42 protein-coding genes (2 of these 42 cut by a window edge) are annotated in these 57,671 nt (G+C 34.2%); 23 read left to right on the forward strand and 19 right to left on the reverse strand.

Annotated features, from left to right (window positions below; genetic code table 11):
• From JJQ60_RS04120 to JJQ60_RS04145, 6 genes are all read left to right on the forward strand, one after another.
• Positions 1-580: the 3' portion of an alpha/beta fold hydrolase gene (locus tag JJQ60_RS04120; protein WP_201916895.1), read on the forward strand. 347 nt of this gene lie to the left of the window's left edge; only the last 580 of its 927 coding nucleotides appear in the window; its start codon lies off the left edge, out of view; its stop codon occupies positions 578-580.
• 81 nt (positions 581-661) lie between these two features.
• A complete protein-coding gene (locus tag JJQ60_RS04125) occupies positions 662-1,339 on the forward strand; it encodes a hypothetical protein (RefSeq protein WP_201916897.1) in 678 nt (225 codons plus the stop codon).
• A gap of 105 nt (positions 1,340-1,444) precedes the next feature.
• Positions 1,445-1,975 carry an STM3941 family protein gene (locus JJQ60_RS04130; protein WP_201916899.1) on the forward strand — a complete coding sequence of 177 codons (531 nt, stop codon included), beginning with the start codon at positions 1,445-1,447 and terminating at the stop codon, positions 1,973-1,975.
• A gap of 113 nt (positions 1,976-2,088) precedes the next feature.
• Positions 2,089-2,643, forward strand: a complete 555-nt coding sequence (locus JJQ60_RS04135) for a dihydrofolate reductase family protein (RefSeq protein WP_201916901.1) — start codon at positions 2,089-2,091, stop codon at positions 2,641-2,643.
• Between the two features lie 51 nt (positions 2,644-2,694).
• Positions 2,695-3,222: a DUF4442 domain-containing protein gene (locus JJQ60_RS04140; protein WP_201916903.1), complete on the forward strand. Its 528-nt coding sequence runs from the start codon at positions 2,695-2,697 to the stop codon at positions 3,220-3,222.
• Positions 3,223-3,253: 31 nt separating this feature from the next.
• Complete coding sequence (locus JJQ60_RS04145) at positions 3,254-3,685, forward strand: hypothetical protein (RefSeq protein WP_201916905.1); 432 nt, start codon at positions 3,254-3,256, stop codon at positions 3,683-3,685.
• Positions 3,686-4,140: 455 nt separating this feature from the next.
• On the opposite strand, the gene JJQ60_RS04150 is transcribed toward JJQ60_RS04145, so the two are convergent.
• Entirely contained in the window at positions 4,141-4,845 is a 705-nt protein-coding gene (locus JJQ60_RS04150; protein WP_201916907.1) for a hypothetical protein, read from the reverse strand.
• Positions 4,846-5,070: 225 nt separating this feature from the next.
• Here JJQ60_RS04150 and JJQ60_RS04155 point away from each other — a divergent pair, with 225 nt between their 5' ends.
• On the forward strand, positions 5,071-5,436 hold the full coding sequence (locus JJQ60_RS04155; protein WP_201916909.1) for a hypothetical protein: 366 nt from the start codon (positions 5,071-5,073) through the stop codon (positions 5,434-5,436).
• Positions 5,437-5,651: 215 nt separating this feature from the next.
• On the opposite strand, the gene JJQ60_RS04160 is transcribed toward JJQ60_RS04155, so the two are convergent.
• Positions 5,652-6,542, reverse strand: coding sequence for a LysR family transcriptional regulator (locus JJQ60_RS04160; RefSeq protein ID WP_201916911.1), 891 nt, complete (start codon positions 6,540-6,542; stop codon positions 5,652-5,654).
• Between the two features lie 149 nt (positions 6,543-6,691).
• Between JJQ60_RS04160 and JJQ60_RS04165 the strand changes: the two genes are divergently transcribed.
• Positions 6,692-7,066 (forward strand): nuclear transport factor 2 family protein, encoded by a 375-nt coding sequence (locus JJQ60_RS04165; protein WP_201916914.1) that lies wholly within the window; start codon positions 6,692-6,694, stop codon positions 7,064-7,066.
• Between the two features lie 167 nt (positions 7,067-7,233).
• Here the strand turns inward: JJQ60_RS04165 and JJQ60_RS04170 are convergent, their stop codons facing one another.
• Positions 7,234-8,097 carry a helix-turn-helix domain-containing protein gene (locus JJQ60_RS04170; RefSeq protein ID WP_201916915.1) on the reverse strand — a complete coding sequence of 288 codons (864 nt, stop codon included), beginning with the start codon at positions 8,095-8,097 and terminating at the stop codon, positions 7,234-7,236.
• 77 nt (positions 8,098-8,174) lie between these two features.
• Positions 8,175-8,894, reverse strand: coding sequence for a putative quinol monooxygenase (locus JJQ60_RS21970; protein WP_236669030.1), 720 nt, complete (start codon positions 8,892-8,894; stop codon positions 8,175-8,177).
• A 403-nt stretch (positions 8,895-9,297) separates the two neighbouring features.
• Between JJQ60_RS21970 and JJQ60_RS04180 the strand changes: the two genes are divergently transcribed.
• A complete protein-coding gene (locus JJQ60_RS04180) occupies positions 9,298-9,678 on the forward strand; it encodes a hypothetical protein (RefSeq protein WP_201916917.1) in 381 nt (126 codons plus the stop codon).
• A 54-nt stretch (positions 9,679-9,732) separates the two neighbouring features.
• Here the strand turns inward: JJQ60_RS04180 and JJQ60_RS04185 are convergent, their stop codons facing one another.
• The 4 genes from JJQ60_RS04185 to JJQ60_RS04200 form a co-directional block, all read right to left on the reverse strand.
• The gene (locus JJQ60_RS04185; protein WP_201916919.1) at positions 9,733-11,370 is read right to left on the reverse strand and encodes an ABC-F family ATP-binding cassette domain-containing protein; all 1,638 of its coding nucleotides are present in this window, start codon (positions 11,368-11,370) and stop codon (positions 9,733-9,735) included.
• Between the two features lie 136 nt (positions 11,371-11,506).
• Complete coding sequence (locus JJQ60_RS04190) at positions 11,507-13,048, reverse strand: acyl-CoA carboxylase subunit beta (protein WP_201916921.1); 1,542 nt, start codon at positions 13,046-13,048, stop codon at positions 11,507-11,509.
• Positions 13,049-13,238: 190 nt separating this feature from the next.
• A complete protein-coding gene (accC, locus tag JJQ60_RS04195; protein WP_201916923.1) occupies positions 13,239-14,678 on the reverse strand; it encodes an acetyl-CoA carboxylase biotin carboxylase subunit in 1,440 nt (479 codons plus the stop codon).
• Positions 14,675-15,160: an acetyl-CoA carboxylase biotin carboxyl carrier protein subunit gene (locus tag JJQ60_RS04200; protein WP_201916925.1), complete on the reverse strand. Its 486-nt coding sequence runs from the start codon at positions 15,158-15,160 to the stop codon at positions 14,675-14,677. The genes accC and JJQ60_RS04200 overlap by 4 nt, the downstream gene beginning before the upstream one ends.
• Positions 15,161-15,388: 228 nt before the next feature.
• Between JJQ60_RS04200 and JJQ60_RS04205 the strand changes: the two genes are divergently transcribed.
• Positions 15,389-15,988, forward strand: a complete 600-nt coding sequence (locus tag JJQ60_RS04205; protein ID WP_201916927.1) for a LysE family translocator — start codon at positions 15,389-15,391, stop codon at positions 15,986-15,988.
• A gap of 58 nt (positions 15,989-16,046) precedes the next feature.
• On the forward strand, positions 16,047-16,547 hold the full coding sequence (locus JJQ60_RS04210; protein ID WP_201916929.1) for a DUF1761 domain-containing protein: 501 nt from the start codon (positions 16,047-16,049) through the stop codon (positions 16,545-16,547).
• A gap of 51 nt (positions 16,548-16,598) precedes the next feature.
• On the opposite strand, the gene JJQ60_RS04215 is transcribed toward JJQ60_RS04210, so the two are convergent.
• On the reverse strand, positions 16,599-17,612 hold the full coding sequence (locus JJQ60_RS04215; RefSeq protein WP_201916931.1) for a metal-dependent hydrolase: 1,014 nt from the start codon (positions 17,610-17,612) through the stop codon (positions 16,599-16,601).
• Between the two features lie 5 nt (positions 17,613-17,617).
• On the reverse strand, positions 17,618-18,808 hold the full coding sequence (locus JJQ60_RS04220; RefSeq protein WP_201916933.1) for a peptidogalycan biosysnthesis protein: 1,191 nt from the start codon (positions 18,806-18,808) through the stop codon (positions 17,618-17,620).
• A 229-nt stretch (positions 18,809-19,037) separates the two neighbouring features.
• On the opposite strand from JJQ60_RS04220, the gene JJQ60_RS04225 reads away from it, so the two are divergent.
• The 10 genes from JJQ60_RS04225 to JJQ60_RS04270 all read left to right on the forward strand — a co-directional run bounded on the left by JJQ60_RS04225 (position 19,038) and on the right by JJQ60_RS04270 (position 46,784).
• A complete protein-coding gene (locus JJQ60_RS04225; protein ID WP_201916935.1) occupies positions 19,038-19,499 on the forward strand; it encodes a response regulator in 462 nt (153 codons plus the stop codon).
• Between the two features lie 239 nt (positions 19,500-19,738).
• On the forward strand, positions 19,739-20,149 hold the full coding sequence (locus tag JJQ60_RS04230; RefSeq protein ID WP_201916937.1) for a response regulator: 411 nt from the start codon (positions 19,739-19,741) through the stop codon (positions 20,147-20,149).
• A 227-nt stretch (positions 20,150-20,376) separates the two neighbouring features.
• Positions 20,377-23,001: a TonB-dependent receptor gene (locus tag JJQ60_RS22265; RefSeq protein WP_455423518.1), complete on the forward strand. Its 2,625-nt coding sequence runs from the start codon at positions 20,377-20,379 to the stop codon at positions 22,999-23,001.
• Entirely contained in the window at positions 22,998-24,845 is a 1,848-nt protein-coding gene (locus JJQ60_RS04240) for a YfiR/HmsC family protein (RefSeq protein WP_201916939.1), read from the forward strand. Before JJQ60_RS22265 ends, JJQ60_RS04240 begins: the two co-directional genes overlap by 4 nt.
• Positions 24,846-25,295: 450 nt before the next feature.
• Positions 25,296-27,770: a TonB-dependent receptor gene (locus tag JJQ60_RS04245; protein ID WP_201916941.1), complete on the forward strand. Its 2,475-nt coding sequence runs from the start codon at positions 25,296-25,298 to the stop codon at positions 27,768-27,770.
• A gap of 6 nt (positions 27,771-27,776) precedes the next feature.
• Positions 27,777-33,182, forward strand: a complete 5,406-nt coding sequence (locus tag JJQ60_RS04250; protein ID WP_201916943.1) for a fibronectin type III domain-containing protein — start codon at positions 27,777-27,779, stop codon at positions 33,180-33,182.
• Positions 33,183-33,184: 2 nt separating this feature from the next.
• The gene (locus JJQ60_RS04255) at positions 33,185-33,655 is read left to right on the forward strand and encodes a hypothetical protein (protein ID WP_201916945.1); all 471 of its coding nucleotides are present in this window, start codon (positions 33,185-33,187) and stop codon (positions 33,653-33,655) included.
• Positions 33,656-33,805: 150 nt separating this feature from the next.
• On the forward strand, positions 33,806-38,542 hold the full coding sequence (locus JJQ60_RS04260) for a hypothetical protein (protein WP_201916947.1): 4,737 nt from the start codon (positions 33,806-33,808) through the stop codon (positions 38,540-38,542).
• Entirely contained in the window at positions 38,535-40,634 is a 2,100-nt protein-coding gene (locus tag JJQ60_RS04265; RefSeq protein WP_201916948.1) for a fibronectin type III domain-containing protein, read from the forward strand. The genes JJQ60_RS04260 and JJQ60_RS04265 overlap by 8 nt, the downstream gene beginning before the upstream one ends.
• 9 nt (positions 40,635-40,643) lie before the next feature.
• Positions 40,644-46,784 carry a T9SS type A sorting domain-containing protein gene (locus JJQ60_RS04270; RefSeq protein WP_201916950.1) on the forward strand — a complete coding sequence of 2,047 codons (6,141 nt, stop codon included), beginning with the start codon at positions 40,644-40,646 and terminating at the stop codon, positions 46,782-46,784.
• A gap of 32 nt (positions 46,785-46,816) precedes the next feature.
• On the opposite strand, the gene JJQ60_RS22170 is transcribed toward JJQ60_RS04270, so the two are convergent.
• From JJQ60_RS22170 to JJQ60_RS04310, 9 genes are all read right to left on the reverse strand, one after another.
• A complete protein-coding gene (locus JJQ60_RS22170; RefSeq protein WP_262896661.1) occupies positions 46,817-46,951 on the reverse strand; it encodes a hypothetical protein in 135 nt (44 codons plus the stop codon).
• On the reverse strand, positions 46,951-47,757 hold the full coding sequence (locus tag JJQ60_RS04275; RefSeq protein WP_201916952.1) for a 3-keto-disaccharide hydrolase: 807 nt from the start codon (positions 47,755-47,757) through the stop codon (positions 46,951-46,953). The genes JJQ60_RS22170 and JJQ60_RS04275 overlap by 1 nt, the downstream gene beginning before the upstream one ends.
• Before the next feature lie 22 nt (positions 47,758-47,779).
• Positions 47,780-48,832, reverse strand: a complete 1,053-nt coding sequence (locus tag JJQ60_RS04280) for a sugar phosphate isomerase/epimerase family protein (RefSeq protein ID WP_201916954.1) — start codon at positions 48,830-48,832, stop codon at positions 47,780-47,782.
• Positions 48,833-48,955: 123 nt separating this feature from the next.
• A complete protein-coding gene (locus JJQ60_RS04285; RefSeq protein ID WP_201916956.1) occupies positions 48,956-50,101 on the reverse strand; it encodes a Gfo/Idh/MocA family protein in 1,146 nt (381 codons plus the stop codon).
• Positions 50,102-50,106: 5 nt separating this feature from the next.
• Positions 50,107-51,336 (reverse strand): nucleoside permease, encoded by a 1,230-nt coding sequence (locus JJQ60_RS04290; protein ID WP_201916958.1) that lies wholly within the window; start codon positions 51,334-51,336, stop codon positions 50,107-50,109.
• 21 nt (positions 51,337-51,357) lie between these two features.
• Positions 51,358-52,341: a sugar phosphate isomerase/epimerase family protein gene (locus JJQ60_RS04295; RefSeq protein ID WP_201916960.1), complete on the reverse strand. Its 984-nt coding sequence runs from the start codon at positions 52,339-52,341 to the stop codon at positions 51,358-51,360.
• A 17-nt stretch (positions 52,342-52,358) separates the two neighbouring features.
• Positions 52,359-52,994 (reverse strand): gluconate 2-dehydrogenase subunit 3 family protein, encoded by a 636-nt coding sequence (locus tag JJQ60_RS04300; protein WP_201916962.1) that lies wholly within the window; start codon positions 52,992-52,994, stop codon positions 52,359-52,361.
• 11 nt (positions 52,995-53,005) lie between these two features.
• On the reverse strand, positions 53,006-54,697 hold the full coding sequence (locus tag JJQ60_RS04305; protein ID WP_201916964.1) for a GMC oxidoreductase: 1,692 nt from the start codon (positions 54,695-54,697) through the stop codon (positions 53,006-53,008).
• A gap of 25 nt (positions 54,698-54,722) precedes the next feature.
• Entirely contained in the window at positions 54,723-55,217 is a 495-nt protein-coding gene (locus JJQ60_RS04310; protein WP_201916965.1) for a c-type cytochrome, read from the reverse strand.
• A 419-nt stretch (positions 55,218-55,636) separates the two neighbouring features.
• On the opposite strand from JJQ60_RS04310, the gene JJQ60_RS04315 reads away from it, so the two are divergent.
• A complete protein-coding gene (locus JJQ60_RS04315) occupies positions 55,637-56,056 on the forward strand; it encodes an HYC_CC_PP family protein (protein ID WP_201916968.1) in 420 nt (139 codons plus the stop codon).
• Between the two features lie 98 nt (positions 56,057-56,154).
• A protein-coding gene (locus tag JJQ60_RS04320) for an efflux RND transporter permease subunit (protein ID WP_201916970.1) crosses the window boundary here: on the forward strand, positions 56,155-57,671 show its 5' end (the start). 2,212 nt of this gene lie beyond the right edge of the window; 1,517 of the gene's 3,729 nt are visible here — the first part of the coding sequence; its start codon is at positions 56,155-56,157; its stop codon lies beyond the right edge, outside the window.

A 57,671-nucleotide genomic window follows, 5' to 3' on the forward strand; every position in this document is an offset into this window, starting at 1 on the left:
TGAATTAAATTCGGTGCTTTCTAAAGCGAATATACCAAGTCCTTATATTATGATCGGGCATTCTATCGGTGGTGCTCATATACGTTATTTTGCACATAAGTTTCCTAGTAACATATCGGGACTTTTCTTAATCGATCCAAGTCATGAAAAAATGAAGGATGGCCTCCCAGAACCATCAATGATAGAATCTTTTTTCCAATATTCAATGACTGATCTATCATGGAGCGGAATACCATATTTTATGCTCCCAAATCCACCACATCCCACATATAAAATAACAAAATGTATCAAAACATTCGGAGAAGAAACCGAAGCCATAGATGCCTCAATCGAACAGTTTAAAAGTGCTAATATAGATTTGTCTCACCTGCCGATTTACATCATATCAGCTTCAAAAAATGATGGTGAAGTAAGACAAAAGTATCTTGATTTATATCAAGAGCTTATAGATCATTCCAATCATCCTGTAAAAAAGTTGGTAGATTACAAGAATAGTCCACACCATATCCACATAACTAATCCTGATATAGTACTAAAAGAGTTGAGTGAATTTGTTAGTAAAATTGAGACTCAAAACTAATTATAGTTGCGACAAATTTTAATGAGCAGCTTCTTTCCAAAAAACAGATAGGTTGATTATCTTAGATAAAAACTTACATCTATGGAGAGCGTATCCTTCTTTACGATTATTATGTTTGTCCTAACAGTTATAGCTACACTTTGGTTGTTCTATAAAACAACAAACAAGAACATGAAAACAGTATCTGCTGTTCTGATTTGGGCAATTGCAGTGGGGGTTTTGGGGCTATCCGGATTTTATCAAAAAATAGATACATTCCCGCCTAGATTTGTTTTCTTGATAGGGCCTGGTTTTGTAGTAGTGCTATTGTTATTTCTTACCAAAAGAGGAAGGCAGTTTATGGATTCGCTAAACCTAAAATGGCTTACTATATTGCATGTTGTAAGAGTCCCTGTAGAGATTGTTTTGCATGCAGTTTTTTTAAGCGGCCTAATTCCGGTATATATGACCTTTGAAGGGTACAACTTTGATATTATTTCAGGGATCACGGCTCCGTTAGTATATTACTGGGTATTTAAAAAGAAGAAACTTGGTAACCGGTTTCTATTATTCTGGAATTTCGTCTGCCTTGCTTTATTAATAAATATTTTGACAATAGCCATTCTAAGTGCACAGACACCGTTTCAGCAATTAGCTTTTGATCAACCCAATATTGGAGTTACATATTTCCCATTTGTTTGGTTGCCTGCCGTAATCGTACCGATTGTTTTACTTTCTCAATTGGCCGCTATTCGAAAATTACTATTAGGATCGCAATGATGTGGTATCACTTCAAAAGCATGGAGTAATGATACATATAATGTAGTTTGTTTGACTATAGAAATATAAGTACCTTGGTAATATCAGAAAACAATCAATACAACAATGAGTGAAAAAATCGAAATCCCATTAAGTAAGACAAAAATTGTTCTGCTGGTATTTGGAGCGTTGGCCTTTGTGATTGGTGGTGTTTTTTTATCCTTGAATCCTGAGACATTTACCACTTCGCGCATCAAAAATGAAACTGTAATTCTGATAATAGGGATTGTTTCGGTAGTGTTTTTTGGATTATGTCTATTATTTGCAATACGAAAATTGTTTGACAAAAAGATGGGCTTAATCATAGATGAAAACGGAATTACAGATAACTCAAATGCAACAAGCGTAGGTCTTATAGAATGGCAGGATATTACGGGGATTGAAACTTTGCAAATAGCATCAACAAAAATGCTGATGATTTTAACTGATAAACCCGATAAATATATCGATAGAGCCAAAGGTAGTTTATCAAAAAGAGCGATGAAAACAAACTATAAAATGTATGGATCTCCATTATCTCTAGTTTCTACCTCATTGAAAATAAAATTTAAAGATCTCGAAGCTTTGATTCATAACGAACTTTATAAAAGAAAATAAGTTCTTGTTGTATCGGTATTATGAAGTTCTTTGGCTTTAGAGAAAGTAATGAATTAAATGTGTAAAAGGAATATAACTATCTTAACTTTGATAACTGTTGAAAAACTTTAAACATGACTGCTAATACCTCTAAAGTAACCTTACATATGGTTTCAAGTCTGGATGGCTTTATTGCCAAAAAAGATGGAGATATTGGATGGATGCAATCTTCAGACACCTATGAAAAAGGGATTACCCTAACCCAGGAATATATTGCAGAATTTCTAAAATCTATAGATTGTTATGTCATGGGATCACGAACCTATGAGCATGCTCTAGAACTAGGGTGGCCCTATGGTGATGTTCCAGTTATTGTATTGACCAATAGAACTCTAAGTACTAATAAAGAAAGTGTTGAATTTTATGTCGGTGATCTAAGCAAACTTGTAAACGATCGATTAAAACCTAAATATCAAAACATTTGGTTGGTAGGTGGGGCTGCACTTACCAAAGATTTTATTCGTTTAGATCTGGTGGATGAGATTATACTATCCATCATGCCTGTTCTCTTAGGTGATGGTACGTTGTTTTTTGATTATATCGGTCAAGAACGGTTATTACATCTAAAAGATGTAACAGCATATAAAGATGGTATGGTAGAATTGTCATATGAAGTAAGAAAAGTATAAAAAAATCAACAGAGATGAATATTTTTACACTCATCTAAATTCAGAAATAAGATGTCAATCTACCAGAAAATAGCAAAAGTAGGATCAAAATATATAGGAAAGCATAACCTTTTTAAATATGGTTTTAATTGGTCTCCTATGTACAGAAGAAGCACAGGGCGTATAAAAGAAGTTTCAAAAGACTTGCTTCAGGTAACTATGAAGCTACCAATTAGTTATAAAAATAAGAATTACGTAAACTCAATTTTTGGCGGAAGCATGTTTTCTGCTGTGGACCCCATCCCAATGGTTCAGTTAATGAATATTATTGGCGAAGAATATGTGGTTTGGGATAAATCTGCCGAGATTAGCTTTAAACGCCCCGCTAAAGAACACTTGTATGCAGAGTTTATCTATACCCCAGAAGAGCTGTCGACAATAAAAGACAGGGTGAAACAAGAAAACGAAATTGAAATCATAAAGTTAACGCAACTTACTAATAAAGATAGAACAAAAGTATATTGCGAAATAAGAAAAACGTTATACATCGCAGACAAATCCTTTTATAAAGAAAAAAGAAAGAAATCTAAAAAAGACTGAGATACCCAGAGGCACATATAAATTGACAGTATTGAACAACATTCAAAAAATAAAGGTTACTAATAGTACAGGAGTAGATTCTCTAAAAGCAAGTATTCTTGTAGAGCTAAGGCTCTATGATTATAAGAAAAAATGCGAGCACGAGTTTGAGGAACGGATAACAAATTATTTAAAAAGAAATAAAGAGCTTACCCTATATGTAGTTGTTGACCATGAAAACATTAAGAAAGGAATCAGAACTCATGCTATGCACAAATTTGTAAAATCGGTCTATCCTAAAGATTATAGGTTTGATCTCCCCAATATGGCAACAACTGGTGATGTAGATCCAAAATCAAAGGAACAAAATAAGGAAGAACAGGATAGAGTAGAAGCCTACTACGCATCTGAGTACGCCAAATTACTTTCAGAAGTTGAAAAACTTAATACCATAGACCGATTTAGTATTGAGATAAAGAATTAAAAAGCTCCCGCCGTATTATTAGGCGTCCCGGCAGGTTTTTATACTTCCCCGGGAGGTGATGACCTTTTCCCGGCAATATGAATACCTCTCCTGTCAAGTTTTAGAGGTTTCCCGGCAGGTATAGGTATCATCCCGGCACTATATTATCTCATCCCGGCGACTGGGAATGCGATATTAATTCCCGGGAAATATACATGAAGCACCGGGAAGCATAAAAAAATAACCGGGAGAGCCTATATGTATGCTGGGAAAACAATAATAAGTCCCAGGGAGTATTTAAAAGTGATTGGGAGCTGTTAGTATGGATCAGCGTAAGTCCTAAAAGCCTTCTTATTATACTATAGTATACGCTATAGTTTATTCCCTCTCCTTGGGGAGAGGGGCAGGGTGAGGGGTAATTGAATCACCCCCACCTTAATCCTCTATTTCAATGGAGAAAAGATCTTATATTGATACTACTTCTTATTATATATACTAATGTATCCTTTAAACCGCTCAGGATTATTCTTAAAAACATATTTGCCGGCATCGCGCACCTCATCTACGGCTTCTTTAAGATGAGTAAAGGCTTTATCACGTATCTCTTTGGCCATAGAGTTTTCGAGTGTAGCTCCGTTAGCTTTGGCCAATAGCTCTGCCATATCATTAGAGAATTTGGCCGCAACATCCAGTTTTGCTAGTTTGAATTTTGCAACAGTTAGCTCTTCTGGATTGCTTTTTCCTAATACACTTAGATCACTAAGGTCCTGAATCATATCAGCATTGCCGCTGCCACTAGCAATCTCGCGCACACGACTTAATAGATCAGGGCGCTTTCTAAACGCATATCTAAAATCGTCTAACAAATCATCTCTTAGCTCATATGCTTTGGGAGATTGCTCTTTCCATGATTTATTAGCTTCTTCTTGCCCGTAGCGTTCGCTAACCCATAATGATTGTGCGTGGCGCAATGCCCCGGCACGAACAGGTAAGTCTTTAGCATATTTTGTCCAATCCAAGCCAGAGTTACTCAGTAACGTTTTTTTATCATCACTGGCCCAAACATATAGATTTTCGGCTTCTTGCAAAGCACTATCAACAGGCATATTAGGTGTTTTAATAGCATCTGTATCGATTTTATTTAATACGGCTAGTTTGATTTCAAAATTTTCTTTAGACATAAACATTGTGGTTTTAAAAGTTAATATTTGATTTTAAAAATGGCTAAGCTATATCAATAATCAATACGTATGTTATGGGATTCCGTAATCGATCAAAATTTTTTACCAGAGGGTTGAGTTAGAACTTAACAGGTATAAAAGATTTATTAAATTAGCTCCTGATGAAAAAAGATATGTAGTTACTTTTTGTAACTATATATACTTGTTACCAAACAATAGAAATAAATGGGAATTTGGAGTCTTATAACAATTGGGGTTGGAGTTTTAATTTATTTAATTCATACAAAAGTCCAGTTTATTAAATTAAGATCGAGCGCTTTAAAAATTGAAGCGGAAGTTGTTGAATATAAACGAGAAAAAGGGCCTATGAGAAATGACTATACGCAACTGAATTACCCTTATGTCAAAATTGATCTGGAAAATGAAGATTATACGATTAGAAAGTTACGTTATGCAGACAATACGAGCAAGCCTTTTAAAATTGGAGAAATTATTTATGTTTTCTGGCATAATAATGACTTACTTTATTGGGACACTTATGATAGAGGTTGGAAGAAATATCTCCCCGAAAAATGGAATTTTCTGAATTGATTTTGACTAATGAAATGGAAAAAAACGATTTGGTAACATTATATATATGTCATAGCAATTAAGTGATGAATCAAAAGGTTACTATATTTTTGGTGAGGCGAAATGTTTCCAGAAAGGAAAAGTTAGCAACCAATGCGCAGAAAAATCAAAAAGCAAGGTAACATTTTGCACTGCTACGGCATATATATTAAGCGTTACCTACAACCTGAAAATACTCAAATCTTCGAAAAATTATCTTTAAAATTTGAAATAAAATCATTAATATACTTCTTTGATTTATCGGATTTACGAAAAACTAAATGATGTGTTCTTTTCAATCCACTTCTACCAATTCGTTTAAAAACCAAATCATCAGACAATTTAAAGGGTTTTAATGCCCATTTAGGCATACACATTATTCCCATATTGGCATCGACCATTTCTAAGGCAACCTCAGTAAGAGGAATAGCGGAAATCTTGAGTGGCGTAATTTTATTTGGTTTTAAAAATTTGTCATATACCGAGACCGTTTCTAATGGAAAAGAATGGATGATCAAATGTGACTCTAAAAAATCATTTGCATCTATAAAACCAGTTTTGTTTAAAGTGTTTTCTCTATGCATAATTGCAAAAATCTCATCTTCGTAAATTTCAATACTTGATAATGTTTCATTTTCAGGTTTTGAAGTGATTATTGCTATATCAATTTCATTAGACAAAATTTTTGGTATTGGTTGATGGGTTGCTTCAAGAATTAAATCAACATTAATTTCAGGATACAAAAGACCCATTTTTTGTACAAAAGCAGAAAGACCTTGATAAAAACTGTAACATTCTGTACTCACTTTGACTATGCCAACGGAACCAGTTCGCAACTGCTCAATATTTTGAAAACCTTTTTCAATACTTTCAAGAATTGTATTTCCTAGTTTATATAATTCGACTCCTTCATCTGTCAATTCCCATTTATTTCTAGTTCTAAGAAAAACCTTAAACCTTAATCTTTCTTCTAGTTCTCGTAATTGATGACTCAAAGCCGATTGTGTTAAAAACAATTTTTCAGCTGAATTAGCAATACTCCCTTCTTCAGCAATAGTTTTTATTAACCTAAAATATTTAATTTCCATAAGTGACAAAATTAACATTTTGTAATTATAGTGTAATTGAGAAAATTTCAGCTAAAATTTAAAAAGGCTCAATTTGTAGATTAAAAAAAACACAATACTCAAACTAATTTTGACGAAAATAAATTTTAGAAATTATGCAAAAACAAAAAATGAACTCAACAACCGATTTACTAAGTGCTATACAAACTTATTTCGATGCTCTTTACTATTGTGATACTGAAATACTCAACAAAATATTCCATAAAAATTCTAGCTTATTCGATGTCGATGAAGGAAAGGTTTTTGTTGAATCCATCAATAGTTTTAGCAAAGATGTTGGAGGAAGAGTATCACCTGCGAGCAAAGGACAAGAACCTCAAGCAGAAATTTTATTGATTGATTGGTTATCAAATTCTTGTGCAACAGTTAAAATAAGAATTAGAGCACATAGTAATGTGTTTGTAGACCATCTTGGTTTTGTTAATGGAGAAAATGGATGGCAGATAGTTTCTAAAATATGGCATTTAGAAAGAGTAATAGATTAAGTTTTTAGCTATTGTTAACTTAATTCTTCAGAACATTTAATAGAAAAAGTCAGTAGGTAACAAAGTATAAAAAGATTGGACTTAGTACCAACTCCAAACATATCGCATATCTCCTAACCTAAGTTTCTTGTAAGGTACGTTATGTGCAACTTAAGACAACCTGACAATCATAATTTTTCCAGTTTGGCAAAACCTACTGTCTTTCTATAATTATCGGGAGAAACACCTACTTTCTTTTTGAAAAACCTACTAAAATAAAATTCATCATCATACCCAAGACTAGCAGCGATTTGTTTCAACGGCTTTGAGGTTAAATATAGCTCACGTTTAGCTTCAATAATAATTCTATTAAAAATTAATTCGCTAGGTGTTTGGAGCAAATACTTTTTTACAATTCCTGCCAATGTTTTAGTGCTAACGCACAAAGCATCTGCATATTCTTTTGGAGAATGCAACTCACAATAATTATTCTCAATAGCATCTACTAAATTTTGTAAGATTTCAGACTGACTGTCAGAAAATTTTGGTACTATATCTTTATCGAATTGTTTTTTCTGTCTCACGGCTTCTATTAAAAACACCTTCAAAAAAGCAACAAGAACTTCATGTTGAGCAATAGAATCTCTATCCATCTCTTTTGAAATTTGATCTATTAAATTAAAAAACAACGCTTCTTCAGAAATTTTAAAATGTGGTAATCCATGAAAATTGTTAAATAGAATGCCTTCAGTTTCAATTTCATTTTGATGTCGATAGGTACAGAAAAAATCTGGATGAAAGTTTAACAACCAACCTGAACAAAATTCTTCAGAAGAAATCATAAAAGGTTGATAAGGCGACAAACAAATCATTTGGTTGCCTTGCAATTCATAATTAGAAAGATCTACACTTAACTTATAATTACTTCCTTTAAGTAAAATAATAGAATAATAATTTTTTCTCTGTAAATGGTCAAACTGACTAAGATCTTCAAACTTTTCAAGTCTAAAGGCTAGTTCACCATTTTGCTTATCAATAATAATTTGAGCCATAAGAGTCTCTTCCTTAATTTAGTATTACGTATTAAAAAGAAAGGAGTGCATGCAACACTCCTTTCTAAAAATAACAATTATTTTGAAGCTATAATATCTATTTTTTGAATTGCTGATGCCTCAAATCCATCTAAAAGAACTGGAGCATTTTCCATTAGTGCTGCTGCTACTTTTCCTGTTAAATGCGCATCCCTGCCTAAATCATCTGTAAAGGTATCAAAGATTGCATAAGTAGTTGCATCTATTTTTATTGCATACCAAGATAAAGTCTTTGACTCATCACTTACTAATTGTTTTCCAACATTAAGGAAGTTTTCGACATCTGTTACCTTTCCTTCTTTAGATTTCATGATAACAAGCAAGCCTTTGTTTTGCAATCCAGACTTATGATTAGACGCTAAAACATCTATTGCTTGAATATCTGTACTTGGATTAAAATCCTCTAATAAATCACCTGCATTTGCTAACAATGCCTTTGCAACTTCGCCTGTTAAATGTGCTTGTCTACCTTCTTCTACTTCAAAAGTATCATAGATTCCAAAGGTATTGTTATCTATTTGAAAGGCAAACCAAGATGCTGTTTGAGGTTCTTGATTCACTAATGCTAATCCCCCAAGCAAGAAGCTTTTGACATCTTGCTCTTTTCCTGGTTTTGCATTCATAATTACTAATAATCCGATTGTTTCTTTTTTTGTGCTGTTCATAATGTTTGTGTTTTTAGATTTTGAAAATGATTGAATTGTAAATCCTAGTAAAAAAATCAGGATTGCTAATTTTGATGGAACTTTAGTTGTCATTTTTTCTTGTTTTTTTGTTACAGTGCAAATTTGAGATGAAACAAGAGACTATAGAATGGATGTTTATTACTAAAGCATGGACAATTTTCAAAAAAGCAATACTATTGAATGCAGTATGCACATAACAATGTGTGCAATTCATTGCTAGTAAAGGCTTACTTACGAAAATCCGCTAGGATTTTCTATTCGGTTTGTATTTGCTAATTTAGTTGCTGAAACACGCTTGGTACGGCGCAATGCTTTCAAAAAATGGAAGAACCGGGTGGAGTAGAAAGCCAACTGCGTATCTGAGTGCGCAATATTACTTTCAGAAGCTGAAACTTAATACCATAGATCACCTCAATATTGAGATCAAAGGTTTAAAAAAGCTAAGAGTTTTAATATAATTAATAATAGGTTCTAAATGATTTCAAATCCTAAAACACTTTTTTTAATTGATAGTTTAGGAGCACTGTTAACTGCTTTTTTCTTGAGTGTCATTCTAGCAAATCTGGAAGCATATTTTGGAATGCCTAAAAAAATACTTTATCTCTTATCTTCAGTAGCATTAATGTATGCGATATATTCTATTTGTTGCTATTATTTCATCAAAAGAAACTGGAAACCTTATTTAAAAATTATCGTCATCGCCAATATAGTCTACACTATCTTAACTATTGGGATTGTAACTTATTTTTATAATAGATTAACGGGTATAGGAGTGTTTTATTTTTTGTTGGAAGTTATAGTGCTGATTATTTTAATACGAATAGAGATAAGGGCTATTGTTAAAATGACAAAATAGTACTGCTATCATATTTTTTAAAGATGGTCTCAATACAAAATTTGAAATAATCGATTATGCCTTTAGGTCAATTTGTTTTAGGTTCTCAATTTTGTTTCTAACCAAAAATTCATCGATTGTTTCAAAATGTTCGATAACTCTTTGATCTTTAAACTCAAATACTTTTTGGGATAATCCTTGTAAAAAATCACGATCATGAGATACTAATATCAAGGTGCCATCAAATGCCAATAAGGCTTCTTTTAATACATCTTTAGACTTAATGTCTAAATGATTAGTTGGTTCATCGAGTATAAGCACATTTACGGGTTCTAACAATAGTTTTACCATGGCTAAACGAGTTTTTTCTCCACCAGAAAGTACAGATACTTTTTTATCAATAGTATCACCACTAAACATAAATTGCCCCAGAATGTTTTTTACCTGTGTTCTAACATCACCTTTTGCCACTTCGTCTACGGTCTGAAAAATAGTAAGATTAGGATCTAATAAAGAGGCTTGATTTTGTGCAAAATATCCTACTTTGGCGTTATGACCTAATGCACACTCTCCTTCAAAATCGATCTCACCCATAATAGCTTTAATCATGGTAGATTTCCCTTCACCATTACGACCAACAAAAGATACTTTTTCTCCACGAGCAATGGATAAGTTAGCATTTTTAAATACAACATGATCTCCATAGCTTTTTGATAAATCTTTTGCGATCACGGGATAATCTCCCGATCGCATAGAAGGTGGAAAACGAAGTTTTAAAGCTGAAGTATCGATTTCATCAATCTCGATTATCTGTAGCTTCTCTAACATGCGCTCCCTGGAATTGACTTGGTTGGTTTTAGAATAGGTGCCTTTAAACCGCTCTATAAAATCTTTGGTGTCTGAAATGAATTTTTGTTGTTCCTGGTATGCTTTGATCTGGTGGGCCCGGCGTTCTTCTCTTAACTGAAGATAATGGGAGTAGTTAGCTTTGTAATCATATATTCTACCCATCGTTACTTCTATAGTACGATTGGTAATGTTATCAATAAATGCTTTATCATGCGAAATAACAATTACGGCTTTGGCTTTATTAATTAAGAAATCCTCAAGCCAAATTACAGATTCAATATCGACATGATTTGTCGGCTCATCTAGCAGGATTAGGTCTGGTTTTTTTAATAAGATTTTGGCAAGTTCTACACGCATACGCCATCCACCACTAAATTCACTAGTTGGGCGCGTAAAATCCTCTCGTTTAAACCCTAATCCTTGTAATGCTTTCTCAATTTCGGCATCATAATTTACCTCTTCAATTGCATAGAATTTCTCACCCAGATCGGTTACCTTTTGGATGATGTTCATGTATTCTTCTGACTCGTAATCTGTTCGTGTTTCGAGAGCTGCATTAAGACGATCCATTTCTTGCTGCATAGCCGTGATATGACCAAAAGCTTTGGAAGCTTCTTCAAATACAGTACAATTATCATCGGTTAATAGGTGTTGTGGTAAATAGGCAATAACCGCTTCTTTAGGATACCGGATATTGCCGCGTGTAGCTTTTTGTACTCCAGCTATAATCTTCATCATTGTAGATTTTCCAGCACCATTCTTTCCCATTAAAGCAATCTTGTCATTCTCATTTATGACAAAAGAAACATTGTTAAATAAAGTTTCACCACTAAACTCCACTGCTATACCATCTACAGAAATCATATCATTTTATTTAAAAGTGCAAAACTAAAAAATTGCACAGTACAGCAAAGAAATTCTTAGGGTAAGTTTAGGAATGGGGTAGTGGAGGATGTATAAAAGATCTCACAGATTGATCTGTGAGATCTACATATTAATTTTATAATGGGATATTACCATGCTTACGCTTAGGGCGATCAATCTTTTTATCCTCAAGCATACTAAATGCTTTTAAGAGTTTGCGACGTGTGTTTTGCGGTAAGATTACTTCATCTATAAACCCACGTTGCGCGGCTCGATATGGGTTCGCAAATTTATCGGCATATTCAGCTTCTTTCTCAGCAAGTTTAGCTTCAGGGTCATCTGAAGCTTGTATCTCTTTTCTAAAAATAATTTCACTTGCTCCTTTGGCACCCATTACAGCTATTTCAGCTGTAGGCCACGCAAAGTTAAGGTCGGCACCAATATGCTTAGAGTTCATAACATCATAGGCACCTCCATATGCTTTACGAGTAATTACTGTTACTTTAGGTACAGTAGCTTCGCTTAGGGCATACAATAATTTGGCTCCGTGTACTATAATTCCATTCCATTCCTGATCAGTTCCGGGTAAGAACCCAGGTACATCTACTAATACCAATAATGGGATATTAAAACAATCACAGAAACGCGTAAACCTTGCTGCTTTTTTAGAACTGTTTACATCCAATACACCTGCTAAAAACATAGGCTGGTTGGCAACAATTCCCACACTTCTTCCACCTAGACGAGCAAAACCAACAATAATATTTTCTGCATAATCTTTATGGATTTCGTAGAAAGAATCTTGATCTATAATCCCACCAATCACCTCATGCATATCATAGGGCTTGTTTGGATTATCAGGAACAATACTAGCAAGTACTTCTCGTACCTCATCTTGTAAAGTGTATGATAGTTTTTTGGTAACTTCGGTATTACTTTGTGGTAGGTAACTTAATAATCTTTTTACATCTTCAAGACATTCAATATCGTTACCTGATGTTACATGTGCCACTCCGGATTTGGTAGAATGTGTGCTGGCACCACCTAATTCTTCTGAAGTTACTTCTTCATTTGTAACCGTTTTTACAACATTAGGACCGGTAACAAACATATAACTGGTATCTTCTACCATAAGTGTAAAATCGGTCATAGCAGGAGAATATACTGCCCCTCCGGCACATGGGCCCATAATTGCTGATATTTGAGGGATTACTCCAGAAGCAGATACATTTCTATGAAAAATATCAGCATATCCACCAAGAGAACGTACGCCTTCCTGTATTCTGGCTCCACCAGAATCATTAAGTCCGATAATAGGTGCTCCCATTTTAACGGCCATATCCATAACTTTGCAAATTTTTTCTGCGTGAGTTTCGGATAGGGCTCCACCAAATACGGTAAAATCCTGTGCAAAAATGTATACTAATCTACCGTCTATAGTTCCGTAACCAGTAATAACACCATCACCATAGTAGATTTCTTTTTGCATTCCAAAATCTGTAGTTCTATGAGTGACAAGGATTCCTATTTCTTCAAAAGAACCTTCATCCATGATATATTCAACTCGTTCGCGAGCGGTTAACTTTTTCTTTTCATGCTGCTTTGCAATACGTTTTTCACCACCACCTAACTTTGCCTGATCTATTTTTTCTTGTAATGTCTTTATTTTTGAATCCATGTTTTAGTACTTAGTGTGGAGTAGTTACTAGTTAGAAATTTTAATTCAGTTTCAATAATTTACGCTATAGTAGAGATTTAAATGCTCCAAGGCTTGCTTCGAAATCAAAATCATTTCTAACCGGTACCTCAAGGGCTTGCCCCAAGGTAGTTTACTACTCGTTGTTCTTTATTCAGTATTCATTATTTTTTTATACGGGTAATCGTAATATTTCTTGATCTTTTATGTATTGTTTCATGGCGATTAGTGCAGCAATTTTAGCTTCTTCTTCTGTTGCTGCTTGTATTTTTTCTGCCGAATAGTATTTTTTTACAAAATGAGTATCAAAATTTCCTGACGTAAAGGCTTCATGCTCACAAACAAATTTACCAAAAGGTAGCGTGGTTTGTACACCTTCTACATGATACTCACTAATGGCTTTGATCATTAATTGAATAGCTTCTTCTCGTGTTTTACCATAGGTAATAAGTTTTGCAAGCATAGGGTCATAATAAATAGGAATATCCATACCTTGCTCAAACCCATTGTCAACTCGGATTCCTTCGCCTGAAGGAATTTTATAAACGTCCAGGTGCCCTACACTTGGTAAGAAGTCATTCAAAGGATCTTCTGCATAAACTCTTAACTCCAGGGCATGTCCATTAATTTTTAGATCTTCTTGTTGTATTGGTAGTTTTTCTCCTCTGGCAACTTTTATTTGAAGCTCTACCAGATCTACTCCCGAGATGAGTTCTGTAACGGGATGTTCTACTTGCAGTCTAGTATTCATTTCAAGAAAGTAGAAGTTGTTATTTTCATCCAGGAGAAATTCGACGGTTCCGGCCCCCAAATAATCACAAGCTTTGGCTACTTTGATAGCCGCTTCACCCATTTTTGAGCGTAGCTCAGGAGTAAGTACTGCCGACGGAGCCTCTTCAACTACTTTTTGATGTCGTCGCTGTACACTACATTCTCTTTCAAAGAGGTGGATTGCATTACCATGGCTATCTGCCATTACCTGAATTTCAATATGTCTTGGTGAGGCTACATATTTTTCGATAAATACTGAGCCATCCCCAAAAGCAGAAGTAGCTTCGCTAATTGCACGTTGCATTTGTGATTCTAAGTCTTGTTCTTTTTCTACAACCCGCATTCCTTTACCACCACCACCGGCAGATGCTTTAATCAATATCGGAAATCCAATTTCTGTAGCGATTGCTTTTGCTTTATTAACATCAGTAATTGCTTCATCTATACCGGGTACCATCGGGATGTCATAAGCTTTAACAGCATCTTTGGCGGCTAGTTTGCTTCCCATAACCTTTATTGCCTTAGATTTTGGTCCAATGAATATAAGGCCATTTTGCTCTACTTCTTCAGCAAAATCTGCATTTTCACTTAAGAAACCATAACCAGGATGTATAGCATCAACACCAAGATTTTTGGCAACTTCAATAATTTTTGATCCTAATAGATAAGATTGATTCGAAGGGGCTTCACCAATTAATACGGCTTCGTCTGCGAAACGTACATGAGGGGCATTTCGATCTGCGGTAGAATATACTGCTACAGTTTTAATCCCCATTTTTTTTGCGGTGGTCATTACTCTTATGGCAATTTCACCTCTGTTGGCAATTAATATCTTTTTCATACAAATTCTATTAACAATTGACCTTTATCTACTGCATCTCCTTTGGCAGCCGAGATAGATTTGATAACTCCATCTCTTGGAGATAGAATTACATTTTCCATTTTCATTGCTTCAAGGATAAGTAATGGTTCATCTTCTTTAACTTCTTGATCGATATCTACATGAATATCCAGCAGTAACCCTGGCATAGGGGCTTTGATTGCGTTTATTTGTTTTGAAGACCCAATCGAGAACCCCATGGCAGCAATTTGCATATCCAATTCGTTTGCAATGGCTACCTTGTAGATAGTGTCATTAACTTTTACTTCATATTGTTTACTATTGAAATCAGATTGAATTACTTCAGTATGATATGATTTGCTATCCTGAAGAACATGATATTGTGTGTCTGAAGTGAGCAATGCATCAATTTCTGCAATGCCTTTTTTGGTAAACTCAAACTCAAAGTTTTTGTTGACTGTTACTTTATAAGTGCTGTTCATAGTAGATATTTGTTTATTTAATAAAAACAGGCATTAAAGAGAGTAATTTCTTAAGATAAAAACAAATTAATTATGAATTCATTGATAATTTAATAACGAGTTTTTTTATTCAAATTAAAAAATGAACCATCATACATTCAGACTTACTAATATCAATACCATTTAAGTAATGGTTCACCATTTTTTAGAATTGCTATATTTACATTCTTAATTAGTGTTGATAGTTCTATGTCATTTTTAGAAGGTTTTGCTATAGGTTTGGGGATGATCATTTTCGTAGGGCCGGTTTTTTTTCTTTTGCTTAACAGTAGTTTTCAATGGGGTTCTAAAGCCGGTGTTGCAGTAGCTCTGGGAATAATAGCAAGTGACATTGTCTGCATAATGTTGTGTTACTATGGTCTTTCTTCTTTTATAAATGGAGAAGATAATAGATTCTGGATTGGGGTTATTGGTAGTACAATCTTGTTTGTTTTAGGAATTAATTATTTTTTCAAAAAAGCAAAAATCACTACAGATGTTTCTATAAATACACGTGGGCTTCAATCATTTTTTATAAAGGGTTTCAGTGTTAATTTCTTTAATCCATTTGTTTTTGTAGTTTGGATTGGTGTCTTTCAGTATGGAAAATCAAAATATCCTGATCAGGGATTACTTTTTGCTTTTTTGACAGCCGTATTATTCGGAATTCTTACTACCGATTTATTAAAAGTTTTTTTGTCTAAAAAATTGAAGAAATTTATATCTCCAAGGCGACTTACTGCATTTTTTAAAGTAACTGGAGTTGTTCTTGTTCTATTCTCAATTAGATTGCTCTATATGGTATGGTAAATCTCATGAATTTGATTTTAACTATATTTGAGTATAACAACTTTAAATACTAATCAATATGGAAGTTAATTTTTTGATTGCTGCTCTTGCGGCTTTGATACCAATGGTTTTGGGTTTTATTTGGTATAATCCCAAAGTATTTGGTACCGCTTGGATGAATGCATGTGGGTTTACACCTGAAGATTTAAAAGGCGGTAATATGGCTTTGATTTTTATATTAAGCTATGTGTTTAGTTTTTTTCTGGCTATGATGTTAAATACTATTGTAATTCATCAGTTTGGTTTTTTCTCTACACTAATGAGTGATCCAGATTTGATGAAAGAAGGGACTGAGACCTATCAATATGCACAAGATTTTATGACAAAATATGGAGGGAATTTTAGAACATTCAAACATGGAGCGTTACATGGAGCGATATCTGGAATATTCTTTGTGTTACCGGTATTGGGAACCAATGCTCTTTTTGAGAGAAAAGGATTTAAATATATTCTTGTAAATGTAGGATACTGGACCGTATGTTTAGCTTTGATGGGAGGAGTAATCTGTCAATTTGCTTGAAAAAAATAATATATATTATATACAAAAGGGTCTGAATATTCGGACCCTTTTTTATGATTTGTTTCCTAATACCCGATTGAATAATTTTTTAAGTAACGGAGAGGCTTTGCCCATATCTCGTTCTCTTTCTTTAGCTATTAATTCCCCATTTTTATCATAATACAGTTCGTAACTAAAAACAAACCGTTTTGCTTGATCACCTATACCTAGCGTTCCAAACCTTAAGTCATTAAAATACACACTATCATTAACTTTTTCTATAGTATACCATCCTTCAGAGAGTTTAATTAACCTGGGAATAAGAGGATCATCTTTCATTTTACCTAGCAAGTGATGATTTTTTGGAAATTCTGCAAAATTAATAGTGTCATCTTTATCTAATAATGAATAATAACCAATCAAAAATGAATCATCAGTTTCTATATTAGCGGTCCAAAGAATACTGTTTAGTGGCGTAGGGCGCGTTTGTATTTCATTATACTGAATATGTTGATTTTCTAAATTACTAGAGAAATTTGCTCTCGCAGTTTGTTGTAATATCAATGTTAATAACATATATCCACTACTTATATACAATCCAAGATTGTTGAATCTCCTTCTTTTATGATGTGTGCGTTTATAAAACATGGCCATGATTAAGAACACTAAAAAAGGGATAGTATATAAAGGGTCTACCACAAAAATATTATTAACGGCTACTTTATAATCAAAAGGCCAAAACAGTTGAGTTCCCCAGGTGGTGAAAGCATCTAAGATTGGATGGGTAAAAAGTCCTAGAAACATAAGTTTAGTCCAATCTTTCCAGTTGGCTTCTTTATTTTTATAAAGTTTAGACAGCAACCATCCCATTATGGGTGCTACCAGAATACTAAACAATATAGAATGCGAAAACCCTCTATGTAATTCATTTGCCGTTACGGTATCTACAAAAAGTTTGGATATCACGTCCAGATCAGGGATAGTTCCTGCTACGGCACCCCATAGCATAGCCTTATTGCCAACTTTTCTTCCAAGGGCAGCTTCACCTACGGCGGCACCAAGCACAATTTGAGTTAATGAATCCATAGTTGTTAATCTAATTGAAGTTTGAATGGGTTTCTAACTTCATATTCGTTTGGAGAAATTAGCTCTACCAATGGTTTTAATAGCGTGTTAGAAATAGAATTACCATGTCTCACATACAATTTCATTTCTACAGGTTTCGCCCCAACGCAACTTTTTATAATTTCGGCTGTTCTTCCTAGTCTTAACTCTTTTGTGTTTTTTGAAATAGCTAAATCGACATAGTCATATAGCATTTTTTGATAAATATCATGTGCCTTATTGTACTCGTAATCTATTCCGATATGATTTGCATCCACAGCATTTTCCAAAATAAAAGCGGTTGTAAACCCAACCAGAGTTTCATTTAAGAAATATCCTTTTAAAATAAATGATTCGTTCAGGGTTTCCTTTAAGCGTTTAAAAGTAGAGGCATTTAGTTTTCCTATTTTAAAATCTGCTTTTTCTATAACCGATAAGTAAAGCGTATTAATTTGATTTTTGTACGTATCAATATCTTCTGCTGTAAAATCTTTTACACTAATCTTTTCGGATTTTTTGAAAACCTTTTTGGCTCTGGTTCTAAATTTAGTACGCATGCTCGATAGATAGTCATCAAAAGTATTCCATTCAGGAAGAATGTTTAATACCATATTTACATCTATTTTAAACTCTCTAAAATCATGTTCTTTAATATTGTCACTGTTACTAAAAGAATGGGGCCAAAACTCTTTCAGTAATATAAAGGATGGCTTGTCTGTATTTTCAGATTTTCTTATTTCGCGTAAAGCATTTGATAAACTTTCAAAAGCATCTTGAGGACTTAATTTGTCAGAGTTATATACAAAACCATGTTCACCACAGGAAAACAAGTTTCCACAAACTAAAACTTTGACATCTAAGTTTTTAAACAATGTATTTTTTATGGCATCACTAATTCTACACGGAAATTCATGAAACTTTAATTGAGCAGAATTAAATTTAATAAGTTGTGTAGCAGCTATAGCTACCGGAGTTTGATTTTGATAAAATATGATATACTTAAATCGAATAGTTTCTGAAAGTGTGTCTTCAAGAGTTTTTAAATACTCTAAAGAAAGAAAAACAGTATTCTTCGAATTAGCTAAATTCCATTCAGCTTCAGGTATTTCATCGATATGACTAAAATAGCTATATCGCAAAGAGGTGCTCTTGCACTTGTTTTTTATCTTTTCAAGCATATATCCCATCCAGACTTTTAATGTAGTGTATGAGTCGTCTGATTTTGTATAAAGTTACACTTATTTTTTTCTCTGTATTAAAACTGTATAAAGCTAATATCGGTAAATAATGTTAGAAACTACAGGTTTTAAATGACATCTGTCTTATTTTAATCGGGTTGTCGCAGCTTATTTTAACGTTGAATATGTGTTTTTAAACGAAAACTATTCTATTAAGTATAGTTTTGTTATGAAATGTCAAATAAGTTTATTTTCTTTAAACAGTAATTGGAATCGTCATATGAATAAATTGGTTAATTGCGTCTTGTTAATAGATGATGATAAGGCCACAAATTTCTTTAATGAAAGAGTTGTTACCAAACATGAAGGCTTTCAGCAGGTAAATACTGTACAAAGCGGACTGGCAGCTCTTGAGTATCTTGATGCTGTAAAAAATAATGCAGCTACTAAACCTGACCTTATTTTTTTAGATATTAATATGCCCGCCATGAATGGGTGGGAGTTTTTGATAGAGTTCTCAAAACTGGATCAAGACCTTACGCATGATATTAAGGTAATTTTATTATCAACATCATCGAACCCGGATGATGTAAGAGAATCGGCAAAAAATCATTCAGTAGATGATTTTATAAATAAACCATTGTCTTTAGGACTGTTAGATAATGTACTAAAAAACCATTTTGAAAGTTGATATAGTAATAAGGGATAATTACATTTATATTAAAACATAGAAAAAAGGTATTTTGACGTTATTTTTTGTATTTGGTCTAAAAATTAGGTCGATTTCTTTCTTGTTTTAAATAATAACCTATTGTTTTGAATTTTTTTGCACCGATATTTGAACAGATTTTTTTCTGAGACACAATGGTGATATTAATTAATATATAGGTTAAGAATTAGTATTCAAGTATATACTAACATTTTATATATATGGAGAAATTGAAAAGCTTTCTGCTTATCGACGATAGTAAGGCAACTAATTTTTTTAATAAAACTATTATTGAAAAAGTAGGATGCGTAGAAGAAGTAGTTGTTGCAGAAAATGGAAGGTCTGCTATTGAGTATATTAAATCAGGATTGGCCCCTGAGATTATTTTTCTTGATATTAATATGCCAGTAATGAACGGATGGGAATTTATCGCAGAATATCAGAAACTTGATATTTCATATAAAAAATCAATTATAATTCTAATGCTTGGAGCTGAGTTGAGTGATGCCGATAAAAACAAAGCAGAGGAGATTATAGAAATAAAAGAATTTCAACAAAAAATGTTAACTAAAGATACTGTTTGCAAAATTGTTTCTAAATATTTTAGTTTCTCGAATTGCATTAATGCATGAGTATAATCTTATGATTTAGAAAAAATGTGTAGCGGCATTTAATATTTTGATAATAGTTTTCGATAGTTTTTCAGAAGTATAAAAACAACAATCAAATTAGTAAACACATTAAAATCTTAAAAAGAAAAATACCCCTAGTTTTCTTCGGTCAGCAGTATCAATTATTTGTTACTGTACTACTCTCTATTTGCTGTTTTTTCCAAGTTTTTTCTCAATCTAGAGCAGTCATATCAGGAAATGTATCAGATCAATTTGGTAATCTTCCTGGAGCAAAAGTTGCTATAGAAGGTACTGATAAAATCACAACAACCGATGTTAACGGTAACTATTCTTTTGATGTAGATGAAGGCGAATATGTGCTTACTTCGGGGTTTGTAATGTACACTTCAATTTCTAAAACGGCAAATGTAAAGGTTGGAGATACAGTACAAATAGATTTCATTCTGGAAACTGGGTTTTCTATGGATCAACCTGTTTCGTTAGGTTCGAGAGCAAAGCCCAAATCATTACTTAAAAACACTGCAGCAGTAGATATTATATCACCACAACAATTAACGGGTTCATCACAAATAGAATTAAGTCATATACTTCATTATTTAACTCCATCATTTCATTCTACTCATCAGACTATTGCTGATGGCACGGATCATATAGATCCTGCAACGCTCAGAGGGTTGGGACCTGATCAGGTTCTAGTATTGGTTAATGGAAAGCGAAGACATAGTAGTTCTCTTTTAAATGTTAATGGAACCGTGGGTAGAGGATCTGTAGGCACAGATTTTAATGCAATACCCATAGCTGCGATTGACCGTATAGAGGTTTTAAGAGATGGTGCCACTTCTCAATATGGTTCTGATGCTATAGCCGGAGTAATTAATATTATACTAAAAAAACAAATCGAGATTATCCAAGTTGACAATAGAGTTGGGATAAATACAGAAGGAGATGGACTTACCGTATATTCATCGGCAAATTTTGGGCTTAAAATAGGAAAAACAGGTTATGTAAATGTTACGGCAGAGTACAGAGAAAGAGAAGCTGTTAATAGGGCGGGAGATTATACAGGTACTGTATATACTAATGATGCAACAGAAGATCAAAGGTTGATTGAGCAGAATAATTTTTTTAATCAAACGGGATACTCTGATAAACAAGTTATGGAAATTGGAAGTGCCGAGACTCAAAATTTAGCTTTGTCTTTTAATGGTGAGGTGCCTATGTCAAATTCTTCAACATTTTATATGCATGGTGGAAGAAATTATAGAGAAGGTAAATCAAAAGGTTTTTATCGCTTTCCAAAAGATGAAGATAGGGTAGTTTTGGATTTATTTCCAAATGGTTTTTCTCCAGAAATTCTGACTGATATACAAGATGATGCTATTACCGGTGGTGTAAAAGGTGTTAAAAACGGTTGGGATGTTGATTTTAGTCATTCTATCGGAATTAATACATTGGATTATACCGTAAATAACTCTAACAATGCCTCGTTAGGAATAGCCTCACCCAGAACTTTTTATGCAGGAGGATTTGCATATAAGCAAAACACGACCAACCTTGACATTTCTAGGACATTTGATTGGTTACAAGGTGTTAATATAGCTTTTGGAGCAGAGTTGCGAGTTGAAAACTATCAAATCATTGCAGGAGAAGAAGCATCGTACATAGATGGCGGTAGTACGTTTATAAATAATTTAGGAGAAGAATTACCAAGAATTGTTGGGGCACAAGTTTTTCCGGGTTTCAGACCAGAAAATGAATTAAATCGATTTAGGACCAATAGTTCGGGATATGTTGATATAGAGGCTAATGTATCTGAAAAACTATTAGTAAGAGGAGCGGCAAGATACGAAGCGTATAATGATTTTGGTGGTCAGGCCATCTGGAAATTATCAGGAAGATATATACTTAAAGATGGTATCAGCGTAAGAGCTGGGTTCTCTACAGGTTTCAGGGCGCCATCGCTTCACCAAGTATTTTTTCAAAATATAAGCACTCAGTTTGTTAATGGAGAAAGTGTACAAGTAGGAACATTTAATAATGAGAGTGCCATAGTTACCCAAGCTTTTCAGATTGGAAAACTAAAACCCGAGTTGTCAAGCCATTTAAGTGCCGGTTTTAGCGGAAAAATAAATGATAATGTAACCTTTAGTTTTGATTATTATTTGATTGATATAGAAGATCGAATAGTGCTGTCAGGAAGATTTTCTGAAGGGTACGAAACCATATTAGAACCGTTTAATGCCGGAGCTGCTCAGTTTTTTACAAACGCTATAGATTCAAGAACCTCTGGTGCAGATGCTGCTCTATTTTTTAAGAAGAACCTTGGAGGAGGAGAGTTCAATGCATCCTTAGGGGCAAATCTTACGAGTACTACTGTAAAAGGACCTATTAAGGTGTCTCCTGCACTCGTGGGGCAAGAAGAATTATTATTTAATAGAGAGGAGATTGCCAGAGTAGAGTATTCTCAACCAAATTATAAGATTAATTCATTATTGTCTTATGATTTTAATAAGTATCGGTTCCAAGTTGTAAATACAGTATTCGGAAGAGTAAAGTATATTCACCCAAATGATGGAAACCCAGATAATTGGGTTCTAAATAATTTTACTGGAAGTGTAGAAACCAGAGATCAGACATTTTCTCCTAAATTAGTTACAGATATGGCTGTTTCATACCAAATTAACGACTATGTAAGATGTACATTAGGAGGCAATAATGTGTTCAATGTCTATCCAGATAAGCATAAACATTCTGCAAATACAGAAGAGGGTAATTTTATCTATAGTAGAAGAGTGCAACAGTTTGGGGTTAATGGGGCAAATTATTATTTCAGGTTATTACTTAAGTTATGATGTATAAACTTCAGTATATATCAATATTAAAAACGTATTCGGTTTATGTGCTAATTTGCTTTACTACTTTTTTTTCTACACAAATTCAAGCTCAAGATACAAGTAATGAAGAAGTAAAAAGATTACAGCGGGCTATATTTATTTTTAATTTCGCACAACAGGTAGAATGGCAAAATCTTGCGGAAGAATCTACATACAAGATTGGGGTTTTGGGCCCAGATAGAACCATACTCGATCTTCAGGTATTATCTCAAAAACGAAAAATATATGGGAAGCCAGTTGAAATTATTCGTTTTCAGTTAGTTAAAAATGTAAAAGATATTCAGTTATTATATGTAAACCACAAATATAATTATAGTATCGATTATATTTTGAGTAAAATTTCTGGCAAAAATATCCTATTGATAGGCGAGGATTACAACTTCAATTCATCTATGATTAACATGGTCAATGTAGGTGATTCTTTTGAATATGAGATAAACTCAAATCGTATAGAAAATGAAGGTTTTATTATAGCTCCTTCGTTAAAAAGATATGCAATATCCTCTTCAGAAAAATGGAAGCGACTCTACAAAAAAACGGAAAGATCTTTGCAAAAAGAGCAAAAAGAAAATGAAGAAAATAAGACGATTATTCGTGATAAAGAGCAAGAAATTAAACATCAACAAAGTAAAATAACGAATCAATTAGAGAAATTAGGGGACCAGGAGAGAGAGATAGATGATAAAAGAGAAGAGATTAATAGACGAAATAAAGAAATAGAGCATTTATATACGCAAAGCGAAATACAGCAAAAAAAATACGAAGAAAAGATACGAATAGAGAGAGAGCTTGAAAAAAATATTCAGGAACAGATTTCTTTCATAAAAAAACAGGATCAAAGAATAAAAACTGGGAAAGAACATATTGATGAGCAAACTGAATTTTTGCAACGTCAGGAAGATCAAATTAAGGCTCAAGAAGAGATTTTAGTGCAACAAACTTCGGAAATCGAAGCCCAAAAGAAAATCAATATTTTATTGGCAAGCCTGGTTGTCATTATTTTGGCAACAGGGTTGTTTGTCTATAGAGCATATATCGTAAAGAAAAGATTTAGTGCCACTTTAGAAAAGAAAAATGAAGCTATTCATCAACAATCATTAGAATTAGAATCAAAGAATAAAGAATTAGAACAATTTGCATATATCGCCAGTCATGATCTTCAGGAGCCTCTTAATACTATTTCTAGTTTTATAGGTTTAATTACCGAAGATTATGGAGATAGTTTTGATGATGTGGGAAAAGAAAGCTTGACTTTTATTAAAGATGCCAGTATTCGAATGAAAAAATTGATCGATTCGTTATTAGAGTATTCTAGATTAGGAAGAAGTAAAGAATATAAAGCCGTTGATACCAATACGCTATTAAAAGAATTACTTACAGATCTTAAAAGCAGTATTGATAAAACCGAAGCTAAAATAAAAGTAAACGATATACCGGTAATCAAAGGCTCTGAAGTTGAACTACGGCTATTGTTTCAAAACTTAATAAGTAACGCAATAAAATTTAGATGTACCGATGTAATTCCTGAAATTGAGATTTCTTGCGTTAAGAAGAATGATACAAATGGAAAGACAGGTGGTTTCTGGGAATTTTCAATACGAGATAATGGTATAGGGATACCACAACAACATAAAGAAAGAATATTCGCTATATTTCAACGGTTACATTCTAGAGAGCAATATCAAGGAACAGGTATTGGCCTTGCACATTGCAAAAAAATTGTAGAATCTCATGGAGGAGAAATCTGGCTAAATTCAAAAGAAGGAAAAGGGAGTACCTTTTATTTTACAATACCTAACTGATTAGTTTTACTACTTAAGATAAGCTTGTATATGTAGTTCATATCGATGGCCGTAAGAGTTCTGTCAAATGTAAACGTACTTCAATTTAGTATTGAATTTCAACAAAAATCTTCTTCTTTTTAACCAAGTTCATAGATCGCACTCTGATCATTGTTATGATATGTTTTAATTATAAATCTCATAAAGTCAAGATGGCATCCCCGAAAACAGTGATATTTTCTAAGAAAAAATAAAATACTTTTGAAACTAAATTTCATTTTTTAATGTACAAGGTCATAAAAATGAAAATGTAGTTTCAGTTATTAATATTAAGGAGATATAGATTGTGTTATGTCACAGGTAGATAGGTGTTTAGCTTTTGATATAAGTCGGTTAAAAGAACTTAAGACTTTTGGTTGCCTTATTGGAAAGGTATATTTTCGTGCTCCATTTTTAAGAAAAAATTAACGATTGGCCATAAAATTACTCTGTTACATTTTTTTCTTATGCTTCTCAGCAATTGCCTTTTGTCAAGACCTTGGACAGATAGGGAAAGCAAAACTTTTTAAATTAACAGGAGGCGTGGCAGCTAATGCGATTTTTTATGAAGGACAGTCTAATAGAGAACCATTTACGTACTTTGTTAATGGTAATGTAAATTTGAATATTAGCGGAGTTTATAATATACCGTTCTCATTTTCGTATTCTAATCAAGAATTTCAAAACAACAATCCGTTTACTTTTAATAGATTAAGTATACATCCATCTTATAAATGGGTAACTGCCCATATTGGAGATGTAAATATGACATTTTCACCCTATACGCTAAGCGGTCATCAATTTACAGGATTAGGAGTAGATCTTACTCCTAAAAGTCCTTTTAGGATAAGTGCAATGTACGGAAGGTTGCTTAAAAAAATTGAATTCAATCCCAATGATCAACAATCGTTAGCAGCATTTGAAAGAATTGGTTATGGATTTAAAACGGGGTACGAGTTTGATAAATTTTCTATTGCTGCAATATTTTTTAAAGCTGTAGATGATAAAAACTCTTTGGAGAATCCTGTTCCTGTTGAGTTAGAATTACAACCTAAAGAGAATGTTGTAATAAGCTTAGAAGGACGAGCAAAACTTTTTGATAAAGGAGAAATATCTCTGGAAGTAGCATCATCTGCTATTACAGAAGATTTAAATGTTGAAGGAGGTGAAGAAAATTCGGTCATGCTATCTCCTCTATTACAAACCAATTCAACAACCCAACAATTTAAGGCATATAATGCAAAACTCTCATACCCCGTTGCACAGGGCACGGTTGGAGTAAGTTATGAATATATCGATCCGGATTATAGAACATTAGGAGCTTATTTTTTTAATAATGATTTAGAAAATATAGCCATTAATGCGACTCAAAACATATTCGAAAATAAAGTTAATGTGTCATTTAATGCTGGGCTTCAAAGGGATGATTTGGATAATACAAAAAGTACGCAGCTGCAACGAGTAGTAAGTGCTATTAATGTAGGATATAATGCTTCTGAGAAATTAACATTATCCGGAGGATATTCTAATTTTCAATCCTATACTAATATAAAAAATCAGTTTGACTTTATAAATGAAGTCAGTCAATTTGATAATCTTGACACACTGGATTTTCAGCAAACTTCTCAGAATGCTAACCTGAATGCAAACTATATTCTCAAAGACACAGAAACTCAGAAAAGGAATCTAAACATTGCTTTATCTTTTCAAAATGCAGTAAATAAACAAGGGGGGCAAACAATAGAAAATGGGGATTCTAACTTTTATAATGGTAGTGCATCATATACAATTGGATACCCTGCCACAAATCTTAACATATCTACTTCGGTCAATGTAAGCTATAGTACAATAGGAGTAGATAATAGTCTAACATACGGTCCCATAGTATCTGCAAACAAGCAGTTTTTTGATAAAAAGTTAAGAACAACCGCTTCATTAAGTTACAATCAAAGTAATGCTAATAGCGAAAAACAAGGAGAGGTTACTAATGTTAGGCTTAGCGGCACTTATGTGTATCTCAAAAGACACAATTTCAATCTCAATGTGCTTTCACAGTTTAGAAATTCTACCAATTCAACACAAGATTTTACGGTTACTTTTGGATATAACTACACCTTTGATAAGTTTAACCCTAAGTTTAAATTTCCAAAAAGGAAGGGTAGGAAAGAAAAAACAAAAAAGGATAAAAATTCAAACGAAGAGCAAAGAGTGCATTTTAAATATAGAGACTCTTTGTATCAAGGTACTTTGGCAGAGGTAAATATACAATTAGAGAATCTTCAAAACCATCCCCATTTTGATCATATTCCTGGATATAAAAAGGGAGAGCTTACTATGTTGCGACAGATTGTAGCCGATCAAAAAGAAGCTAAAGAATACAAACCTAAAGCTATTATTTTTTTAAGAGAGCTGTATAGCTACGAAGATTTCTTAGCAGGATATAATCAATTAGTTTTTGAAACATTGATTGAATTGCGAAGAGATATGTTGCGTCTTGATTATGCTTTTGAAAAGGCTTTTGTTAAAGCTAAAGTAGCTGTCGACAATCATGAATTACACCCTAAAATTGAAGAACAACGTAATCTTTCTGATCAGGTTCTTAGAAATCAGTATAAAAACTTACAAGAGAATTCGGATAATGCTTTAGGAAGGCTAATTGGGCATCGTTGGATGCTTCCTATTATAAAAAGCTATAGAACCATAGAGAAAATAGAAAAACCGGATAAGTATCTTTCTCAATTAATGGAACAAGAGAAAGAGAACATATTCCGTATGAAAGATCAGAAAAATGATGACCAAAAAATAAAATTATATTTGATAACCCAGATTATTGATTTTTACTTAAAAGAATCTTTAAAACATACAGATCCAGATAAGTTTGAATTAAAGTATATCGAAAAGAACTAACAACCTATGAAAAAACTTTTACTTACCCTTATTGTATTGGTATATGGTTTTAATCAGGCTACTGCACAACGTTTTCCAATAACAGTTGTCCCACAAGTAAATCCACCAGCTCCTGTAAACTTTCATAATTATGCAGATGGTACTACAATAAATAGTCCATTAAGAGTTCAACTATTGCTTAATGACCTTACAGTTACTAATGAGCAGATTCGGTTAAAAATTTCTTTTGAAGGTAATGGAATTGCTTTTGAGAGCAGAGATGTAGTTGTTGGTGCTTCTCAATTATTTATTGATGGTGGTGTGCCTTTGATACTTACCAATGCAGAGTTAGCTCCTTATTTCGAATTTCAAAATATACAAGGTATAAACCCCAATATATATGGACAAACAATACCAGAGGGAAGTTATCAATTTTGTTTTGAAGTTTTTGATTTTATAACCGGTAATCGATTTTCTTCAAAAACTTGTGCAACAACGTACATATTTAAAAACGAACCTCCTTTACTAAACTTGCCACTTAATAAGGTAAATATTGAACCTAAAGAGGTCGACAATATTGTTTTTCAATGGACACCAAGACAAATCAATGTAAGTAATGTAGAATACGAACTTAGCATCGTAGAGATATGGGATGATTTTGTGGACCCACAAACGGCTTTTTTGTCGGCAATTCCATTTTTTGAAACGACCACAAAAGCAACATCGTTTGTATATGGCCCAGCGCAGCCGCTATTATTACCCGAAAAACGTTATGCTTGGCGCGTAAAAGCTAAAGCGTTACAAGGAACAGAAGAGGTAGGACTATTTAGAAATGATGGAAATAGTGAGATTTTTTGGTTTTCAAGAACATCACCATGTACAACACCACTTAATGTATATGCAGAACCTAAGGGGATATCAAAAATTAATGTTTTTTGGGATGAAGATCCAACAATTTATCAAGAATACACCATTGCATATCGAGAGGCTAACAAGCCGAATGCACAATGGTTTACGATGCGAACTAATAGTGGATGGGCAACCGTTTGGGATTTAAAACCCGGTACGACCTATGAATATAAGGTTAAAGGAAAGTGTAAATACCAATATGGACAGTTTTCAGAAATTCAAGAAATAACAACTGCCAAAACACAAGATGAAACCTCTAATTATAATTGCGGTATCGTACCCGATGAAATTGCCATAAGTAATAGAGAACCTCATTCTGGATTAATGATTGGTGATCGTATCACCGCTGGAGATTTTGTTATTACCATTACCGAAATTGATAGTCAGGCCAATGGAATAATTAAGGGTAGAGGTTATGTTGGTATTCCGTATTTAAACCTAGCCAGATTTGGTGTTAAGTTTAATGGCATATTAGTAAATACAGATCGTCAGCTTGCACAGGGAGAGATAATTACTTTATACGATCCAGAATTTGGTGAAGGTGCAGAGATGACTGTTGATGTGGATATAGATATTTCTGAAGGTGTTACAGGTGATTTAGGAGAGCTTGATAGTCAAGAACAAGTAGATTTTGTAATCACCAGCATTACGATTAATAGCAATGGTGCGATCGAAGTTAATGGTGCAAATGGAGAAAAAGATGTTTTCCCCGGAGGACGGGATGTACAAATAAGAGATAGTAATGGTGCCATTTGGTCTGTCGGTGATGATGGTACAATTATAAAAGGGCAAGAAGCAGAAGGAGGAGCAGCTACAGACGATAATACCGTTGGAATCATTGATGGAGAAGTATCTGAAATATCGGCAACCGGAGTACGTATAGATTTTCAAAAATCAGGAACGTACTATTTTGATAATTTCCCTGAAGGCGTAGATTCTAATACACTTAAGGATCAATACCAAACACTTGCCATGGCTAATGGCGAAGTATACTATGTTCCTTTTAAGGCGGTATCCGATATTAAAGGAGAAGATGTTATTACAGCGAAGGCTACTTTTTCTGATAGTAGTATTACGACAAATGATATTGTTTTTAAAACCAAAGAGGGAGTAAAAATCTCAGCAAGTTGGGAAGGTAATATTGCTACTTTATCCTTGAAGAAAAAGTCCGGGTATCTTATCGAAAAGATATTAGCAACCGTAAAACCAAAAGAAACAGATGGGAAGTATACTGTTGCCGGAGCGTTTAATTTGGTTCATTTAGGGGCCGAAGATACAAAAGGTATTAATGTAGTCATCGTACCTATAAATGGTGTAAATATTACATCTAATATCAAGGGACAGATTAATGACATTTATAATAAGGCTGGAGTTAATTTTACGATCAAAGTTGGAAGTAGATTACAATTACCTGAGAATGTATGGGATGTAGAGAATACTAATGAAAAACTTGATATTGGAGATAGTAGTATATTATCATATTATTCTCCTGAAGAAAGTGCAATCAATGCATATTATAAAGCAAACGGTGATTATAATAAGGAAGCGTATTATGTTTTCTTAACTGATCTACCGACTACAGACGATAGTATAGAAGGTTTTATGCCGCTTAAAAGTCAATTTGCTTTTGTGTTTAATTCCACAAACCAATCAAGAACAATCGCGCACGAATTAGGACATGGTGTGTTTGGCTTGGAACACCCATTTGTAACATATGAAACCCCAGAAAAGTCTACAGATTTCTTGATGGACTATACAGGAGAAACCTTGCTTAATCATATGGATTGGAAAAATATGCATGCTCCAGGGTTTAAATTGTATTGGTTTCAGGATGATGAAGAAGGAGAATATACCGATTCAGAATTTGCCGACAAAATTTTTCAAATTATACGATGTGCATATATAAATTCGAGTACGAATATTATCTCTTTCGACACATCTGTCTTTGGTAAAACTGGAACATTTTATACAAAATGGAAAGGTGATCAAATATGGATAAAAATAGATAATGGTAGTTTTGAAGGTTCATCTGTATACGAACCTGTAGAATTAGGAAAAAATAAACAAGAAAATACACCATGGCGTTATAGTTTATTGTATAAAAATGTTGAAATATACACACCTCGATATACAACAGGAGCAGATCCCTTAGAGTTGCTAAGATTACGCGAGTACCTTTTTCCTGAAGATAAATCTACAATTAGAGATGAGGCAAATAAAATTGTAAAAGAAATATTAGAAAAAGAACTATTAACTGAAGAAGATTTTGAGCAATTAAAAAGTATAGCTAATTGTGGGATACAATATTTTTCTGCCGATGTAAGATACAAGATCATATCTAAAATAGTAAAAACGTTAGAGGTCAATGGAGATTGGCTGACAGAGTATTATGAAGATATGATACTCGATTTACTGGAAACGCCTCCATCTACAAGTGTAAGATCTTATAATACTGAAATCTTACGATTGCTACAGGATGATTACATCTTGTTAGAAAAACTTTTTAAACAAAACCAGGATGAGAATGCAGCTTGGTTATGGGCCGGAAATGAAAATAATTTTACGCGATTTATTAATGCTATCTATAAATTATGGGATAAAAGTTCGTACAAAGATGAAACCAGATATACCTATATCGAAAATGTCTTAGACTATACAACGCCGAGAACATCTCAAGTGATTCATTATGATGGAGAATCTTGGTTTCCTAATGTGTCCTATGGCAAAACTAATTTTAATAAAGGATACATAACAATCCCTGCAGATATGGGAAATCTAAAGGGTACATTAAAATATGAGTATTATCAGCCAATTATGGTCACTTTTGAAAAAGAAAATATTTCAAAGATAACCGTAAAGATACCGGCCATCTTTTTTGCAGGACAAATAAAGAAAGACAACCTCGAAAAAAACTTGGAAAAAGCAGAGCTTGTAATGGAAATTGGTCTGACAATCAGTGGAGTTGCAAACTTTACCAAACTAAGGCACTTAACAAAATTGCAAAGATTAGGGAGGATAACACTGGGAACGGTTGATGTGTCAAATAGTGTTGCTGGTTTTATACTGAAATATGGAGACCTGGAATATTGTAAACAGAACAAAGAATATTGTCAGGCACTTAGTACATATAGTACATATCTATCTTTAGCTCTGTTCGGAGGAGGTATAATTGAAGGGAGAATAGTAGCTAGTAGACAAAAAGCTAAAGAAGCTTATGTTAAAACAAGAAGTAAGTTAGATGATCCCGAAGAAGTAAAAGCCTTAGATGATCATTTTGGACTACCTTCAGGAGGAGGTGGCTGGCTAGATGATATTTCAGATGAACTTTTAAAAAGTGATCTTGCTAGTAACAAAGCTTTAAAAGATATTTTTGATATAGCTTCTAATTCTCAGCGAAATAGCTATGTTAAAGCCTGGGAAGTTTTAAAAGGAGCCGAAACATTAAGAGTTAAGCCAGATAATATAAAAATTCTGTCTAGAGTGAGTGAACGATTTGAGTATCGAGAAAGTTCTTTATTTGATGGGTTGAAAAAATTAATGGCAGAAGGTAGTCCAGCCAGTAAAAAAAGACTTATTGAAGGATTAAATGAAGTAGATAAAATATTTGATGCCAGTTGGCCTGTAACCTTTAGTGGTATAAAAAATGGAGAAGTAAAAGTAATCTCCGTTATTGATGGTACCAAAGTTGAAATAGCGCGAATAAATAGAGAAAAAGAATTTATTAAGAAGAAATTCTTGAATGAGAATGAAGGAGCAGAGGTTGTTGGAAAACATAATGGAGTTGATATATTAAGAAAAGGAGATAAAGAAGTTGGATTTAGGATAAGCAATGCCGAAGACATGCTCGTCAAACTCCAAAAAACACCTGATCTTCAAAAAAGGTTTAATGAACTGGATAACACCTTAAAACCTCAATTTGTAGAAGATTTTGCAGATGTTTCTGATGATGTGATTAAAAAACTTCAAGATGAAAATCTTTTTGATGCCTGGAAAAATAATGTAAGAAGTGCCGATTTAGATGTATTAAGAAATTCGATATCCAAGAGTAACTTAAGAAACGAGTATGATGGATTAGTTACTGCGTTGGCTCAAGAAAAAACGAAGCTCTTGAGTGAAGGAAAAACAATAGAAGAAGTTGCAAAGGTAGTGTTCGAAAAAAGAAGATCTTTAACAATTGAGTATAAAGGTATAACACCCGATGATATGCTTGAGTTGATATTTAAACGAAATGATATTCTTTATACACAATCTGGTAAAGGTGATAAGTGGGGAGCTACCTTCGATGGTCTATTTAATTCAATAGCAGCCAAAAAAGGCATTGATATAAGTTCTGCAACTCAATCTCAATTAGATGAAATCTATGATGCCATCGCAAATGGGGCTTCAAAAACCGCTGGAGAAGATAAATATAAATTAGGAAATGCTTTATACAAGTTTTTTGAAGAAAAAGTAACTACAGGCCAGATTAGTAAAAAAGAATTTGATCACTTTGTAGAGATTCTTTATAAATACCGAATGAAATAAAAATGGAAAAACAACTTAATAGATTTTTGAATACAAAGAGGGTTATCCATTTCGACTCATTGATAGAGTTGACTATAGATAATGAAGAATCTCTTTCTGCTGATAGAAGCGTAGACAATGTTTCTGGAGTATACGATATTTTTAACGATTCATTATATGCCATATTAAGTTTCGATAATAAAAACTACTTGTTTTTAAAGGATCAGTTTCTGGAAATCACAAAAAATATTACGATTAAACCCAATGTAAATTGGTCTAAAGAAGAGTTGAGTTCCTTTGAAGTATTTGAAGGTACAAACCTATTAACAAAAGTTGAATATGTTAATGTGCATGAAGGTATTTTGATGCCATTTGATATGATTGAAAATTGGGAAGAAGTAAATTTTGGGTTTGAGTTGGCATCCTTAGTAAATAAGGTCAAGGAAAACCCAGAACTAATCTTGTTTCCTGACTCAGGTAGCAAGGCTATTTAATTTATGTCATAACCTATGAGTTTTTAAAACATTCAAACATTAATTACTTCAAAACCACCCAAAACCGTGACTTTTTTTTTGAAAAATAGTAATAAACTTGCAAAATAGCCTAATGAATAAAATTTGTTGAATAAACCCTGGCCCCAATCTATGACCAAACTTTTACACGTACTCCTTTATTTTTGTGTTTTTTTGTTCGCAACAAGTTTATTTGCAAAAGATCTTTTGGTTCCGGTGCTTTATGAAACTATAGGTGAACCTATCGAAAAAATCAAACCTATTGATAGTCTTTCCATGACCAACCCCAATTTGGATAAGAATATTGTAGTAAAAAAAACTCTTAAAGCATTCAGAAATTTTAAATCTCTTGAACGATTTGATACTCCTGTAATCAAAACTAAATCAACTCGATTTACCGATAAAGTGGGGTTTAAGTATACTACGCCGGATTCGTTAAAAAATAAAGAATGGTATAAAAAAGCAAAGAATGTCTTTAAAACCATAGAGAAGACGAAAAATTACATAGAAGAGCTTACCAATGGTGATTTAGGTGAATTACCAGTAGCAATTACTCCCAAAACAATTAGCAATGTAACCTATACTGTTGGTATTGCTAAGGCGGTTTTCAAACCAACATATACCGAACTTACAGTTTTTCTTAAGGTAGAATTACCAAGAACGTCTACAACCACTACAACTACGGCAATAAGTACAGACCCGGACAATACAGAGACAGCAACTCAAACAACTTCAACAGAAGAAAAAGATGTACTCATTCTAGGAGCTTCTAATATCAAATTATCCAGAGATGGAGGAATTATTGGAGAAGCTAAACTAAATTTAATTTCTCAGTTTACGGTCAATCTTAATAGTGGTGCCATGTTACTTACCTTAAAAGGAGATTTTGAAAACCCAGGCACCTATGCATTGATTGACTGTTTCGGGTTTAAAGAATTAGGAATTGATGCTAATTTAAAATTTACAAATGGCCTACTATTTCCAGTAGATAAAGATGGTAAAGAGAAAAATGGTTATGTAGAGAGTGATTTCAAAATCGTTGCAAGCGATTGGAATGATATGGTTGTCAATATCAACTTACCTGAGTTTGGGGTTAAAGGAGTAGAAGGAACAACATTTAAACTCAATACAGCCATATTTGATTTTAGTGATTTACGCAACGACCCTGAGACACCATCGGTTTACCTTGATAAATATTACAGCGAAAATAAAGAGTTATGGAGAGGGGTATATATAAAATCTCTAGAAGTTTTATTACCGAAATCGTTCGGTAAAAGAAATAGTTACGACCGAGTAACTTTTGGCGCAACCGATATGATCATAGATGGTCAGGGGGTAACAGGTAAATTTACGGGTAAGAATATATTCACACTCGATGAAGGAACCGCCTCGGGGTGGGATTTTTCACTGGATCATTTTTTATTGGATATAGAAACGAATAGGTTAAAAGCTGGAGAATTTAATGGGCAGATCAGGTTACCAGTTTCTCAGGTAGATAGCCTTAAGTATAATGCGATTATCCAGCCAGATGAATATAACTTTAGAGTTACCACAACCAAAGCAATAGAATTTGATGTTTGGAATGCTCAGGTTTCTTTAACCGAAGATTCGTATATAGAAATGAAGGTTAAAGATGATAAGTTCATGCCTAAAGCAAACCTTAACGGGTCTGTAAGTATTCAGTCTGGATTAAAGAAAGAAGAAGAGAACTCATCGGGCTCAAAAGATAAAACCGTTGATTTTGATGGAATAGTATTTCAGAATATGCTATTGCAAACAGAGTCGCCCAAGTTTTCGGTTTCCTATTTTGGATATCAAGGAAATATGAAGCTTGCAAAGTTTCCGGTAACGATTAATGAGATTGCAATTAGAACTCCTTCAGATACCAAAGCAGAACTGGTCTTTGACTTTAATATTAATTTAACTTCAGAGAGCGATGGTGGTAATGGCGGTGGAACAAAATTAGTCATCAATGGTGTTCTTGATAATAGCGATGGTAGAGATTACTGGAAATATGATGGCATAGATCTAGAACGTGTTTTTATCCAGATGGAAGTAGCCGGAATGGAACTTAAGGGAGCCATCTTCATTTTTGAAGATGATACTACTTATGGAACTGGTTTTGCAGGAGCTGTTGGAGCAAAATTCACAACAGGAGTAAAGTTTGAAGTAGAAGCCAAAGCATTATTTGGTCGCACCACAGATTTTAGATATTGGTTTGCCGATGCCGAAGTCACCTTGCCAAACGGGATTCCGGTTTTCCCGGGATTTGCTATGAACAAGTTTGGAGGAGGGTTCTATAATCGCATGAAAATGGCAGGAACCACCAAAGCGGGTAATGCTGCCTATAACCAGATTGGTGCTTCACTCTCTGGCGTGATATACGAACCATACAATGAAAATGGTTTTGGGATGAAAGCCTCTGTAGGGATAATTACGCAAAACTCACCAGATCTGTTTAATGCTACCGTAGAGTTTGGTATGTCGTTTCTTAGATCAGGGGGACTACAAGAAATATATTTGAAAGGACACGGAAGACTTATTGCAAAATTACCGGTGGACTTTTATGATATACTAGATGATCAGTTAGCAGATATTGCCGATGATAATATATCTGGGTTAGCACCATTTGAGCCTGATGGAGCCATAACTGCAGATGTATTTATTGGCTACGATTTTGTGAATGATATATTTCACGCAACATCAGAGGTGTATGTCAATATGTTTAATATTCTTGAAGGTGTAGGGCCCTCTGGTAGAGCTGGATGGATGGATTTTTATGTGGCACCCGATGAATGGCATATTTTAATTGGTACTCCAAATGATCCCATAGGTATTGCCTTGAATTTAGGAATTATAAAATTAAAGACCGATGGGTACTTCATGACCGGTGATAATTTACCTGGTAGTCCACCACCACCAGATATCGTAGCGCAGATTTTGGGTGTTGATATTACAAAACTGGATTATATGCGCGATCTTAATATATTAGAATCGGGCAAAGGAATGGCTTTTGGTTCCCATTTTAGTGTGACTACCGGAGATCTGAAATTTCTTATTTTCTATGCACGTTTTGACGCAGGATTAGGTTTTGATATTATGCTGAAGGACTATGGTGATGCACATTGTAAAGGATCATCAGAAGAGATAGGAATTAATGGATGGTATGCTAATGGGCAGTCATATGCGTATCTGCAAGGAGAAGTTGGGTTAAAAGTAAAGCTATTTGGGAAGAGAAAGAAATTTGCCATTTTCAAAGGAGGCGGAGCATTATTGATGCAGGCCAGGCTTCCTAATCCTGCTTGGTTTAGAGGATACTTAGGTGGGCAATATAGTATTTTAGGAGGATTGATTAAAGGTCGTTTCAGATTTAAAGTAGAGTTAGGTGATAAATGTGAAATTATCGGAGGTAGCGCCTTAGACGGGATTGTAGTGATAGGAGATATGTCGCCAGGTGATAGATCTACAGAAGTGGATGTTTTCGCTGCACCACAAGTGGCATTTAATCTGCAAATAAACAAAATATTTGAGTTGCCCGATGATACAGGAGATCGCAAGTATCGAATATTTATGGATACATTCGAAGTTACTAAAGATGGAAATGCAATTATTGGCGATGTAGAATGGAATAATAGAAATGACAATGCCGTTTTTTATTCTCATGAAATATTACCCCCTAATTCAAATCTTAAAGCATTTGTACAGTTACATTTTGAAGAATTCATAAATGGTAAATGGGAAACCATAATGGATGATGGTAAAATAGCAACCGAAACCAAGGAGGTTAACTTTACTACAGGCCAAGCACCCGAAAGTATACCATTAAGTAATATAGCGTATACATATCCGGTTGTAAATCAAAAGAACTTTTTTATTGATGAGTATGGCACGGGATATATTAATCTAAAAAGAGGACAATCTTATCTTTTTGACGCAGTACCTACCTGGAATAAAACTATGTCAATGAATAGTTCAACAGGAGAAATATTGACAAATAGTTTTGGATATAATGCTGCAAAAAAACAACTAACCTTTAGTGTACCTAATGATATATCAACTCAGAGTGATTATTCACTACGTATTACATTAAAACCTAAAGAAAATAATGCTTTTGATAATGTTACAGAATCGTATACATCAAAAGATATAGGAAGTGAAGATACGGGCAATGAATTAGAAATTCGATCCCAAAAAATTGAAGAATTAGCTGTAAAAGGCGAAGAAAGACAATTGTTGACTTTTGATTTTAGTACAAGTCAGTATACCACTTTTGAGAAAAAGATGAATGCCATGAAGGGGAACAATGATTTGTATAAACACGTTACGTATCCATATGGATTGACATTGCTAATGACTATTGATCCTATCGAACCTTTTGAGTTAGTAGAATTAGTCGGAAGTAAGTATACAGCACATTCGCCGCTTATTGTAGCCAGAGCTATTCCAGATAATTCATATTATCAAAATCAAATTTATCCATTACTGTATCAAGATTATCCTTTAAAAAACACTTTTTCAGTAACCAGAGATATTAGTAAAGTAGGGGTGCCGCCATTAGAAGGTGTTGAACCTTTATCATGGTACTTAACCTACTTAGAAAATAATCTTACTGGAGAGACAAGTTTATATAATCCATACAGATATAATCTTACTCATTATTATCATCAGGATTATGTTGATCTGCGATATCAATTAGTGAGTTCAGATCTGCCGTGGGAAGAGATAGAAATGTATCGTGATTTAATAATAGAACCTTTCCCATTAATGAAGAAAGGAAAATATAAAACCAAATTACAATATATTTTACCGGGGCAGACCAGAAATGGAGGAAGTGATGTTGTAAAATATACAAACCCATTATATGAATAAGCACTTGAATCACATATATGTTCTAGTAGTATTACTAGTTCTATTGCCATTTCATATTTCGGCCCAAGATCCTATTGGTGATGAAATTCCTGAAGTGAAAGTTATAGGTACTGTCACAAAAGATGCTATTATGTTACGTTGGGCAGTAAATACTCCTCTTGCATGGAAATATGTCAACCAATACGGCTATACATTAGAGCGTAAAACAATAGCAATAGGGCAGGAAATCCTGAAAGATCCAATTGTAAAAAACATAACTCCCATTCCTATATTGCCAAAACCAATGATGGAGTGGGAAAGTTTTGTTGAAGGAAATGAAAATGCGGCTATTGCTGCCCAGGCAATTTATGGAGAGGACTTTGAAGTAGAGTTAGAAGAAGGAGGAAATGGGATTTTAAATATTATCAACCTGGCTGAAGCTTTAGAACAGCGTTTCTCTTTTGCACTTTTTGCCGCTGATCAAGATTATGAAGTAGCAAAATATTCTGGTTTAGCATTTGTCGACATCGATGTAAAGCCAAATGAACGCTATTTATATACTGTAAGTACTGCGATACCAAAAGAAAAACTGAATGTCAAATTTGGAGGAGTATATCTCGGATTATCAGATTACCAACCACTACCAGAACCACAGGATTTTGTAGGCGTATTTAATGATAAAAATGTGATGTTAAGCTGGAATTTTACGTTGTTGAAAAAACAGTATAATAATTATATTATTGAACGTTCAGATGATGGAAATATCTATAAAGCTTTAAGTGATATTCCTATTGTTAATTTGAATGAGCGTAAGAAGAACCCATCGGATCGCATGTTTTATATAGATAGCCTTCCACAAAATAATAAGGAATACCATTATCGATTAAAAGGAATATCCCCTTTTGGCGAAATAGGCCCACCATCTAAAGTGATTTCTGGTTCTGGTAAAAAACCATTGCAACATAATCCCGCAATAACTGAAGCTAAATTATTACCTGATAATAATAGTGCTAGAATTACCTGGGAGTTTCCAGAAGAAGGACTGGCATCTATTGATCATTTCGAGCTAAATCGATCCGATCTCATCAAAGGTAATTTTGCTACAATTATTTCTAATATTTCTAAAGATAAACGTAGCATTGAGTATTCTAATCTTAATGCTATCAATTATTTTACAATTACTGCCGTTGGTATTAATGGCTATAAACGAGTTTCCTTCCCAAAAATGGTACAACCCGTAGATGATACTCCGCCATCTATTCCTATTGGATTAACGGGAGTGATTGATTCTACCGGGGTAGTGCAATTAAGCTGGCAAAAAAATACAGAACCCGATTTTTTAGGGTATCGGGTGTTTAGAGCTAATCTGGAAAACGAAGAATTTACTCAGATAACCTTTAAAACTATACCTCAAAGTAATATTGCCGATACTATAAATATCAAAACCCTAAATAGTAAGGTGTATTATAAAATACAAGCTTTCGATATGAGATACAATCCCTCTGGTTTTTCAGAGATATTGATGCTTGAAAAACCTGATGTAATTCCGCCAACAAAACCTGTTTTTAAATCATTCAAAGCCGATAAGGGAGTAGTTGAACTCTACTGGATCAATAGTAGCAGTAGCGATGCTTTTAAAACATTAGTGTATCGAAAAGTAAAAGGCGAAGATACTCCATGGGAGTTAATTGCAGAAACTGATTTACCGGATAATAGCTTTAAAGATACTACTGCAAAACCAATAGTAGTATATCTGTATACATTGGTGACTATGGATAAGTCTGGATTAGAATCAGAACCTGTGACACCATTAACTGTAAGCTTACCCGATAATGTATTAAAAGCAGAGATAGATAAGTTTACAGCTTTGGTAAATAGAGAAGAAAAAAAGATTATGCTCACCTGGAAGTATAAAGTAGATGATGTGGTCGAGTTTTCTCTATATAAGGCTGAAGAAGAACAAAAACCAACGCTTTATAAAGTCTTTAAAAATGACACGAATCAGTTTACAGATCAAAATTTAACGGTAAATACAAAATATAGCTATCTGTTGCAAGCAACATTTAGTTCGGGGGCTAAGTCTCCCTTAAAAAAAATAGAAGTAGAATACTAAAGAGAATATATGAAGAGGTTATTACTTATTTTAATAGTATTGTTCATTTCGCTTGGGGCGTATGCGCAGGACTATACAATAAAAGTAGAAGGGTATATAGGTATGGCCGGAAGTTCTTGCGGAAGTAGTAGAGGTCTTATGACAGTAACTCTAATTCGCGCAGACGGAAGCGAAAAAATAATCATAGATAACCCTTCGGGTCTTGCAAATAGCAATTATTCGGCTACGTTTGTTTATGATGATTCAAATCCAATAACCGGTGTTGAATTTTATACCAAAAGAAGAAAAGACAAAATTGATTGTAAAAGAAAACATACCAGGTTAACAGTACCAGTTAATGGCTTTTGTTCCGACACAAGATATGCTGCTGCTGAAGTACATGGGGCATTCCCGGGTTGGGCAAATATCTCGGTATATCCAAATACAAATTTGTCTTATGATGGAGTTACAACTCCATATACAGTTTGTGAGACAGGCTCTGTTAACATTGTTGCAACAGCTGGATTTGCAACTCCTAGTGATATATATCGATGGGAGTATTTTGATACTATTGGAACAAAGGAAATAGAAGCAAGAGAATTAACGTTGTTAAAACAGGCGGTAGAAGATGCTCAACAGAACTTAGCGGATTGTTTGGAAGAACCTGGAGCTGATTGTAGATTTTTTAGGGCGAGACTTAGAAGAGCTCAAGATGAACTCAATGCATATTCGGGACCCTTAACAGAAATCGTTCCTTTTGATGGTTGGAAAGAAATTACCAATAAGAGAGGTCAGTCTAATATCGATTTATCATTGAACGATTTGTACCCTAATGCTAATGATCGAGAAAAAGCAATAAATAAAAATATAAGAATTAGGTTTGGCCCGGGATGTTTTGACTATGGAGAAATGTCGGTGATTTATCTTCCTGAACCACCAACAGTAACTAAAGTAGATGTAATACAACCGAAATGTTCAGACAGTCAACTAGGAGAAATCGAATTGTTTTTTGATAGACAGATTTATCCTAATGAAAGAATCGACATTAGCTTAGAAAGGAAAAATCAGGCCGATGTTTATGAGGCTAAGGATAAAAATGTTGGGATTCAAGGTTTTTTTGAAGTTAATCCAACTACTTATAGATATACATGGATTCCATCTCCAACGGCAGACTTAATCGCAGGTGAATATAAGGTTATCGTATCTGGTTATGAAAAGGATGATATAGATAAAACTCCATTTTGTGATGAGTTTATACATTATTTTGAGATCAACGCGCCAACACCTGTAAAGTTTACTTCTCTTGCCACGCAACCTATTTGTGTAGATGGAACAGGAAGTATTAAAGTAACTGCTTCCGGAGGAACGTTACCTGGCGGGAGATATCAGTTCGCGCTTACTGGAGGGTTAAATACAGGATGGCAATCACCAACCCCAAATACAAATAATACATATACGTTTTCGGATCTTGATTCAGAGAAAAATTATACGATAAAAGTAAGATTAACTAATGGAACAGATTCTTGTGAAGGTACAGGTCAGAATCCTACAGATACAAATATTCCTATTTCAAAGCCTGCAAACACAATTAAAATACAATCAGCTTCGATAAATGAGAACCCATCATACCCAGGAGCATCTAATGGTGCTATTGATGTAATACTTAAAACGGGTTCTACAGCTAAATCTCCTTTTACCTATGAAGCTTTTCTTGGAACTTCTTTGCAAAAATCAGAGACTACTAGTAATATTAGTGCAACTTTAAGTGGTTTGATAGAAGGGGAGTATACTATAAAAGTAACAGATGATAATGGTTGTAGTGATACCTTTGTGACAAAAGTTATATTAACCGACGCAGAAGCCATTACAATAGAAAATATAATAGTCGATCAATCGGTGGATTGTTTTAATGGAAATAATGGTAGCCTTAGAGCAGTAGTCATAGGCGGAAATGGAAATTACAATTTTAAATGGACAAAAGTTGGAGACAATTTGTTTTCTAAATCAGGAAACCCAATTAAAGATCTTGAACCCGGAGACTATATCCTAACAGTAGGAGATTCAAGAACAGACTTTGCAATTCCGGCTTCCTATGCTGTTGGTAGTAAAATGATAGATAATCCTACGCAGGTTAGAGTCACCGATGTAAGTATCGAGCATATTAAATGTAAAGGTGGAAATGGAAAAATAACAGTTACGGCCGTCGGCGGAACACCTCCCTATAGTTATCGTTTAGGTGTAATAGGAAATTATACAGATTTAACAAATAATAGCAATATCTGGGATATTACCATAGACAGTAAAATGTCTGAATACTTATATATTAAAGATTCTAAATCATGTGAATTCATGGTTGTGGATATTATAACTGTCAATGAACCAGATCTGGCATTAACTATTGATAATATTTCTACTATAGATAATACTGTTCTTGGAGGTTCGTCAGGCGAAATAACTATTGATATTATTGGCGGTACACCAGGTTATACTATTACTTGGCAAAAAGACGGAGCTTTAATACCCAATACAGGAGCATCCATTACTGGTCTTTTTGCAGGAGAATACATAGCAACAGTGGTTGATAATAATGATTGTAGTACGATTTCTAATGTAATTACGATAATTGATCCATTAAGTTTATCGGTATCAAAGACCGATGTATCCTGTTTTGATGGAAATGACGGAAAAATCATTTTAAATCCACAAGGAGGAACAAGACCATATTCTTTTTCTATTGATAATAAACAAAGCTATATTTCAGAAAATGATCTTACTAATCTTACTATAGAAGGATTAGTTGATGGGATATATGATGTATGGTTAAGAGATAATGGAAACCTTGAAATATCAACTCCAGAAACAATAACTATTGACCAGCCCGATAAAATTACAATTATACAAGCTTCGTTAGAGCATGTTACAACGATAGGGGGTACAGATGGAAGTATTGCTATCGATGTGATAGGAGGAACAGGAAATAAAACATTTTTATGGACTAAACTAAATGATCCCACTTTCAATAAAAGTACCCAAAACATTGATAATTTATCATTTGGGGTGTACACAGTGATTATAAAAGATGAAAAGGACTGTAGTATTGATAAAACTTATGAAGTAAAAGAACCACTTCCAATGGAAGTGGTTATTAGCGAAGCTGTACCGATTTTATGCCATGATGATGCTCTTGGAGAACTTCTTGCAACAGTAACGGGTGGATATCCAATAGATTCTTCACCGTCTGACTTTGAATATATGTGGTATCAAATTGTAAATACGATAGAAACTCCCATAAATATTGATTTTACAATAGATCGTATCAAAAATTTATCTGCCGGAACATATAAAGTAGTTACAAAAGATAGTAAAGGAGCATCAGCAGAAAATATATTTGATCTTGTAGAGCCTGATGACCTTTCAGTAACACTTACTAATACTCCAATTGATGTAAAATGTAGAGGAGAGGCAACAGGAAGTATTGATATCACAGTTTCAGGAGGACCTAAAGATGAAAACACAGGCGAGTACTTACCTTACGCATTTAGTTGGACAAAAGTAGGAGATCCTGATTTTAAGGCTACTACAGAAGATCTTCAAAATATTACGGCAGGAACATACGAAGTAGTAGTGATCGATGATAACTTGTGTACAACATCACTTAGTCAAGCCATTGTGATAGAGCAACCCGATGCTATTTTAGAAATTTACGACTTGAAACCAGTTAATTTAACAGGATTCCAGACTCAAAACGGGAGTATATCTTTAGAGGTTAGAGGGGGGACTCCGCCTTATAATTACACTTGGACAGATTTAGATAACCCACTATATACCGCTTCAACTCAAGATATAGATCAATTGGTCATTGGAAGATATCAATTGATTGTAACTGATAAAAATGATTGTACGACATCAATAACGCAAGAAATAACAGAACCAAATCAATTAATTGTAGCCATTCAACCCATAACTTTGGATAATAGTATACAATGTTTCGGAGAGAAAACGCTGGTACCATTAACCACTACTACTGTAGGTGGTGTTGGATCCTATACTTACGAATGGTTTGAAGAAAATGATTTAAACACCGTGCTTTTTACAACATCAGAAACTACTACAGTTAACGCAGGTACATATGTAGTGGTTGTAACCGATGAAAACGGAAATAAAGATGATGATACATATATAATTACTGAACCCGAAATACTTGATATCAGCGAAAGTGTAACTCATTTATTGTGTAAAGGCGATAATAATGGTCGTATTGATATTACAGTTGTAGGCGGTGTGAAACCGTATTCATTTAACTGGAGTAACGGTGAGACTACAGAAGATTTATCGTCACTTAGAGCAGGAAACTATACAATCCTAATTACAGATACTAATGATTGTACGTTGGAAAAAGAAATTGTTGTTAATCAACCTCCAGGGTTATTTATAGATGGAGATATTACCAGACTTTATCCTTCTACGAGTGGTGCTAGAGACGGAAGTGTCACTGTAAATATTGGAGGAGGAATACCTCCGTATACTTACGAATGGAGAGATTTTAATGGCGTTTTACAGGCCTCAAGCACAAATGTTCTTGATAATATCGGTGCCGAAAAATATTCATTAAGAATTAAAGATTTTAATAATTGTGAACTTTATATACCTGATGTTGATCTATTTGAGCCACCACCACTAAAAGTTGTTGTTGAAAGGGTCAATGTTATTACTTGTAATGGTGATACATCTGGCAGTGTAATTGCTTTAGCAGAAGGAGGAAGACCTTTTAATGCAACAAAACAATATAATTATGCGTGGTTCGATGCAGATCTAAATGCACCCATAGGCGGAAACAGTTTTATACTGGAAAATATAGGTTTTGGAAATTATTATGTGATAGTTACCGATGCTGCAGATACAGAAGCAATTAGTAACGTATTTCAACTTGTTCAACCCGATCAGCTTCAGGTTGAGCTAAAAACAGATTTCATGAATTGTGGAGATGGTAATGATTGGACAATCACTCCAGAAGTCGAAGGAGGAACTCCTCCATACACCTATTTATGGAATACTAATGAGATCAGTTCTATAATAGAAAATGTAGTACCCGGAACGTATTCAGTTGAAATTACAGATGTTAGAGGATGCCGCACCAGGGGTGAGGTCACATTAAATCCGCCAGAATCTTTAACTGTTTCAGAATCGCTCACTATACCCACCTGTTATGGAGGAAGTGATGGAGCGATATTTTTAGAAACCAAAGGAGGAACCCCACCCTATGTTTTTGAGTGGAGTAATGGATATAAAACAGAAGATATAGAAAATATACCTTCAGGTTCATATACAATTACGGTTACAGATTCTAAAGGATGTAAGATTCAAGAAAATATTGTTCTAAATGATCCAGATAGATTAATTGTCGATTTAGGAGAAGATGTTACCTTGTGTAAAGATCAGACCATAGTTTTAAACGCAACCATAGATGATCCAGATGCAAAATATGTTTGGACTTCTACAAATGGATATACTAGTTCTGAACCAGTAATTGAAGTTGAAGATTCTAGTATTTATGAAGTTGTAGTTACAGATTCAAAAGGTTGCGTGGCTACAGATAATATATTTATTGATAGAGTTACTGATGTCATTTCCGCACAATTTATTGCATCTACCCAAGTATTTACTGGAGAAGAATTTGTTATAGTCGATAATAGTAACCCGATTCCAGACTCATTAGAATGGATTTTTCCGAAAGAAGCAATAGTTACTTATGAGGATAATAATTATGCAGAGCTAATTTTTGAAACTCCGGGGGAATATGAAATCACTCTTCAAACTAACCGAGGACTGTGCAGTGCTACAATTACGAAAAAGGTTTTTGTTGTGGATAAAGAATTTGAAGATGATCAAGCAGAAAATAACACCGAAATTCAAAGTTATATAGATTACTTAATCTACCCTAACCCTTCAAATAATGGAAAGTTTACTGTGGATGTGAGCTTATCAGAAAAAAAATCTATTAGTCTAAAAATCTTTAATATGATTAATAATACCTTAATAGATTTTAGAGAAGGAAAGGAGAATGATACCTATAAGTTCGATTATGATATGTCATCGTTAACGTCTGGAGTATATTTTATTTTACTAGAAACTTCATCTGCCAGTCAGGTAAGAAAATTAGTAATTGAATAGCGGGTATTAAAATTCAAAAGAATATGGGAAAGTCATTTTTTCTTAGAAAAAAGAAGTCCCAAAGGAAAAATCACTAGTATAAAGAGATACCACCCGGTAATTAAACCAATTATGGTGATTGCTGCAGCAATCACCATAATCCATATCATTTTGGTTGAAATTTTCATTACAGTTCTCTTACCCAAATATTGCGATATTCTACCGGGTTACTATGATCTTGTAATTTGATAGGCCCTTTGTCATGGGCCTCATTTTTAGGTGGACCAATATATTCTGTAGATCCTAAAATCTCGACATGATCTTGTACTAAAACTCCATTATGAATTACGGTAATAAAACCAGATTTGGTTTTATTTCCTTCATTGTCAAACTCCGGAGCATGAAATATAATATCATACGTTTGCCACTGATCTGGCGCTTTTGTAGCATTGACCAAAGGAATATGTTGCTTGTAAATCGAAGTTGCTTGTCCGTTAGCATAGGTTTTATTTTGATAACTATCCAAAATTTGTACTTCATACTTGTTTTGGAAAAATACTCCGCTATTTCCTCTTCCTTGTCCTTCACCTTCAATACGATCTGGAGCACTCCATTCTAAATGTAATTGAATACTGCCAAAATCTTGTTTGGTTTGTATATCTCCAGTTCCAGGTTTTACGGTCATAGTTTTATCTTCATTTATAGTCCAACCGGCTGGCGAAACAGAATCTTTTGCAGAAACCCAAGCATCTAAACTAGAACCATCAAACAAAACGATAGCATCCGAGGGAACCTTATTTTCATTAAACGAAATGGCCTTTGGTTCAGGCTCCCATACTTCAGTCTCTTTGGGATCAGTGATCTCTTTTTCTGGTGGAGTATTGGTGGTAGTTTCTTTTTCTTTTGCTACCTCGATGTTTTCAATAGAAGTAGTTTTCTCTTTGCAAGAAAATACAATAGTTAAAAAGGTGAAAAAATAGATTAGCTTTTTCATTTTGGTGGTTGTTTTTAGTGGGTTATAATCCTAGTATTTTTTTTAATTGTTCTTTATCAATATCTGCACCTGCAAAATCGTCAAAAGCTTTTTGCGTGGCTTCAATAATATGGGCTTGAATAAACGAAGCGCCTTCCTGGGCTCCTTGTTCAGGAGATTTAATACAACATTCCCATTCCATTACGGCCCATACATCGCATCCATATTCCGTTAATTTAGAAAAGATGGTTTTAAAATCTACTTGCCCATCTCCCGGAGATCGGTAGCGACCAGCACGATCAATCCAGTCACTATATCCTCCAAAGGCACCTTTTTTGCCGGTAGGATTAAATTCTGAATCTTTCACATGAAATGCTTTAATAAATTCATGATAATGATCAATATATTCTATATAATCTAATTGTTGAAGTACAAAATGGCTAGGATCATATAAGATATTTACTCTTTTGTGATTACCAGTTGCTTCAAGAAAACGTTCAAAAGTAATTCCATCATGCAAGTCTTCCCCGGGGTGGATTTCATAACAAACATCAACTCCTTCCTTATCAAAATGATTAAGAATGGGTAACCATCGTTTTGCTAATTCTTCAAATCCCATTTCGACTAAACCCGCGGGTCTCTGTGGCCATGGGTGCATAGTATGCCAAAGTAGAGCACCAGAAAAAGTAGCATGCGCTGTAATTCCTAATCTTTTACTTGCTGTTGCTGCATTTTTTACTTGTTGTACTGCCCATTTGGTGCGCTCTGTTGGGTTGTTTTTTAGCCGATCTGGCGCAAAATTATCAAACATAATATCATAAGCTGGATGCACAGCTACCAATTGTCCTTGTAAGTGAGTTGATAATTCGGTGATCTCTAATCCGTAATCTGCAATTTTGCCTTTTAGTTCGTCACAATACGTTTGACTTTCGGCAGCTTTATCCAAATTAATTAGTCGATCTTCCCAAGTCGGAATTTGAATCCCTTTATAGCCAAGATCTGAAGCCCATTTGCAAAGCCCATCTAGAGAATTAAAAGGTTCTTTATCATCCATAAACTGAGCCAGAAATACGGCAGGCCCTTTGATTGTTTTCATATGATTAGCTTTTGAGTTTTTGGGTATGAAAATTTGTGAGTTTTAGTATCTCTTTTGACTTTGTAATATCTGAATTATAAATATTTTGCACAATAACTCTTCTATATCATACTCATCACTTTTTTAAATTTTTGTCCAAGCAGTATTATTTTTACTACTTTCTACGCAGGCATAAATAAACTTCATGCCTCGCAGACCATCTTTTACCGTTGGAAAATCTGGTAGATTAGAAGGGATCCCTCCAGAATTAATATTTTGCACTTCTAGTGCAAAACTTCTATAAATTGTTGCGAAACCTTCCAGGTACCCTTCAGGATGACCTGCAGGGATACGTACATATTCTGAGGCTTCTGGATATCCACCATTTCCACCAGGAGTATAGATTTGCTTAGGTTTGTCTAACCAACGAACTATTAGTTCATTTGGGTTTTCCTGATACCACTCTATACTTCCTTTGGTTCCATAAATTTTGATCCCCAGATTGTTTTCTTCGCCGGTAGCAATTTGTGAAAAGCTCATTGTTCCTTTAGCTCCATTTTCAAAACGAAGTAAAATATTTCCATCATCATCCAACACTCTTCCATCTCCAAAAGCAGAAAGATCTGCCGCAAGTTCACTAATTTGAATACCAGAGATATACTCGACCAGATTTTCTGCATGAGTACCAATATCTCCCAAAGCTCCTCCGATTCCCGATTTTGAGGGGTCTACTCGCCAAGCTGCTTGTTTTTGCCCCGTTTTTTCGATAGAAGTAGCCAACCACCCTTGTAAATATTGAACATTAATTTTACGAATTGCTCCCAAATCACCTTTGGATATCATTGTTTTCGCTTGTTTTACCATTGGATATCCGGTATAGTTATGTGTTAGCGCAAAAACTTTTTCAGACGAATTTACAATCGTTTCAAGTTCGATTGCCTCCTCCAGGGTCAAGGTCATTGGTTTATCACAAATAACATGAAAACCATGTTCTAAAGCCATTTTAGCAGGAGGGAAATGCATATGATTAGGAGTTACAATGGCTACAAAATCCATACGCTCTTTTTCAGGAAGCTTAGCTTCTTCTATGAGCATTTGTTCATAATTTGCATATGCCCTTTGTTTTGAAATTCCTAACGTTTCCGCGGAAGCGATACTTTTTTCTTCACTACTAGAAAATGCACCACATACCAAATCAATCATACCATCAATACTTGCTGCTTTTCTATGTACATCTCCGATGAAAGAACCAATTCCTCCACCGATCATTCCCATTTTAAGTCGAGTCATATTGTTTATTCTTTATATTCTATTTTTTCATTTTTGAAGAAGATAGCAAAAAGTAGCATCACTGCTCCAGCAAACATAGCTGGAAAGATCCAAATACCAGTCCAATCATGCTGTCCTTCTGATACTAAATTAGCATCAGTAATTTTACCAGCTACGTAGAATCCAATAAGCATTCCGAGACCATATGTGGCTAAAGTTATTAATCCCTGGGCTGCACTTTTAAACTTTTCTCCGGCCTTACTATCTGTATATATCTGACCAGATACAAAAAAGAAATCATAACAAATACCATGTAAGGCAATACCAGTAATAAGCATGAACGCTAGTTCGCCTGAGTTACCGTAGGCAAATAATAAATATCTGATTGCCCATGCTAACATACCAACTAAAAGAGTCATTTTAAAACCAAATTTTTTAAAGAAAAATGGAAGTAACAACATGAAAATTACCTCTGACGCTTGTCCAATAGTCATTTTCGCAGCGGGGTTAGAAACCCCAATTTCACCTAAAAATTGACCCGCATGCTGATAATAAAATGCTAAGGGTATACAAATAAGTATTGAAGCTAGAAAAAAGAATAGGAAATTCTTATCTTTTAAAAGGTTTAATGCATCTAACCCTAAAATATCGGAAATACTTATTTTTTGATCCTTACTAATCTTAGGAGGTGTCTTGGGAAGAGTAAAACTTAAAATTCCTAAAACAGAAGAGGCTACAGCGGTCATTAAGAAAGTGTTCTTGAGCATACCACTTGCAACTCCCTCTTCAGAATCCCAATGAAATACATAGCTAATTACTAATCCAGCTACGATCCAACCTATGGTGCCAAATACACGAACAAAAGAGAATTGCTTGGCGGGATCATTCATTTGATTAAAAGAAACAGAATTTACCAACGCAAGAGTAGGCATATAGGCAATCATATATCCAAGCACATAAGGGTAAAAAGAACTAAAATCGGTTGCATTTGCCATTTGATACATTAAAAAAGCTCCGATTAGATGTAAAATCCCTAATATTCTTTCTGCATTAAAAAAGCGATCTGCAATTAATCCGATAATAAAAGGAGCAATAATAGCACCCCAGGATTGTGTTGAATACGCCATGGCAATTTCGCCGCCACTTGTTTTCAAAGTATTGGGCAAATATATACCCATGGTTACAAACCATCCTCCCCAAATAAAAAATTCTAAGAACATCATTAATGAGAGTTGGATCTGAGTTGAAATCTTCATAAAATTGGTTGGTTAGTTTAGTTAATTTGATGAATTAATTAGTAAGTCGCGGGTTGCTTTAATACCCTCAATTTCATTGAGGCGTTCTCCTTCATATTCAACGCCCACAAAGCCTTTGTATCCAGAGTTTTTGATGATCTCGAGCATTTTTTTATAATCAATTGTAGTTTCATTTCCTTCTGAATCAAAATCATATGATTTTGCACTTACAGCTTTAGCATAGGGCATCATTTCTTTTACTCCTTGATATTTAGGATATTCTTTAACGCATTTAGCTCCCCAGCGAGCACCACCTTCTCTTTTTAAGCAAAAATTACCAAAATCGGGTAGTGTTCCACAATTGGGTTTATTTACCTTTTGCATCACTTCAACTAATAGTGATGCATTAGAAGACAGGTATCCATGATTTTCTACAATAACATTAATATTTTTAGTCGCAGCATAGTCAGATAATTTACCTAGACCATCAGTTGCAACATCAACCCATTGTTCTGGATCATTAGTACCAAATAGATTTACACGGATAGAGTGGCAACCTAAAAATTGAGCGGCATCCACCCATTTTTTATGGTTTTCTACGGCATCATTTCGCTCTTTTTCGCTGGTAACTGCCAAATCGCCTTCGCCATCTACCATAATGATTAAATTCTGAATATTATGTTTTGTACTATTGGCTTTTAATGCTTCTAAAAGTGTTTGCATTGCTTTTTGTGGATCAGGGTCTTTTATGAGTTCATCGGTATATAATTGGCTTACATATTCAATTCCTTCGAAACCCAATTCTTTTGCTTTTTGGGCAAAGTCCATTGGACTCATTTCACCAGATTGAATTGTTTTATGAAGAGACCATTGTGCTAGTGAAAGTTTAAAAAATGGTTTTGTTTCTTCTATTAATGTTTCCACTGATGATTCTTCTTTTTGAGCTTCAGAATTTTGAGAGGTGTTGTTTTTACATGATCCAAAAAATAGAATTAAAATTAGCCCGGTTATAATGGTTTTTTGCATGATTGTAATGATAAGGTTTATAGTGACCAGGCTTTTCCGCCTGTTAGTTTTTCTAAAGAATCGCATCCTATTTGCTGGCCTGGTACCGGCGCATATGCAAGTACATTTTCTCCTATTTCTTTACTGGTTTTGAATCCCCAAATTGAAAGGTCCCTTATGGCCGATAAGAATAGAAAAATTTTGGCATCTTTTGATATTGCATCAAAATCATCCGGACTTTTCATGTGTTCCATTTCTTCTTGATAGGCCTTTTGCTGCTCTTTTGATGATTTAAGGTATTTAGCCAATAAAGCATCATATTCTTCAATTTTAATCTTCTTAACGGGCTTGTCTTCATTAACACCTAATTCATTGAGTACTATACCTGCTATTTTTTTAAACATACTCGCTTCTTCTTCTTTAGCGACTTGACTCATGTATTTCTCAGTAAACATAGCCACATTAAGAGATTTAGCACCTGGGATATCAGTTTCTGGAATAATTAGATCTACAAGTTGATCTAATACTTTGGCTTCATCTTCTGAAAGTAATTCTGGGACCCAATTTAGTTTTATCTCGGAAGTACAACTTTGTAGTATACTAATAATAGCGGGAGTAGTAGCTATATATCCGGCTGATAATCCAATGTTTTTTAAAGCTTCTCTTCTGTTCATCTTATATTGAATTAAGCGGTTTTTTTAATTTGTTTTGCAGCATGCTCTGCGGCTCTAGCGGTAAATGCCATATACGTAAGCGAAGGATTTACACAACTTGCTGACGTCATAAATGAACCATCGGTAACATACACATTGGGTACCGCATGGATTTGATTATGTTTGTTAAGTACTGATGTTTTTGGATCATTACCCATTCTTGCGGTTCCCATTTCATGAATTCCTAATCCAGGAGCTCCTATATCGTCCCATGGTTCAATATTTTTAAAGCCTGCTTTTTCAAGCATTTCCATAGCTTGGGATACCATATCTTTTCTCATTTCTATCTCATTTTCTTTAAATTCTGCATCAAACGTTATGGTGGGTAATCCCCATTCATCTAATTTTTCGTAATCCAAAGTCATTTTATTATCATGATACGGAAGACATTCTCCAAATCCCATGAGACCAATTTGCCATTTACCCGGTTTAAGAATACTTTCTTTTAAAGCGGCTCCGTATCCTAATTCTGAAATGGTTTCTTTCCAATCTCGTCGACTTGCTCCTCCTTGATACCCATAACCTCTTTTAAACGTTTTTTGATCCGTTTCACCTCCCAAATTTCTAAACCTTGGGATATATAACCCATTGGGTCTTCGACCTTTATAGTATTTATCCTCAAATCCATCAAAATTGGCAATGGCTCCAGCTTTAAAATGATGATCCATGATATTATGGCCTAACTCACCAGAATCATTTCCCATTCCGTTAGGGAATCGCTCTGATTTGGATTGCAGTAAAATACTGGCTGATGCAATAGCAGAGGCGCACAGAAAAATTACTTTTGCAGTAAATTCAAAAACCTCCTTAGTTTCAGAATCAATAACTTTTACGCCTGTTGCCTTTCCTGTTTTATCATTGTAGATTACTTGATGCACAATAGAATTGGGACGCAATGTCATATTTCCAGTACGTTCGGCGGCAGGAAGAGTTGATGAGTTACTGCTAAAATAGGCTCCAAAAGGACATCCTCGCATACAACGATTACGATATTGGCAATTCATTCTTCCTTCAAAAGTTTTTGTTCCGGTTATATGAGCCGTACGTCCAATTGTTAATAATCGATCTTCATAATTCTGGGCAATATTAGATTTTAAATGATTTTCTACACAGTTTAGCTCCATAGGTGGTAAAAACTGTCCATCAGGTAATTGTTCTAACCCTAATTTTTCTCCACTAACACCGATAAACTCTTCCACTTTATCATACCACGGTGCTATATCCTTATATCGTATGGGCCAATCGATTGCTATTCCGTCTTTTTTATTAGCCTCAAAATCAATATCGGCTAATCGATAGCTTTGTCTTCCCCACATCAGTGATCGACCACCAACATGATACCCCCTAATCCAATCAAATCTTTTGGTTTCATTGTAAGGGTGTTTTAGGTCATTTACAAAGAAATGTCGGTGTTCGGTACCAGTAACATATCCGGTTCTATTTTGTTTTTCCTGTTCGGCGATTTCTTTTCTTGTAGGTTGCCCTTTGAACTCAGAATCCCATGGGTCGTCATTCATGGTTGTGTAATCTTCAATATGGCGTACCATACGGCCACGCTCTAAAACAAGAGTTTTTAATCCTTTTTCGCAGAGTTCTTTGGCGGCCCAGCCACCACTAATCCCTGTACCTACTACGATAGCATCGTATTGTGGTTCTTTTTTCATATTCGTTGATAATTTGCGGGTAATTTTATTCGTTTAATGTTCTAAACCATTCTGCCATAGCTCTTGCTTCATCTTCAGAGATATTTTGATTGAGCATTATGGTATTATTATATTCTTTAAGTAACGCAATAGCTACAGGATCTTTTTTGAGCATTTCATCAGGATTCATAATCATGTTCATTACCCATTCTGGACTACGCTTTTTGTAAATACCTACCATAGGCGGCCCAATAAATTTTTGAGAAGCTTTATGACAGGCTACACACTTAGATTTGAATAATTGTTCTCCTTTATCTGCAAGGTTTTGGTTTATGCTCTTATCAAATGTCACAGACGTTATTGGGCCAATACCTTTGTTTTCGAGCATAATAGGCACTGAAGAAGTATTTGTTGATTCAACTTTTTTCTCCTTCTTTTTATTTCCAATAGTAATAGTTTCTTTATCTGTTTTTTTTTGATTAGAACAACCCATACTAATAAATAGGCAAATAATCGCAATGGGTAAAGAGAATGATTTCATCTATTATAGTTTTCTTTTTTACATTAGTAAACTTCCAAATTTGAGCAATCAGAAACAATATATACTAATATGATTTCTGATTTCTTAAATTGTAAAAAGCCTTTATTATGTGGCAAAAAAGACTAATAAATATTAGTCTTATGTAATAGTGAAATATTGAGTTTTTAAATATGTGGTGAATAAATATAAGAAGTTTATTTAATTTTTAACCAAACAATTAACTATTCATTAAATAAAAAAATATAATAATTCTATTTTTAGAATATATCCTAATCATTTCTTCTAAAGCTTTTTGTGTGGTCTATTGTTGTGAATTATAGATAGATAAGGTGAAATAGTAAATTGTTTTTCTTAGAAAGTAGTACTTTTTATCAATGAAAAACTTAATCGATTAATTTTTTATTAATTTTGCATTATACATGAAAAAGTATTTCAATACCATATTAGCTGTTGTTATGTCATTTGTAGTATTATGTTCTACAATGTCATTTACTATTAATATGCATTATTGCGGAAAAACTTTGGTTGATGTTGCAGTATTTAAAGAAGCAAAAACATGCGGAATGGAAATGCAACAGACTTTAAATTCTTTTGACAACAATATAGTTAAGAAAAAAGGATGCTGCACTGATAAGCAGTTGGCATATGAAGGTCAGGATGAGCTTAAAGTTTCAATAGATAAATTAACATTTGAACAACAGATTTTCATTGCTTCATTGTATATTTCTTATATAGATTTATTTGAAGGTTTAGAACAAAATATTGTTCCCTTCAAAGAGTATCCACCTCCTTTTTTAGTCAAAGATATTCATGTATTACATGAAACTTTTCTGATTTGATGTATGTATAATTAATGTGAACCCTATTAGTGTATTAGGGCTAAAATTGTTTACGATTAAAAGTAGACCTCTTATTAATTATGTAATGATCAAAACGTATGCTAAACAAAAGCATTAAATTCCTTATAGAAAATAAAATAGTATCCGTCATACTACTTATTGTGTTTGTAGGATGGGGTTTAATTAACGCACCATTTAATTGGGATACAGATATATTCCCTAGAAATCCCATTGCTGTAGATGCTATACCCGATATTGGAGAGAACCAACAAATTGTTTATACAAAATGGGTAGGCCGCTCACCGCAGGATGTAGAAGATCAGATCACGTATCCATTAACAACTTCATTATTAGGAGTGCCAGGGGTAAAAACAATCAGAAGTTCATCGATGTTTGGCTTTTCAAGTATCTATATCATTTTTGAAGAAGATATAGAGTTTTATTGGAGTCGTAGTCGTATTCTAGAGCAACTTAATTCTTTACCTTCAGAGTTATTGCCAGAGGGAGTGAATCCAACTCTTGGTCCGGATGCAACGGGATTAGGCCAGGTATTTTGGTATACACTCGAAGGACGAGATGAGCAAGGAAATGTAACGGGAGGTTGGGATTTGCACGAACTACGAAGTATTCAGGATTATTATGTGAAAAATGCGCTGTCCTCTGTAAATGGAGTGTCTGAAGTTTCTTCTATCGGCGGGTATGTTCAAGAATATCATGTTGACGTAAATCCTGAGTTAATGAAGCAATATGGGATTAGTCTATCGCAGGTTACCAATGCAATTAAAGAATCTAATCAGGATATAGGGACTCAAACTTTAGAAATTAATAAAGCCGAATATTTAGTTAGAGGACTAGGGTATATAAAATCTATTACAGATATTGAGAATGCTGTAGTTACAGCCGAAGCTTACACTTCCATACGAGTAAAAGATATTGCTAAGGTAACTTTAGGACCGGCCAGTAGAAGAGGTATTCTGGATAAAGAAGGAGCAGAGGTAGTTGGTGGGGTAGTAGTAGCTCGTTATGGAGCAAACCCAATGCAGGTTATTGCTAACGTAAAAGAAAGAATAGATAAGTTTGCTACTGGATTGCCTTCAAAAAAGTTGTCAGATGGTAGAACCTCGCAATTGACGATTGTTCCATTTTATGACCGATCGGAACTTATTGAAGAGACATTAGGTACACTTAATGAAGCTCTTAGCTTAGAAGTACTAGTTACCATTTTGGTTATCGTGGTTATGGTATTTAATTTTAGGGTATCTATACTCATTTCTGGCTTACTACCAGTAGCTATTCTTATGGTATTTATAACCATGAAACTGTTTAATGTTGATGCTAATATTGTAGCACTTTCGGGTATTGCTATTGCTATAGGTACGATTGTAGATGTTGGAGTGATTATATCCGAAAATATTATTAGACACCTTGAACAAGATCAAAAAAGTATACCGGTAAATACAGTAGTATATAATGCAACCGTTGAGGTATCTGGAGCAATTATTACCGCTGTGCTTACAACTATAATTAGCTTTATTCCTGTTTTTATGATGATTGGTGCCGAAGGAAAACTTTTTAGACCATTGGCTTTTACAAAAACTATGGCACTTATTGCATC

The sequence above is a fragment of the Aquimarina mytili genome, assembly GCF_016735115.1.
GTDB classification, from domain to species: domain Bacteria; phylum Bacteroidota; class Bacteroidia; order Flavobacteriales; family Flavobacteriaceae; genus Aquimarina; species Aquimarina mytili.

Bases quoted from the DNA above. Each gene is read 5' to 3' on its own strand.
- JJQ60_RS04125 (WP_201916897.1), top strand. From the start codon at position 662: ATGGAGAGCGTATCCTTCTTTACGATTATTATGTTTGTCCTAACAGTT.
- JJQ60_RS04130 (WP_201916899.1), top strand. From the start codon at position 1,445: ATGAGTGAAAAAATCGAAATCCCATTAAGTAAGACAAAAATTGTTCTG.
- JJQ60_RS04135 (WP_201916901.1), top strand. From the start codon at position 2,089: ATGACTGCTAATACCTCTAAAGTAACCTTACATATGGTTTCAAGTCTG.
- JJQ60_RS04140 (WP_201916903.1), top strand. From the start codon at position 2,695: ATGTCAATCTACCAGAAAATAGCAAAAGTAGGATCAAAATATATAGGA.
- JJQ60_RS04150 (WP_201916907.1), bottom strand. From the start codon at position 4,845: ATGTCTAAAGAAAATTTTGAAATCAAACTAGCCGTATTAAATAAAATC.
- JJQ60_RS04155 (WP_201916909.1), top strand. From the start codon at position 5,071: ATGGGAATTTGGAGTCTTATAACAATTGGGGTTGGAGTTTTAATTTAT.
- JJQ60_RS04160 (WP_201916911.1), bottom strand. From the start codon at position 6,542: ATGGAAATTAAATATTTTAGGTTAATAAAAACTATTGCTGAAGAAGGG.
- JJQ60_RS04165 (WP_201916914.1), top strand. From the start codon at position 6,692: ATGAACTCAACAACCGATTTACTAAGTGCTATACAAACTTATTTCGAT.
- JJQ60_RS04170 (WP_201916915.1), bottom strand. From the start codon at position 8,097: ATGGCTCAAATTATTATTGATAAGCAAAATGGTGAACTAGCCTTTAGA.
- JJQ60_RS21970 (WP_236669030.1), bottom strand. From the start codon at position 8,894: ATGACAACTAAAGTTCCATCAAAATTAGCAATCCTGATTTTTTTACTA.
- JJQ60_RS04180 (WP_201916917.1), top strand. From the start codon at position 9,298: ATGATTTCAAATCCTAAAACACTTTTTTTAATTGATAGTTTAGGAGCA.
- JJQ60_RS04185 (WP_201916919.1), bottom strand. From the start codon at position 11,370: ATGATTTCTGTAGATGGTATAGCAGTGGAGTTTAGTGGTGAAACTTTA.
- JJQ60_RS04190 (WP_201916921.1), bottom strand. From the start codon at position 13,048: ATGGATTCAAAAATAAAGACATTACAAGAAAAAATAGATCAGGCAAAG.
- accC (WP_201916923.1), bottom strand. From the start codon at position 14,678: ATGAAAAAGATATTAATTGCCAACAGAGGTGAAATTGCCATAAGAGTA.
- JJQ60_RS04200 (WP_201916925.1), bottom strand. From the start codon at position 15,160: ATGAACAGCACTTATAAAGTAACAGTCAACAAAAACTTTGAGTTTGAG.
- JJQ60_RS04205 (WP_201916927.1), top strand. From the start codon at position 15,389: ATGTCATTTTTAGAAGGTTTTGCTATAGGTTTGGGGATGATCATTTTC.
- JJQ60_RS04210 (WP_201916929.1), top strand. From the start codon at position 16,047: ATGGAAGTTAATTTTTTGATTGCTGCTCTTGCGGCTTTGATACCAATG.
- JJQ60_RS04215 (WP_201916931.1), bottom strand. From the start codon at position 17,612: ATGGATTCATTAACTCAAATTGTGCTTGGTGCCGCCGTAGGTGAAGCT.
- JJQ60_RS04220 (WP_201916933.1), bottom strand. From the start codon at position 18,808: ATGCTTGAAAAGATAAAAAACAAGTGCAAGAGCACCTCTTTGCGATAT.
- JJQ60_RS04225 (WP_201916935.1), top strand. From the start codon at position 19,038: ATGAAATGTCAAATAAGTTTATTTTCTTTAAACAGTAATTGGAATCGT.
- JJQ60_RS04230 (WP_201916937.1), top strand. From the start codon at position 19,739: ATGGAGAAATTGAAAAGCTTTCTGCTTATCGACGATAGTAAGGCAACT.
- JJQ60_RS04240 (WP_201916939.1), top strand. From the start codon at position 22,998: ATGATGTATAAACTTCAGTATATATCAATATTAAAAACGTATTCGGTT.
- JJQ60_RS04250 (WP_201916943.1), top strand. From the start codon at position 27,777: ATGAAAAAACTTTTACTTACCCTTATTGTATTGGTATATGGTTTTAAT.
- JJQ60_RS04255 (WP_201916945.1), top strand. From the start codon at position 33,185: ATGGAAAAACAACTTAATAGATTTTTGAATACAAAGAGGGTTATCCAT.
- JJQ60_RS04260 (WP_201916947.1), top strand. From the start codon at position 33,806: ATGACCAAACTTTTACACGTACTCCTTTATTTTTGTGTTTTTTTGTTC.
- JJQ60_RS04265 (WP_201916948.1), top strand. From the start codon at position 38,535: ATGAATAAGCACTTGAATCACATATATGTTCTAGTAGTATTACTAGTT.
- JJQ60_RS04270 (WP_201916950.1), top strand. From the start codon at position 40,644: ATGAAGAGGTTATTACTTATTTTAATAGTATTGTTCATTTCGCTTGGG.
- JJQ60_RS22170 (WP_262896661.1), bottom strand. From the start codon at position 46,951: ATGAAAATTTCAACCAAAATGATATGGATTATGGTGATTGCTGCAGCA.
- JJQ60_RS04275 (WP_201916952.1), bottom strand. From the start codon at position 47,757: ATGAAAAAGCTAATCTATTTTTTCACCTTTTTAACTATTGTATTTTCT.
- JJQ60_RS04280 (WP_201916954.1), bottom strand. From the start codon at position 48,832: ATGAAAACAATCAAAGGGCCTGCCGTATTTCTGGCTCAGTTTATGGAT.
- JJQ60_RS04285 (WP_201916956.1), bottom strand. From the start codon at position 50,101: ATGACTCGACTTAAAATGGGAATGATCGGTGGAGGAATTGGTTCTTTC.
- JJQ60_RS04290 (WP_201916958.1), bottom strand. From the start codon at position 51,336: ATGAAGATTTCAACTCAGATCCAACTCTCATTAATGATGTTCTTAGAA.
- JJQ60_RS04295 (WP_201916960.1), bottom strand. From the start codon at position 52,341: ATGCAAAAAACCATTATAACCGGGCTAATTTTAATTCTATTTTTTGGA.
- JJQ60_RS04300 (WP_201916962.1), bottom strand. From the start codon at position 52,994: ATGAACAGAAGAGAAGCTTTAAAAAACATTGGATTATCAGCCGGATAT.
- JJQ60_RS04305 (WP_201916964.1), bottom strand. From the start codon at position 54,697: ATGAAAAAAGAACCACAATACGATGCTATCGTAGTAGGTACAGGGATT.
- JJQ60_RS04310 (WP_201916965.1), bottom strand. From the start codon at position 55,217: ATGAAATCATTCTCTTTACCCATTGCGATTATTTGCCTATTTATTAGT.
- JJQ60_RS04315 (WP_201916968.1), top strand. From the start codon at position 55,637: ATGAAAAAGTATTTCAATACCATATTAGCTGTTGTTATGTCATTTGTA.